Source organism: Streptomyces sp. NPDC107521 (genome assembly GCF_055598485.1).
The window spans coordinates 56,842-113,565 of record NZ_JBVKAT010000010.1 but is presented as its reverse complement, the minus strand read 5'-3'; the positions used below and the strand labels follow the sequence as shown (position 1 = coordinate 113,565).

At 75.5% G+C, this 56,724-nt stretch carries 49 protein-coding genes (2 of these 49 cut by a window edge); 37 read left to right on the top strand and 12 right to left on the bottom strand.

Annotated elements, in window-relative coordinates; genetic code table 11:
* From ACZ7LB_RS17285 to ACZ7LB_RS17270, 4 genes are all read left to right on the top strand, one after another.
* Nucleotides 1–923: the 3' portion of a quaternary amine ABC transporter ATP-binding protein gene (locus tag ACZ7LB_RS17285; RefSeq protein ID WP_471469009.1), read on the top strand. It extends 166 nt beyond the left edge of the window; the window shows 923 of its 1,089 coding nt (coding positions 167–1,089); the start codon falls outside the window, past its left edge; it ends in the stop codon at nt 921–923.
* Nucleotides 916–3,534, top strand: a complete 2,619-nt coding sequence (locus ACZ7LB_RS17280; protein ID WP_471469007.1) for an ABC transporter permease/substrate binding protein — start codon at nt 916–918, stop codon at nt 3,532–3,534. Before ACZ7LB_RS17285 ends, ACZ7LB_RS17280 begins: the two co-directional genes overlap by 8 nt.
* Nucleotides 3,535–4,002: 468 nt before the next feature.
* A complete protein-coding gene (locus ACZ7LB_RS17275) occupies nt 4,003–4,572 on the top strand; it encodes a helix-turn-helix domain-containing protein (protein ID WP_471469005.1) in 570 nt (189 codons plus the stop codon).
* On the top strand, nt 4,569–5,294 hold the full coding sequence (locus ACZ7LB_RS17270) for a helical backbone metal receptor (RefSeq protein ID WP_471469003.1): 726 nt from the start codon (nt 4,569–4,571) through the stop codon (nt 5,292–5,294). Before ACZ7LB_RS17275 ends, ACZ7LB_RS17270 begins: the two co-directional genes overlap by 4 nt.
* Here the strand turns inward: ACZ7LB_RS17270 and ACZ7LB_RS17265 are convergent.
* Nucleotides 5,221–6,378 (bottom strand): TDT family transporter, encoded by a 1,158-nt coding sequence (locus tag ACZ7LB_RS17265; RefSeq protein ID WP_471469002.1) that lies wholly within the window; start codon nt 6,376–6,378, stop codon nt 5,221–5,223. The genes ACZ7LB_RS17270 and ACZ7LB_RS17265 overlap by 74 nt on opposite strands.
* A 70-nt stretch (nt 6,379–6,448) precedes the next feature.
* Between ACZ7LB_RS17265 and ACZ7LB_RS17260 the strand changes: the two genes are divergently transcribed.
* Together ACZ7LB_RS17260 and ACZ7LB_RS17255 are read left to right on the top strand one after the other, a co-directional pair.
* Complete coding sequence (locus ACZ7LB_RS17260; RefSeq protein WP_471469000.1) at nt 6,449–7,402, top strand: LysR family transcriptional regulator; 954 nt, start codon at nt 6,449–6,451, stop codon at nt 7,400–7,402.
* Nucleotides 7,403–8,010: 608 nt separating this feature from the next.
* The gene (locus ACZ7LB_RS17255) at nt 8,011–8,961 is read left to right on the top strand and encodes a DUF2510 domain-containing protein (RefSeq protein ID WP_471469206.1); all 951 of its coding nucleotides are present in this window, start codon (nt 8,011–8,013) and stop codon (nt 8,959–8,961) included.
* 12 nt (nt 8,962–8,973) lie between these two features.
* Here ACZ7LB_RS17255 and ACZ7LB_RS17250 read toward each other — a convergent pair whose 3' ends face one another.
* Nucleotides 8,974–10,176, bottom strand: a complete 1,203-nt coding sequence (locus ACZ7LB_RS17250) for an amino acid deaminase/aldolase (RefSeq protein WP_471468998.1) — start codon at nt 10,174–10,176, stop codon at nt 8,974–8,976.
* 2,190 nt (nt 10,177–12,366) lie between these two features.
* Between ACZ7LB_RS17250 and ACZ7LB_RS17245 the strand changes: the two genes are divergently transcribed.
* The 3 genes from ACZ7LB_RS17245 (at nt 12,367) to ACZ7LB_RS17235 (ending at nt 15,238) form a co-directional block, all read left to right on the top strand.
* Nucleotides 12,367–13,182 carry a hypothetical protein gene (locus ACZ7LB_RS17245; protein ID WP_471468996.1) on the top strand — a complete coding sequence of 272 codons (816 nt, stop codon included), beginning with the start codon at nt 12,367–12,369 and terminating at the stop codon, nt 13,180–13,182.
* Nucleotides 13,179–14,396, top strand: a complete 1,218-nt coding sequence (mycP, locus tag ACZ7LB_RS17240) for a type VII secretion-associated serine protease mycosin (protein ID WP_471468995.1) — start codon at nt 13,179–13,181, stop codon at nt 14,394–14,396. Before ACZ7LB_RS17245 ends, mycP begins: the two co-directional genes overlap by 4 nt.
* Nucleotides 14,397–14,506: 110 nt before the next feature.
* Nucleotides 14,507–15,238 (top strand): SseB family protein, encoded by a 732-nt coding sequence (locus ACZ7LB_RS17235; protein WP_471468994.1) that lies wholly within the window; start codon nt 14,507–14,509, stop codon nt 15,236–15,238.
* Between the two features lie 36 nt (nt 15,239–15,274).
* On the opposite strand, the gene ACZ7LB_RS17230 is transcribed toward ACZ7LB_RS17235, so the two are convergent.
* Nucleotides 15,275–15,631: a DUF1844 domain-containing protein gene (locus tag ACZ7LB_RS17230; RefSeq protein ID WP_471468992.1), complete on the bottom strand. Its 357-nt coding sequence runs from the start codon at nt 15,629–15,631 to the stop codon at nt 15,275–15,277.
* Between the two features lie 399 nt (nt 15,632–16,030).
* Here ACZ7LB_RS17230 and infC point away from each other — a divergent pair, with 399 nt between their 5' ends.
* The 7 genes from infC (at nt 16,031) to pheT (ending at nt 23,548) form a co-directional block, all read left to right on the top strand.
* Nucleotides 16,031–16,717 carry a translation initiation factor IF-3 gene (gene infC, locus ACZ7LB_RS17225; RefSeq protein ID WP_471469204.1) on the top strand — a complete coding sequence of 229 codons (687 nt, stop codon included), beginning with the start codon at nt 16,031–16,033 and terminating at the stop codon, nt 16,715–16,717.
* Nucleotides 16,718–16,823: 106 nt separating this feature from the next.
* Nucleotides 16,824–17,018: a 50S ribosomal protein L35 gene (gene rpmI, locus ACZ7LB_RS17220; RefSeq protein ID WP_003977225.1), complete on the top strand. Its 195-nt coding sequence runs from the start codon at nt 16,824–16,826 to the stop codon at nt 17,016–17,018.
* A gap of 97 nt (nt 17,019–17,115) precedes the next feature.
* Complete coding sequence (gene rplT, locus ACZ7LB_RS17215; RefSeq protein ID WP_004002577.1) at nt 17,116–17,499, top strand: 50S ribosomal protein L20; 384 nt, start codon at nt 17,116–17,118, stop codon at nt 17,497–17,499.
* 203 nt (nt 17,500–17,702) lie between these two features.
* Complete coding sequence (locus tag ACZ7LB_RS17210; RefSeq protein ID WP_471469202.1) at nt 17,703–18,563, top strand: TrmH family RNA methyltransferase; 861 nt, start codon at nt 17,703–17,705, stop codon at nt 18,561–18,563.
* 53 nt (nt 18,564–18,616) lie between these two features.
* Nucleotides 18,617–19,768 carry a sensor histidine kinase gene (locus ACZ7LB_RS17205; protein WP_471468991.1) on the top strand — a complete coding sequence of 384 codons (1,152 nt, stop codon included), beginning with the start codon at nt 18,617–18,619 and terminating at the stop codon, nt 19,766–19,768.
* A 145-nt stretch (nt 19,769–19,913) separates the two neighbouring features.
* Nucleotides 19,914–21,035 (top strand): phenylalanine--tRNA ligase subunit alpha, encoded by a 1,122-nt coding sequence (pheS, locus tag ACZ7LB_RS17200; protein WP_471468989.1) that lies wholly within the window; start codon nt 19,914–19,916, stop codon nt 21,033–21,035.
* Nucleotides 21,035–23,548, top strand: coding sequence for a phenylalanine--tRNA ligase subunit beta (pheT, locus tag ACZ7LB_RS17195; RefSeq protein WP_471468988.1), 2,514 nt, complete (start codon nt 21,035–21,037; stop codon nt 23,546–23,548). The genes pheS and pheT overlap by 1 nt, the downstream gene beginning before the upstream one ends.
* 224 nt (nt 23,549–23,772) lie before the next feature.
* On the opposite strand, the gene ACZ7LB_RS17190 is transcribed toward pheT, so the two are convergent.
* A complete protein-coding gene (locus ACZ7LB_RS17190; RefSeq protein ID WP_471468986.1) occupies nt 23,773–24,645 on the bottom strand; it encodes a 3-hydroxybutyryl-CoA dehydrogenase in 873 nt (290 codons plus the stop codon).
* 178 nt (nt 24,646–24,823) lie between these two features.
* Between ACZ7LB_RS17190 and ACZ7LB_RS17185 the strand changes: the two genes are divergently transcribed.
* Nucleotides 24,824–26,086, top strand: a complete 1,263-nt coding sequence (locus tag ACZ7LB_RS17185; protein ID WP_471468985.1) for a glycoside hydrolase family 10-like protein — start codon at nt 24,824–24,826, stop codon at nt 26,084–26,086.
* Nucleotides 26,087–26,114: 28 nt separating this feature from the next.
* On the opposite strand, the gene ACZ7LB_RS17180 is transcribed toward ACZ7LB_RS17185, so the two are convergent.
* Together ACZ7LB_RS17180 and ACZ7LB_RS17175 are read right to left on the bottom strand one after the other, a co-directional pair.
* Entirely contained in the window at nt 26,115–26,309 is a 195-nt protein-coding gene (locus tag ACZ7LB_RS17180; protein WP_161228128.1) for a DUF1918 domain-containing protein, read from the bottom strand.
* Nucleotides 26,310–26,337: 28 nt separating this feature from the next.
* Nucleotides 26,338–27,297: a DMT family transporter gene (locus ACZ7LB_RS17175; protein WP_471468983.1), complete on the bottom strand. Its 960-nt coding sequence runs from the start codon at nt 27,295–27,297 to the stop codon at nt 26,338–26,340.
* On the opposite strand from ACZ7LB_RS17175, the gene ACZ7LB_RS17170 reads away from it, so the two are divergent.
* The 3 genes from ACZ7LB_RS17170 (at nt 27,296) to ACZ7LB_RS17160 (ending at nt 29,888) form a co-directional block, all read left to right on the top strand.
* Entirely contained in the window at nt 27,296–28,732 is a 1,437-nt protein-coding gene (locus ACZ7LB_RS17170; RefSeq protein ID WP_471468981.1) for an aminotransferase-like domain-containing protein, read from the top strand. The genes ACZ7LB_RS17175 and ACZ7LB_RS17170 overlap by 2 nt on opposite strands.
* A gap of 48 nt (nt 28,733–28,780) precedes the next feature.
* On the top strand, nt 28,781–29,221 hold the full coding sequence (locus ACZ7LB_RS17165) for a GNAT family N-acetyltransferase (protein ID WP_471468979.1): 441 nt from the start codon (nt 28,781–28,783) through the stop codon (nt 29,219–29,221).
* A gap of 73 nt (nt 29,222–29,294) precedes the next feature.
* Complete coding sequence (locus tag ACZ7LB_RS17160) at nt 29,295–29,888, top strand: histidine phosphatase family protein (RefSeq protein WP_471468977.1); 594 nt, start codon at nt 29,295–29,297, stop codon at nt 29,886–29,888.
* On the opposite strand, the gene ACZ7LB_RS17155 is transcribed toward ACZ7LB_RS17160, so the two are convergent.
* Together ACZ7LB_RS17155 and ACZ7LB_RS17150 are read right to left on the bottom strand one after the other, a co-directional pair.
* Nucleotides 29,870–30,313, bottom strand: coding sequence for a DUF6314 family protein (locus ACZ7LB_RS17155; protein ID WP_471468975.1), 444 nt, complete (start codon nt 30,311–30,313; stop codon nt 29,870–29,872). The genes ACZ7LB_RS17160 and ACZ7LB_RS17155 overlap by 19 nt on opposite strands.
* 67 nt (nt 30,314–30,380) lie before the next feature.
* The gene (locus tag ACZ7LB_RS17150; protein ID WP_471468973.1) at nt 30,381–31,574 is read right to left on the bottom strand and encodes an SMI1/KNR4 family protein; all 1,194 of its coding nucleotides are present in this window, start codon (nt 31,572–31,574) and stop codon (nt 30,381–30,383) included.
* 440 nt (nt 31,575–32,014) lie between these two features.
* On the opposite strand from ACZ7LB_RS17150, the gene argC reads away from it, so the two are divergent.
* From argC to ACZ7LB_RS17125, 5 genes are read left to right on the top strand one after another with little or no spacing between them, the layout of a single operon-like run.
* Nucleotides 32,015–33,043 carry an N-acetyl-gamma-glutamyl-phosphate reductase gene (gene argC, locus ACZ7LB_RS17145; protein WP_471468971.1) on the top strand — a complete coding sequence of 343 codons (1,029 nt, stop codon included), beginning with the start codon at nt 32,015–32,017 and terminating at the stop codon, nt 33,041–33,043.
* Nucleotides 33,040–34,191 carry a bifunctional glutamate N-acetyltransferase/amino-acid acetyltransferase ArgJ gene (argJ, locus tag ACZ7LB_RS17140; RefSeq protein ID WP_471468969.1) on the top strand — a complete coding sequence of 384 codons (1,152 nt, stop codon included), beginning with the start codon at nt 33,040–33,042 and terminating at the stop codon, nt 34,189–34,191. Before argC ends, argJ begins: the two co-directional genes overlap by 4 nt.
* Nucleotides 34,188–35,147, top strand: a complete 960-nt coding sequence (argB, locus tag ACZ7LB_RS17135) for an acetylglutamate kinase (RefSeq protein ID WP_471468967.1) — start codon at nt 34,188–34,190, stop codon at nt 35,145–35,147. The genes argJ and argB overlap by 4 nt, the downstream gene beginning before the upstream one ends.
* Nucleotides 35,144–36,352, top strand: coding sequence for an acetylornithine transaminase (locus tag ACZ7LB_RS17130; RefSeq protein ID WP_471468965.1), 1,209 nt, complete (start codon nt 35,144–35,146; stop codon nt 36,350–36,352). The genes argB and ACZ7LB_RS17130 overlap by 4 nt, the downstream gene beginning before the upstream one ends.
* A gap of 7 nt (nt 36,353–36,359) precedes the next feature.
* Nucleotides 36,360–36,899, top strand: a complete 540-nt coding sequence (locus tag ACZ7LB_RS17125) for an arginine repressor (RefSeq protein WP_161228140.1) — start codon at nt 36,360–36,362, stop codon at nt 36,897–36,899.
* 42 nt (nt 36,900–36,941) lie between these two features.
* Here ACZ7LB_RS17125 and ACZ7LB_RS17120 read toward each other — a convergent pair whose 3' ends face one another.
* Nucleotides 36,942–37,646, bottom strand: a complete 705-nt coding sequence (locus ACZ7LB_RS17120) for a L,D-transpeptidase family protein (protein ID WP_471468964.1) — start codon at nt 37,644–37,646, stop codon at nt 36,942–36,944.
* A 318-nt stretch (nt 37,647–37,964) separates the two neighbouring features.
* Between ACZ7LB_RS17120 and argH the strand changes: the two genes are divergently transcribed.
* From argH to ACZ7LB_RS17100, 4 genes are all read left to right on the top strand, one after another.
* A complete protein-coding gene (gene argH, locus ACZ7LB_RS17115) occupies nt 37,965–39,392 on the top strand; it encodes an argininosuccinate lyase (protein ID WP_471468963.1) in 1,428 nt (475 codons plus the stop codon).
* Between the two features lie 73 nt (nt 39,393–39,465).
* A complete protein-coding gene (locus tag ACZ7LB_RS17110; RefSeq protein ID WP_471468962.1) occupies nt 39,466–40,437 on the top strand; it encodes an aldo/keto reductase in 972 nt (323 codons plus the stop codon).
* A 447-nt stretch (nt 40,438–40,884) separates the two neighbouring features.
* Nucleotides 40,885–41,430 carry a TetR/AcrR family transcriptional regulator gene (locus ACZ7LB_RS17105; RefSeq protein ID WP_471468961.1) on the top strand — a complete coding sequence of 182 codons (546 nt, stop codon included), beginning with the start codon at nt 40,885–40,887 and terminating at the stop codon, nt 41,428–41,430.
* 3 nt (nt 41,431–41,433) lie between these two features.
* On the top strand, nt 41,434–42,966 hold the full coding sequence (locus tag ACZ7LB_RS17100; protein WP_471468959.1) for an MFS transporter: 1,533 nt from the start codon (nt 41,434–41,436) through the stop codon (nt 42,964–42,966).
* Between the two features lie 691 nt (nt 42,967–43,657).
* Here ACZ7LB_RS17100 and ACZ7LB_RS17095 read toward each other — a convergent pair.
* Entirely contained in the window at nt 43,658–44,329 is a 672-nt protein-coding gene (locus tag ACZ7LB_RS17095; RefSeq protein WP_471468957.1) for a lysophospholipid acyltransferase family protein, read from the bottom strand.
* Nucleotides 44,330–44,667: 338 nt separating this feature from the next.
* On the opposite strand from ACZ7LB_RS17095, the gene ACZ7LB_RS17090 reads away from it, so the two are divergent.
* Both ACZ7LB_RS17090 and ACZ7LB_RS17085 read left to right on the top strand, forming a co-directional pair.
* Entirely contained in the window at nt 44,668–45,858 is a 1,191-nt protein-coding gene (locus ACZ7LB_RS17090; protein ID WP_471468956.1) for a glycerophosphodiester phosphodiesterase, read from the top strand.
* 381 nt (nt 45,859–46,239) lie between these two features.
* Nucleotides 46,240–46,737 (top strand): GNAT family N-acetyltransferase, encoded by a 498-nt coding sequence (locus ACZ7LB_RS17085; protein ID WP_161228233.1) that lies wholly within the window; start codon nt 46,240–46,242, stop codon nt 46,735–46,737.
* Between the two features lie 49 nt (nt 46,738–46,786).
* On the opposite strand, the gene ACZ7LB_RS17080 is transcribed toward ACZ7LB_RS17085, so the two are convergent.
* Together ACZ7LB_RS17080 and ACZ7LB_RS17075 are read right to left on the bottom strand one after the other, a co-directional pair.
* Nucleotides 46,787–47,236, bottom strand: coding sequence for a hypothetical protein (locus ACZ7LB_RS17080; RefSeq protein ID WP_471468954.1), 450 nt, complete (start codon nt 47,234–47,236; stop codon nt 46,787–46,789).
* On the bottom strand, nt 47,217–47,576 hold the full coding sequence (locus ACZ7LB_RS17075; RefSeq protein WP_471468952.1) for a hypothetical protein: 360 nt from the start codon (nt 47,574–47,576) through the stop codon (nt 47,217–47,219). Before ACZ7LB_RS17075 ends, ACZ7LB_RS17080 begins: the two co-directional genes overlap by 20 nt.
* Nucleotides 47,577–48,602: 1,026 nt before the next feature.
* On the opposite strand from ACZ7LB_RS17075, the gene ACZ7LB_RS17070 reads away from it, so the two are divergent.
* The 6 genes from ACZ7LB_RS17070 to cobT all read left to right on the top strand — a co-directional run.
* Complete coding sequence (locus ACZ7LB_RS17070; protein ID WP_471468951.1) at nt 48,603–49,637, top strand: methionine ABC transporter ATP-binding protein; 1,035 nt, start codon at nt 48,603–48,605, stop codon at nt 49,635–49,637.
* A complete protein-coding gene (locus ACZ7LB_RS17065; protein WP_471468950.1) occupies nt 49,634–50,386 on the top strand; it encodes a methionine ABC transporter permease in 753 nt (250 codons plus the stop codon). The genes ACZ7LB_RS17070 and ACZ7LB_RS17065 overlap by 4 nt, the downstream gene beginning before the upstream one ends.
* 90 nt (nt 50,387–50,476) lie before the next feature.
* Nucleotides 50,477–51,304, top strand: coding sequence for a MetQ/NlpA family ABC transporter substrate-binding protein (locus ACZ7LB_RS17060; protein WP_471468948.1), 828 nt, complete (start codon nt 50,477–50,479; stop codon nt 51,302–51,304).
* A 159-nt stretch (nt 51,305–51,463) separates the two neighbouring features.
* A complete protein-coding gene (locus ACZ7LB_RS17055; protein WP_471468946.1) occupies nt 51,464–52,102 on the top strand; it encodes a GNAT family N-acetyltransferase in 639 nt (212 codons plus the stop codon).
* Nucleotides 52,103–52,253: 151 nt separating this feature from the next.
* A complete protein-coding gene (gene cbiE, locus ACZ7LB_RS17050; protein WP_471468944.1) occupies nt 52,254–53,474 on the top strand; it encodes a precorrin-6y C5,15-methyltransferase (decarboxylating) subunit CbiE in 1,221 nt (406 codons plus the stop codon).
* A gap of 1,766 nt (nt 53,475–55,240) precedes the next feature.
* A protein-coding gene (gene cobT, locus ACZ7LB_RS17045; protein ID WP_471469200.1) for a nicotinate-nucleotide--dimethylbenzimidazole phosphoribosyltransferase crosses the window boundary here: on the top strand, nt 55,241–56,724 show its beginning. The gene runs 2,002 nt beyond the window's last position; only the first 1,484 of its 3,486 coding nucleotides appear in the window; it begins with the start codon at nt 55,241–55,243; its stop codon lies beyond the right edge, outside the window.

Here is a 56,724-nt window from a genome sequence, read left to right as displayed (position 1 = left end):
TCGTGGTCATGGGACTGTCCGGGTCCGGCAAGTCCACGCTGCTGCGCATGCTCAACGGACTGCTGGAGCCGACCGCCGGGCGGGTCCGCTTCGGCGGCCAGGACCTCACCGAGATCGGTGAGCGCGGTCTGCGCGAGGTCCGCTCCCGGCGGATCAGCATGGTCTTCCAGCACTTCGCCCTGTTCCCGCACCGCAGCGTCCGCGACAACGCCGCCTACGGCCTGGAGGTGCAGGGCGTGCCCCGCGCCGAGCGCGAACGCCGCGCCGACGAGGCGCTCGCCCTGTGCGGCCTGGCCGGGTGGGAGAAGTCCTGGCCCGACGAGCTGTCCGGCGGCATGCAGCAGCGCGTGGGACTGGCCCGCGCCCTGGCCACCGACGCCGACCTGCTGCTGATGGACGAGTCCTTCAGCGCCCTCGACCCGCTGATCCGGCGCGACATGCAGGACCAGCTCATCGAGCTGCAGAAGACCCTGAAGAAGACCATCGTCTTCATCACCCACGACCTCAACGAGGCCATGCGCCTGGGCGACCGCATCGCCGTCATGCGCGACGGCCGGATCGTGCAGCTCGGCACCGCCGAGGACATCCTGATCCGCCCCGCCAACGACTACGTCGCCTCCTTCATCCAGGACGTCGACCGCTCCCGGGTCCTCACGGCCGGGGCCGTCATGGAGCGCGAGCTGCGCGGCGACGAGGCCGACTGCGGCTGCGAGACGGCCACCACCGCCACCCCGTTCACCGAACTGTGCGCCATCAGCGCCCGCGTGCCCCATGCCGTGGCGGTGCTCGACGGTGAGGGCACGCTGGTCGGCGTCGTGCGGCGGCAGCGGCTGGTCGGGTTCCTCGGCGACGAGCAGAACGGCCCCGGTGTCTGCGACACCCCGGGCGGACAGGGCTCCGGGAAGGTGATGGCCCGTGCCTAGAATCCCCCTCGGCGACTGGGTCAACACCGTGGTCGACTGGCTGCTCGACAACGTTTCCTGGCTCTTCACCTTCTTCAAGACCGTCTTCACCGGCGCCTACGACGGCATCAACGCCGTCCTCCAGGCCCCCGAACCGCTGCTGCTCGCCGGTATCTTCGCGGTGCTCGCCTTCTGGCTGCGCGGCGCCTTCGCCGGTGTCCTCTCCTTCCTCGGGTTCGCCTTCATCGACTCCATGGGGCTGTGGGAGGACTCCATGGTGACCCTGGCCCTGCTGCTGGTCGCCACGATCCTCGCGCTGGCCGTCTCCGTGCCGGTCGGCATCTGGGCGGCCCGCTCCGACCGGGTCAGCTCCTTCGTCCGGCCGGTGCTGGACCTCATGCAGACGCTGCCCGCGATGATCTACCTCATCCCGGCGATCCTGTTCTTCGGCACCGGCTCCGCGCCGGGCATCGTGGCCACTCTGATCTTCGCGCTCGCCCCCGGTGTGCGCATGACCGAGCTGGGCATCCGCCAGGTCGACAAGGACCTGGTCGAGGCCGCCGAGGCGTTCGGCACCAGCCCCCGCAACACCCTGCTGCGCGTCCAGCTCCCGCTGGCGCTGCCCACGGTGATGGCGGGCGTCAACCAGGTCATCATGCTCGGCCTGTCCATGGCCGCCATCGCCGGCATGGTCGGCACCGGCGGCCTCGGCGGCGCCGTGATGGAGTCCATCGGCCAGCTCAACGTCGGCCTCGGCACCGAGTCCGGCCTCGCCATCGTCATCCTCGCGATCTACCTCGACCGCATGACCAGCGCCCTCGGCACCCAGGTCTCGCCGCTCGGCCGGCGCGCCGCGGCCAAGGCGCGGGCGGCCCAGGGCCTGAGGATCTGGTCCTACCGGCCCCGCCCGCAGGTCGCCGTGGTCGGCGTCGTGATCCTCGGCCTGGTCGCCGGCGGCATGGGCGTCTTCGGCGGCGGCGGCGGTGACGCCGAGGCCTCCACCTCCCGCGGCAACGTGGGACAGGGCAAGAAGGTCTCCATCGGCTACATCCCCTGGGACGAGGGCGTGGCCTCCACCTTCCTCTGGAAGGAGATCCTCGAACAGCGCGGCTTCCGCGTCGACGCCCGCCAGTTCGAGGCCGGACCGCTGTTCACCGCCCTCGCCCAGGGCACCGTCGACTTCCAGACCGACTCCTGGCTGCCCACCACCCACGAGCAGTACTGGAAGAAGTACGGCGACCGGCTCGACGACCTCGGCGCCTGGTACGACGAGACCTCCCTGGAGCTGAGCGTCCCCGCCTACATGGAGGACGTCGACTCGCTCGCCGACCTCAAGGGCAGGGCCGGCCTCTTCAAGGGGAGGATCACCGGCATCGAGCCCAGCGCGGGCGAGATGCACCTGCTCAAGAGCAAGGTCCTCAAGGAGTACGGCCTCGACGGCGAGTACAAGGTCGTCGACAGCTCCACCCCGGCGATGCTGGCCGAGCTGAAGCGGGCCTACGCCAAGAAGGAGCCGATCGTCGTCACCCTGTGGTCCCCGCACTGGGCGTACAACGACTTCCGGCTCAAGAAGCTCAAGGACCCCAAGGGCGCCTGGGGCGAGGGCGACGGCGTGCACACCCTGGCCCGCAAGGGCTTCGCCGGTGACAACCCCGTCGTCGCCGACTGGCTGAAGGACTTCTCCCTCACCGAGAAGCAGCTCACCAGCCTGGAGGCGGAGATCAACAAGGCCGCCAAGGGCAAGCAGCAGGACGCCGTGCGCACCTGGCTCGGGCAGCACCCCGGCCTGGTCGACGAGCTGGCCCCGGTCGCCGGCGGCTCCGGCGACACCCCGGCCGAGGCCAAGCGCACGCTGGACGTCGCCTGGTTCCCCTGGGACGAGGACGTGGCCGTCACCCACCTCTGGAAGAACGTCCTGGAGCGGCGCGGCTACAAGCTGAACCTGAAGCAGATGGACGTCGGTCCCGTCTACACCGGGCTGGCCTCCGGCGACCTCGACCTCAACTTCGACGCCTGGCTCCCGCACGCGCAGAAGAACTACTGGGACAAGAACAAGGACAAGCTCACCGACCTGGGCACCTGGTACGAGCCGACCTCCCTGGAGATCGCCGTCCCGTCCTACGTCAAGGACGTCAGGTCCCTGGAGGACCTGAAGGGCAAGTCCGGCCTCTTCAAGGGCAGGATCATCGGCATCGAACCGGGCACCGGCGAGATGAACCTGCTCAAGAGCGACGTCCTGCCCGGCTACGGCCTGGACAAGGAGTACAAGGTCGTCGACGGCTCCACCCCCGCGATGCTGGCCGAGCTGAAGCGGGCCTACGCCAGGAAGGAGCCGGTCGCGGTGGTCCTCTGGTCGCCGCACTGGGCCTACAGCGAGTACGAGCTGACCAAGCTGGCCGACCCGAAGAAGACCTTCGGCGAGGGCAACACCATCCGCACCATCGCCAGCCGGAAGTTCCCCTCCCAGTACCCCGTGCTCACCGAGTGGATCAAGAACTTCCGGATGAGTGAGGACGAGCTGGGCAGCCTGGAGGCCGAGATCAAGAACCGCGGCCAGGGGCAGGAGCGGCAGGCCGTCGCGGCCTGGCTGGAGAAGCACCCGGACATGGTCGGCCGGATGACCCCCCGGTAGACCGCGCACCGACCCGCCGTCCCGAGGGGCGGGCCCGCCCGTGCCGCCCCACGGCGCGCGGCCGGGCCCGCCCCTCGGCCGTACCCGTGCCCGCGCCCTCGGTCCCGCCCCGTGCCCGCCGCCGTCCTCGGCGCCCCGTCCCCGGGGGGCCGATCCGGACAACCACGGAGCGCTACGCTCCGCCGGTCGCTCCGCCGCCCGGCCGGACCGGGCCGGGCGGGAACACCCGGGAACACGGGGGACCGTCCAGGCCCTGGACCCGGGGGTACCCGGCCGAGGGCGGCGCGGACCGCCCCCGGCGTGGCGGGAACCGCGGGGTCCGGCCCGCCGCGAACCGGCCCCGATGCGCAGGCCGCGTGTGACGGTTCGACGAAGATGCGTAGGGTGCAGGGAACGCGCGGGGCACCGGACGCCCCGAGGACGCGGTACGGGGCCAGTACGGTGGCGGTGGAGGAGGGAGCCGGAGCCATGGGTGACCACAAGGATCAGCCCCTTCGGGTGGGCGCGGCCGTACGGCGCCGGCGCCGGGGCCTGGAACTCACCCTCGCCGTCGTCGCCGAGCGCAGCGGCCTGTCGGTGCCCTTCCTGAGCCAGATCGAGAACGACCGGGCGCGGCCCAGCCGCGCCTCCCTGGAGAAGGTGGCCGACGCCCTGCGCACCACCGCCGTGGAACTGCTCGCCGCCGCCGACCCCGCGCGCAGTGTCGACGTGGTCCGCGCCGAGGACCCCGATCCGGGGCACGCCCCCCGGGTGCGTTCCCTGGTGCGCGGACACCACCAGATGCACGCCTCCGAGTTCACCGGCGACCACGACGCGGGCCGCGAGCTGCGCAGCCGCAACGACCAGCTCATGTTCGTCACCGAGGGCGCCGTGGAGATCGAGGCCGAGGGCCGCGCCTACCGGCTCGGCCGCGGCGACACCCTGTACCTGACCGGCGGGGTGCGGCACCGCTGGCGGGCCACCGTGCCCGACACCCGGCTGCTGGTGGTGGCCGTCTCCGAGCACATCGAGGCGGTACCTGACCGCCCCCAGGCATGAGGGTCGTCTCCCTGGTGCCGTCGCTGACCGAGGCGGTGGCCCGGACGCTGCCCGGGACCCTGGTCGGCGCCACCGACTGGTGCACCCACCCGGCCGGACTCGACGCCGTCCGGATCGGCGGCACCAAGAACCCGGACACGGCCCGGATCACCGCCCTCGCCCCCGACCTCGTGATCGCCAACGAGGAGGAGAACCGCGCCCCCGACATCGCCGCGCTCCGCGCCGCGGGCCTCCCGGTCCTGGTCACCGACGTGCGCACGGTCCCGGAGGGGATCGCCGAACTCGACCGGGTCCTCACCGCCTGCGGCTCCCGCTCCCGCCCCCGCTGGCTGGACGAGGCGGAGGCCGTCTGGTCCGCCCCGCCCCTCCCCGCCCCCGGCGACCGCGTCACCGCCGTGGTGCCGGTCTGGCGCCGCCCGTGGATGGTCCTGGGCCGCGACACCTTCGCCGGTGACCTGCTCGCCCGGCTCGGCGTCGCCAACCTCCACGCCGGCCACGCCGAGCGCTACCCGAGGATCCCGCTCGCCGAACTGCGGGCCGCCCGCCCGGACCTCGTGGTCCTCCCCGACGAGCCCTACCGCTTCACCGCCGACGACGGCCCCGAGGCGTTCCCCGGGCTGCCCTGCGCCCTCGTCGACGGCCGGTCCCTCACGTGGTACGGGCCGTCGCTGGCCGAAGCGCCCCGGCGGCTGGCCGCGGCCCTGCGAGCAGCACGCCGCTGACCAGCCCCCGCGCCGTGCGGACGGCGGCGACCGCCCAGGCGGCGACCAGGAGCGCGAACAGGGCGGCCGCCAGCGCGCCGTAGACCGTCAGCCCGGTGCGCAGGGCCAGCGCCTCCGCACCGGTCACACAGGTGCCCACCGGGAAGGTGAACGACCACCACGTCATCGAGAAGCCCATGCCCCGCCGCCGGGCCCGGACCACGTGCGCGCCCGCCAGGCACAGCCACATCAGCGCGAAGCCCATCACCGGCACCCCGTACAGCACGGCCAGCACCCCGAAGCCCGTCGCGTACGGAGCGGGCACGACCCCGGGCGCCGCGTCCGCGAAGCGCCCCGCGGCCGTGGTCGACTGCCCGAGCGGACCCAGCACCAGGAACAGCGACGGGGTCAGCGCCAGCGGCAGCGGTCCGCCGGTGAGCAGCCTCCCGAAGACCACCGGCAGCGTCACCAGGGTGGCGAGCAGGCTCAGCCCGAACATCGCGACACAGGCCAGCAGCAGCGTCGCCCGGGGCTGCCCCGCCGGGAGGTACGGCACCAGGACGGGCCCCACGGCCGCCGAGACCATCGGCGCCACCAGCGGCAGCAGCCACACCGGGCTGGCCTGCCCCGGCTCGATCCGGTGCCGCACGGCCATCAGATACGGCACGGCCACCGCCGCCGCGAGCCCGACGGCGGTACCGGCGGTGAACAGCACCGCGTCCAGGGCCACCGCCGCCGGCAGCCCGATCCAGTCCCGGCCGACCGCCAGGGTGCCGCCGCCGACCGCCAGCAGCGCCATCGACAGGCAGCCGTAGAACGGGGCCGCCCCCGGGTCCAGGAGATGCGCGCGCGCCCGGTCCCCGTGGTGGCGCCAGTGCAGCGACCGGGCGGCCAGCAGCACCACCAGCATGACCAGCGACAGCGCCCACAGCGACGTGCACAGGACCCGCAGGCCCGGCACCCGCCAGGGGAGCCCGGCGCCCGCCGTGCCGACGATGGAGGTGCCCATGACGCACGCGTACCAGTTGGGCCCCAGATGCCGCACCGCCGGGACCCGGTGGACCGGGGCCGGGCGGACGGGCTGGGGCAAAGCTGCGGTGACCATGACTCCACGGTCGCCGCGGCCGGAGCCGCTGACCAGGGACCATGCCCCTATGAGGGCATAAGCTGACGTTATGAGCAGGAGTGTGAGGGACGGCAGGGAGGGCGGACAGGACGGTCCGCAACGGCACGCGCCGGGTTCGCTGGCGCACCGGGTACCGGACCTCGGGGCCCTGGAACTGCTGCTGGCGGTGGCCCGCCTGGGCAGCCTCGGAGGGGCCGCGCGCGAGCTGGGCGTCACCCAGCCCGCCGCCAGCAGCCGGATCCGTTCCATGGAGCGCCAGCTCGGCGTGGCCCTGGTGGACCGCTCGCCGCGCGGGTCCCGGCTCACCGACGCCGGGGCGCTGGTCACCGACTGGGCCCGCCGGATCGTGGAGGCCGCCGAGGCGTTCGACGCGGGGGCGCAGGCGCTGCGGGACCGGCGGGACTCGCGGCTGCGGGTGGCGGCGAGCATGACCATCGCCGAGTACCTGCTGCCGGGGTGGCTGGTCGCGCTGCGCGCCCAGCTCCCGGACACGGCGGTGTCACTGCACGCGGGGAACTCCGCGACGGTCGTGGAGCGGCTGCTGACCGGCGAGGCCGACCTCGGGTTCGTGGAGGGGGTGAGCGTCGCGTCCGGGCTGGACTCCGTGGTCATCGCCCACGACCGGCTGATCGTGGTGACCGCCCCCGGCCACCCCTGGGCCCGCCGCCGGCGCCCGCTCGGCGCGGGGGAACTGGCGGCGACCCCGCTGATCCTTCGGGAGAAGGGCTCGGGCACCCGCCAGGTCCTGGACACCGCCCTCGGGGGACTGGCCAGACCCCTGATCGAGCTGTCCTCCACCACCGCGGTCAAGGCGGCGGCCGTCGGCGGCGCGGGCCCCGCCGTCCTGAGCGAACTGGCCGTCGGCGAGGAGCTCGCCATGCGCCGCCTGGTGCGGGTCCCCGTCGCGGACATCGCCCTCGCGCGCGACCTCCGGGCCGTCTGGCCCACGGGCCACCGCCCCACTGGCCCGGCCCGGCAGCTCCTGTCCCTGACCCGGGCGTAGGGGCGGGGCGGGACGGGGCCGCCGGGGGAGGTCCGGTCGGTCCGGCGCCCTTCCGGCCGGGGCGACGGCCGCCCCGGGGCCGGGGCGGCTTCGGCGGGCCGCGGGGCGGGGCCGGGCCGGTGGCCGGGGCCGGTGGGCCGGTCACGCGGACGGGTCGCCCGGGTCGCGGGCCGGGAACCCCGGCCGGTGCCGGACGCGGGCCGGGGCGGGGGACGGGGCGGGGGACGGGCCGCCGTCGGACGCGGGCGCCCGGGAGGGCCCGGCTCCGGGCCCGTCGAGCACCGGGCGATGATGACGCCCACCCACCGGTGCGGCGCCGCCGCCGACGCCGGAGACGCACCCGGCCCGGAGACGCACCCGGCCCGGGGGCCGCCCGGCCCGGGGGCCGCCCGGCCCGTCGCGCCCGCGTGCCGGGCCGGAGGGCGCGGTCCCGGCGCGCTCGGCGGCGCACCATGGCGTACGGAGCCAACCAGTCCGTTCCGCAAGGGTGTTGGCGTGCTCCGGGCCGGTTCCGAGTGCGTTCCGTAAAGGGTTGGCGCGAACCCGCGCGGGTGCGGGGCATACCGCTGTGGCCACTCCGTGCGCCGCCCTACAGTGCCGGGATGAGCATGACGCCCCCGCCCGGCTGGTACCCCGACCCCACGGCCCCGCACCGGGAGCGCTGGTGGGACGGCGCGGCCTGGACCGGGCACCGCCGCGCCCCCGGGACCTTCGGACCGCCGCCCGCCCCAGCCGCGCCCCCGGACCCCGGCGGCCCCGGGCGCGGAGGCGGCGACGCCACCGGCCGGGCCAGGGCCGTCGCCGTCGCGGTCACCGCCGCCGCGGTCGTCACCGCCGTCGTCGTCACGGCCGTCGTCCTGCTCGACCGCGACGGCGCCTCCGGCGCCGGGGGCACGCCCCGCTCCGGGCCCGCCCCCGTCGCCACCGGCTCCCCGGCGGGCGAACCGCCCACGCCCTCACCGTCCCCCACCGGCCCCGGGGCCGGGGACCCGACCGTCGTCGAGGACCAGCTCAACGGCATCACCTTCCCGCTCCCGCGGGGCTGGACCCGGCCCCGGTACACCGCCCGGGACGACGTCATGATGACCACCGACGGCACCTACGACTGCCCCGGCGACAGCGGCGTCTGCCACCACGGCCTCGTCGTCTCCCGCACCGTCACCGCCCACGCCGAGGCCACCCCCGGGGAACTCGCGCTGGAGGACATCCGGGAGGCCGCCGACGACGCCTACGACGAGGACCTGGTCGGCCGGAAGCCCTACGGGGGCATCGTCTCCCACCGGGTCGTCGGCTCCGGCCCGGTCGCGGTCGCCGGACGCGCCGGGTACTACGTGCGCTGGCGGGTGACCACGGCCAAGGGCCCCGGCGGCTACGTGCAGTCGATGGTCTTCCCCTCGACCCTCGGCACCGAGTCCCCCGTCCTCGTCCGCTACGTCTTCGACGCCGGGGAGGACGGACCGCCGCCGGCCGGGATGGACCGGATCACCAGGGGCATCCGCCCCATCGGCGACGCGGCCACCGGCGGCGGGGTCGGAAGCGGCATCGACCGTCCCCGGTGACCCCGCCGCGTCCTACAGGAAGGCGCGGCCCTCGCCCCGGTAGGTCGGCACGGCCGCCGTCACCCGGTCCCCCTCCACCAGGTGCAGGGTGTCGAACCGCTCGCACAGCTCCCCGGCCTTGGCGTGCCGGAACCACACCCGGTCCCCGATCAGCAGGTCGTCGGCGGGGGAGCCGAGCAGCGGCGTCTGCACCTCGCCCGCGCCCTCCAGCGGGTCGAGGCGCAGCCCCGGCGGCAGGTACGGCACCGGCGACCGGTCCGGCCCGGCCGCCCCGGAGGCCGGGTAGCCGCCCCCCAGCACCGTCACCGCCCCCACCCCCGGTCTGCGCACCACCGGCTGCGCGAACAGCGCCGCCGGACGGCCGGAGAACGACGTGTAGTCGTCGAACAGCCGCGGTACGTACAGCCCCGACCCGGCGGCGACCTCCGTCACCGCCTCCTCGGCCGCCGTGTGCTGCACACTGCCCGTTCCGCCCCCGTTGACGAACTCCAGGTCCGGCACGACCGCCCGCACCGCGCGCACCGCCGCCGCGCGCCGCACCGCCAGCTCCCGCCGGGCGGCGGCCTGCATCAGCCGCACCCCCCGCGACCGCAGCGGCCTTCCCGCCACCGCGTCCCCGACCCCGGCCACATGGCCCTCGTACGCCATGAGCCCGACGACCCGGAAACCCGGCCGCCGGGCCACCGCCCGGGCCAGCTCCGCGAGCTGCGCGGGGGAGTGCAGCGGGGAGCGGCGGGCGCCGACCCGCAGCCGGCCGCCCAGCAGCCGCAACGAGGTGTCCAACTCCAGGCAGACCCGGACCACTTCACGTCCGCCGCCGCGCGCCCCGTCGATCAGCGCGAGCTGCGCGAGGTCGTCGACCATCACCGTCACCGAGGCGGCCAGCGCCGGATCGGCGGTCAGTTCGGCGAAACCGGCGCGGTCCGCCGAGGGGTAGGCGAGCAGCACGTCCCCGATCCCCGAACGGGCCAGCCAGAGCGACTCGGCGAGCGTGAAGGACATGGCGCCCGCGAAGCCGTCCCGGGCCAGGACCCGTTCGATCAGCGCACGGCAGCGCAGCGACTTGGTGGCGACCCGGACCGGCTTCCCGCCGGCCCGGCGGACCAGATCCGCCGCGTTGGCGTCGAAGGCCCCCAGGTCCACGATCGCCACGGGGGCGTCGAGGTGGGAGGTGGCCCGGTCGTAACGGGCCCGGTCGGCGGCGCGCGTGCTCATGGGCGCAGCCTGCCAGACCGGGCTACCGGAGGGTAGGGGGATGTTCCGGGCCAATGCCACGGGCGCGCGGACCGGTTCCCCCGGGCGCCGGGGCACGCCGTAGAGTGACGCGCACGCGCGGCGGAACGGCCCCGGGCGGGGTTCTCCCGGGAATCCGCGCCGGGATGACGGTCCGTCGGCGCGGGTATGCGTGCCCGGACGGCCACTCCGCGCCGGGCCGGGGGCGGTGGAGCAGCGGCCCGCGCCGGAGACGGCCGGGCCCGGGGAAACGGGGGGTGCATGACCACCAACGCGCGCCGCACCGCCCTCCCGCCACACGCGAACACCACCACCCCTCCGCTGCCGGCGTCCCCCGGTTCCGGTGCCGTGTCCCTGCCGGGTGCCGCTGTCGGCGGCCCGCCGACGGGCCCGGGCGGCTGCCCCGACGCGGGTGCGAGGGGGGAGCGGGGCCCCGGTTCCGGTACTTCTACTTCGCCGTGCTCCGGGGCGTCCCCCGGGGCTGGCGCTCCGGCCGCGCCGGCCACTCCGATCGGTTCGGTCACCCCGGTCACTCCGGTCACTCCGGTCACTCCGGCCACTGCGGCTGTGCCGGTCGCTCCGGCCGCTCCGGTCGTCGGTGGGCCTGCGGGCGCGGACGGCCGCGCGGTTCCCGGGGCCGCGGCGGAGGGGGCCCGCGGGCGTCCTGCCGTCGGCCGGTCGTCCTCGGCCGTTCCGCCCCGGCCGACCGGCTCCGCCGGTGCGGGGGCCCGGCCGGGCGGCGGCCCCGTGGGCTCGTCGGCGGTCCCGGCGGTCCGGGCGGTCCCTGCGGTCCCTGCGGTCCCTGCGGTCCGGGTGGCCTCCGGCGGACGGGAAGAAGTGGTCTCCGGCGGACGGGAAGCAGGGGCTTGCCCCGGCTCCGGGTCCGCCTCCGGTGCCGGGTCCCCGGCCGTACCGCCGTCGCGAGGGGCGCTGCCCGCCGCCCTCACGGGCGCCGAGGCTCCGCCGGGCGCCGTGGCCGGTGGCATACCGACGGCCCGGGACGGCCGCCCGGTCCTCCGCGCGGCGGGGCCGGCACCCGTCGCCCTCCCGTCGCCCCCGGACGCGCCGCGTCCCCCCGCGCCTCCCGGTCCCGGGGTACCGCCCCGCCCGGACCGGCCCCCGGCCACCGGCGCGTCCGGCGGGGACGGCCGGACCCCCGCCGCCCCTCCCGGGGACCGCGCGGTCCCCGGGGCCACCGCCCCGGGACGGCCGCCCCGGGCTCCGGACACGCGGAGCGCCTCCGGAGGTCGTCCCACCCCCGACGGCTCCGGTATCCCCGGGGACCCCGCCGCGCCGGGCGGCTCCGGCACCCCCAGGAACCCCGCCGCGCCGGGTGACTGCGGCACCCCCGGGGACCCCGGCACCTCCGACGGCCCCGCGCGGGACGGCGCCCCGTGGCCCGGTCCCGGCGGCGCCCCGCCCGGCGACCGCCACGGCCCACCCGCCGCGCCCCCGCCGCCCCCCGCCTCCGCCCGCTTCCCCGACGCCCCGCCGACCGCCGGGCGCGACCGGGGCGCCCCGCCGCCGGGGAGCCGCACGGAGGGGGCGACGACGGACGCTCCCACGCCGCGCCGCCCCTCCGTCCCTCCGTCCCACGGCGCCCGCCCGGTGCCGCCGGGACCGGGTGCGCACGGCACCCCGGACATCCGGGACACCCCGGGAATGCGGCGCCCCCGGCCCGTGGGCCGCTCCGGTTCCGCTCCGGTGGCGGACGGCCGGTCCGCCGCGCCCGGGGCCGCCGTATCCTCCCGGGCCACCGCTCCGGCCCGTCCCCCCACCCCCGTCGCCCCGCCCGCCGAGGGCCGGCGCCCCCGGCAGGACGCCACCGCTCCCCGGGCCGCCGGGCGCGACGGCGGCGCCCCGCCCGGCGGCGAGCGTGCCCCCGTGCCGCGCCGCCCCTCCGCCCCGTTGCCGTCCCCCCGCCCCGACGCCGCCCCGGTCGCCCGCCGGAGCGCCCCGCCCGCTCCCGCGCCGTACGCACCGAGCCGAGCTGCCACCTCCGGCACCTCCGGCAGTCCCGGCACCGGCCTCCGCACCCCTGGGCCCGAGGCCACCGGCCCCCACGGCCCGTACCCCTTCGGCGCCCCGGAGCCCCGGGGCTCCGGTACCCGGGCCCATCGGGTGCGGGCCGCCCGCCCCCTGCCGGACCCCGACGCCGCCCCGCTGTGGTCCGTGTCCCTCGGCGAACCCGAGGGGTACGACGGCCGCCTGGCCCGGCCCCGGCGGCTCGGAGCCCGGTTGCGGCCCCGGGCCGTCGCCGCGGCCGTCTGCCTCGTCCTCGGGCTCGCCCTGCTCACCGGCGCGCTCACCGGGAACCGGCTCTCCGCCGGGAACGGCGACGGAGCGGCCCGCAGCGCCTTCACCGCCGCCGGGGAGCTGTGGCACAGCGTCCCCGTCGACCGGATCTTCCCGCCCACCCTCGCGGGCCGGGGCGCGGGCCCCGGCGGGGCCGACCGCACCTGGACCCGGATCGCCGTCGCCCCCGACAGCGGCTGCGCGGGCGCCTTCGACCCCCCGCTCGCCAGGGCCCTCGCCCCGGTCGGCTGCGCCCGCCTGCTGCGCGCCACCTACACCGACGCCACCCGGAGCCACGTCACCACCGTCGGCCTGCTCTTCACCGAGGGCGACGCCGCCGCCATGAGCACCCTCGCGCGGCGGTTCGAACGGGAGGAGCTCACCGGGCGCGCCGACCACGTCCCGATGCCGTACGCCGCCCGGGGCACCGGCGCCGCGCGGTTCGGCCCGGGCCAGCGCGCCTCCTGGACCGTCTCCGTCCTCACCGACGCCCCCGTCGTCGTCTACGCCGTCTCCGGCTGGGCCGACGGCCGCGCCGTCGAGCGGCCCGTCCCCGCCGGGGAGGCCCTGCGGACCGGCGCCGCCACCGCCACCGCCCAGGCCGGGCTCGGCCACGAGGCGCGGGGCCTCGCCGACCGCGTCGAACGACGGCTGCGCCAGCGGGTCGACGCGGCCACGGAACCGCCCGGGTGACCCCCCGCACCGGCCGCCGGGCCGCCCCCGGGACCCCCGCGGCCCACGCCACCGGGCGCCGCGCCGCCGTCGCCCTGCTGCTGGCCGGCGCCCTCCTGCTCGCCCCGGCCCCCGCCGCGCACGCCGACGGCATACGGGCCAAGCAGTGGGGGCTGACCGCCCTGCACACCGAGGAGGCGTGGCGCACCACCAGGGGCGCCGGGGTCACCGTCGCCGTCCTGGACACCGGTGTCGAGGCGGACCACCCCGACCTCGTCGGCAACGTCCTCACCGGCCGCGACCTGGTCGGCTTCGGCGCCCGCCGGGGCGAGCGCTCCTGGGCCCGGCACGGCACCGCCATGGCCGGGATCATCGCGGGCCACGGCCACGGGCCCGGCAACTCCGAGGGCGTCATGGGGGTCGCCCCCGAGGCGAGGATCCTGCCCGTCCGCGTGATCCTGGAGGACGGCGACCCCTCACGCGCCAACGCCCGCAAGACCCGGGGCAACGCCCTGGCCGAGGGCATCCGCTGGGCCGCCGACCACGGCGCCGACGTCATCAACCTCTCCCTGGGCGACGACTCCGCCTCCGCCCACCCCGAGGCCGCCGAGGACGAGGCCATCCAGTACGCCCTGGCCAAGGACGTGGTCGTGGTCGCCTCGGCCGGAAACGGCGGTGAGAAGGGCGACCACGTCTCCTACCCGGCCGCCTACCCCGGGGTGATCGCCGCCACCGCCGTCGACCGGTACGGCACCCGCGCCGCCTTCTCCACCCGCCGCTGGTACGCCTCCGTCAGCGCGCCCGGCGTCGACGTGATCATCGCCGATCCCGACCACCGCTACTACGAGGGCTGGGGCACCAGCGCCGCCTCCGCCTTCGTCTCCGGCGCCGTCGCGCTCGTCAAATCGGCCCACCCCGGGCTGAGCCCCGCCCAGATCAGGACCGTCCTGGAGGAGACCGCCCGCAACGCCCCCGAGGGCGGCCGGGACGACTCCCGGGGCTTCGGCCTCGTCGACCCCGCCGCCGCCATCGGGGCCGCCGGGCGGCTGTCGCCGAGGACGCCGGGGACCGCGGCGTACGGGGCGCCGTACTTCGGGTCCGGACCGCGCGAGGCAGCCCCCGACGAGGGGCCCGCCGCCTGGACCGCCCCGCTGGCGGGCGGCGCGGGCGCCGTCCTGATCGCCGCGGCCGGCGTCCTCTGGCGCACCCGGCGCGAGCCCTCCGACGACCACTGAGGCCCACCACCGCCGGCCCCGCCCGCCAGGCCCTCGCCCGGACTCCCGGCCGCCCCGGGACCGGGAGGCCGGTGCGGGCCGCCGCCCGTCCCCCGATAGGCTCGGGAACCGTGGCGAACAAGAACATCCCCGACTCCGCCTATTCCGACGACGACGGCTCCGCCGACCCCCGGCTCGGCGCGGCCCTCGCCGCCTGGGCCGCGGACCGCACTGCCGTCGCACCGGTGCTGCGGGCACTGAAGGGCACCCGGCTGCTCGTCCCCGTGGTCGCGGTCCTCGGCGAGGTCGAGGAGGACGGGAACGGGCTGCGCCGCGAGAAGACCAGCGACATGGCCGTCCCGACGCTCAAGGCCGACGGCCGCACCGCGCTGCCCGCCTTCACCTCGACCGACGCCCTGGCCCGCTGGGACCCGGGGGCCCGCCCCGTCGCCGTGCCGCTGCACCAGGCGTTGCGGGCCGCCGCCCACGAGAAGGCCGACACCATCGTCCTGGACCTGGCCGGACCGGTGCCCTTCGAACTGACCGGGCCCGCGCTGACGGCCCTGGCCGAGGGCCGCACCAGCACCGACCCGCTGACCGACCCCGCCGTCGTGGAGGCCGTGCGCGGGGCCGTCGCCGCCGAGCCCGCCGTCCTGCGCGCCCACCTCGGTCCGGGACAGGCCGACGGCATCCTCGCCCTCGTCCTCGACCCGGCCGCGGCCCCCGCCGAGGCCGCCCGCGCCGTCGCGGGACGGCTGGCCGCCGACGAGACGCTGAGGGCCCGCCTGGTGCGCGGCCTCGACCTGGCACTGCTGCCGGCCGGGGCGACGCCACCGGGCGAGCCCTTGTACGTGCGGGGATGACGCGGGCGACGCGTACGGGGGAGAGGCCGAGGGGGATCAGGCGTAGAGCGGGCCGGTGTACTTCTCGCCCGGCCCCTTGCCCGGCTCGTCCGGCACCAGCGACGCCTCGCGGAAGGCGAGCTGGAGCGACTTCAGCCCGTCGCGCAGCGGCGCCGCGTGGAAGGAGCTGATCTCGGTCGTGCTCGCGTCCAGCAGGCCGGCCAGCGCGTGCACCAGCTTGCGGGCCTCGTCCAGGTCCTTGTGCTCCTCGCCCTCCTCGGACAGACCGAGCTTCACGGCGGCGGCGCTCATCAGGTTGACGGCGACCGTCACGATCACCTCGACCGCCGGGACCTCGGCGATGTCGCGGGCCATGGCGTCGAAGTCGGGCGTCTCAGGGGAGGTCTCACTCATGCCGTTCACGATAGGGCCACCGGCCCGCCCCCTTGACAGCAGGACCGGGTGCGTCCCGGGGTTCGCGCACGCGTTCCCGAGCTGCTAACCTTGTGTAACGACCGGTCGGAGTCGCGCGCCCACGGGCAGCGGATCCGGCCCACAAGTGGAGGCTTCGAACTCCCACCCGACCGTCCCCCGGGACGGCGGGTCTCCGGTCAGGCGGTCCCGTCCCCGAGGCGGTGACCGGCCCGAAAGCGCGCCCCGCGGCTGTCGTGGTGGTGCTCCGGTAGCAGTTCGAGGAGCCCCGCCTGTGACCGTCCGGGGCATTTTTTGTGTGCCGGCCCGGTCAGGTCCAACGAACAGAGACGTTACGCGGCTGTCCGCCAGACCGTCGCGTGGTGCTACCGAGGAGGATCCATCAGCGCCGAGCCCCGCATCAACGACCGGATTCGCGTTCCCGAGGTGCGACTTGTCGGTCCCAGCGGCGAGCAGGTCGGGATTGTCCCGCTTGCCAAGGCCCTGGAGCTTGCGCAGGAGTACGACCTCGACCTCGTCGAGGTGGCGGCGAACGCCCGTCCGCCCGTGTGCAAGCTCATGGACTACGGGAAGTTCAAGTACGAGTCGGCCATGAAGGCCCGTGAGGCGCGCAAGAACCAGGCGCACACGGTCATCAAGGAGATGAAGCTCCGGCCGAAGATCGACCCGCACGACTATGACACCAAGAAGGGTCACGTCGTCCGGTTCCTCAAGCAGGGCGACAAGGTCAAGATCACGATCATGTTCCGCGGTCGCGAGCAGTCCCGGCCGGAGCTCGGCTACCGGCTGCTGCAGCGCCTCGCGGAGGACGTCCAGGACCTCGGGTTCATCGAGTCGAACCCGAAGCAGGACGGCCGCAACATGATCATGGTTCTCGGTCCGCACAAGAAGAAGACCGAGGCCATGGCCGAGGCCCGTCAGGCGCAGGAGGCCCGCAAGGCCGACGCCAAGGCCAACCCCGGCAAGTCGCAGAACGCCGCCGACGCCGCCGACACGGCGCCCGCGACGGACACCGCCGAGGACGAGGCCGAGGTCGAGGCTCCGGCGGGGGCTTCCGCGGAGGCGTGACCCCGGGGGCTCCGGCCCCTGGACAACCGATTCAAGAACGACGCTCCACCGTGCCCGGTTTCACGACCGGGCACCGGAGCGCCACCGACGAGGAGAGTACGGCGCTATGCCGAAGAACAAGTCGCACAGCGGTGCCAGCAAGCGCTTCAAGATCACCGGCTCCGGCAAGGTGCTCCGTGAGCGCGCCGGCAAGCGCCACCTGCTTGAGCACAAGTCGTCCCGCGTGACGCGCCGCCTCACCGGCAACGCCGAGATGGCCCCGGGCGACGCCGCGAAGATCAAGAAGCTTCTCGGCAAGTGACGTACGGGCGCCACTGAGCGCCGTACGGCAGGACCGGGACCCATTCGATACCGGGCCGCGTGAGGATCACCGCGGCCCCGCTACAAGGAGTAACTAAGTGGCACGCGTCAAGCGGGCAGTCAACGCCCACAAGAAGCGCCGGGCGATCCTCGAGCAGGCCTCCGGCTACCGTGGTCAGCGTTCGCGCCTGTACCGCAAGGCCAAGGAGCAGGTCACCCACTCGCTGGTCTACAACTACAACGACCGCAAGAAGCGCAAGGGCGACTTCCGTCAGCTGTGGATCCAGCGCATCAACGCCGCTGCCCGCGCCAACGGCATCACGTACAACCGCTTCATCCAGGGCCTGAAGGCCGCCAACGTCGAGGTCGACCGCAAGATCCTCGCCGAGCTGGCCGTGAACGACGCGGGTGCCTTCGCGGCGCTCGTCGAGGTCGCGCAGAAGGCGCTCCCGAGCGACGTGAACGCGCCGAAGGCCGCGTGACACCGCGCTCGGACTAGGGTCTTTCGTTTGGATCGGGCCAGGGCCCGCGAGCCCGGCATGATCCAGACGAGAGGCACTGGGGGCCGGGCAGAGGACCCGCAGGTGCTGACGCCCTGCGGGTCCTCTGCTGCGCGGAGGGTGTTCCCCCGTGCCGCAGGTGAAGCTTTCTCCTGGTCTGGATACTTGTGAAGGTGATGGAAGAGATGGCGCCCGCCGGTCCCGAGCCGATTTCCCCCCGCTCGCCCCGGGTGACCGCCGCGCGGCGGCTGGCCCGGCGGAACTTCCGCGGCAAGGAACGGCTGTTCCTCGCCGAGGGCCCGCAGGCCGTCCGGGAGGCCGCCGGACACCGGGTCCGCGGCACCGCCACCCTCGTGGACCTCTTCACCACCGCCGAGGCCGCCGCCCGCTACACGGACATCGTCGACGCCGCCGACGCCGCGGGCGCCCGCGTCCACCTCGCCACCGAGCAGGTCATCGAGGACATCTCCACCACCGTCACCCCCCAGGGGCTGGTCGGGGTCTGCCGCTTCCTGGACACCCCCTTCGCCACCGTCCTCGCCGCCCGCCCCCGGCTCGTCGCCGTTCTCGCCCACGTCCGCGACCCGGGCAACGCCGGCACCGTGCTGCGCTGCGCCGACGCCGCCGGGGCCGAGGCCGTCGTCCTCACCGACGCCTCCGTCGACCTGTACAACCCCAAGGCCGTCCGCGCCTCCGTCGGCTCCCTGTTCCACCTCCCGGTCGCCGTCGGCGTCCCCGTCGAACAGGCCGTGGCCGGACTGCGCGCGGCGGGCGTCCGGGTGCTCGCCGCCGACGGCGCGGGCGACGACGACCTCGACGCCGAACTGGACGCCGGCACCATGGGCGTCCCCACCGCCTGGGTCTTCGGCAACGAGGCGTGGGGGCTGCCCGAGGAGACCCGGGCCCTCGCCGACGCCGTCGTCCGCGTCCCGATCCACGGCCGGGCCGAGAGCCTGAACCTCGCCACCGCCGCCGCCGTCTGCCTCTACGCCTCCGCCCGTGCACAGCGCGCCGCCGGAGGGTGCCGCTCCGTCACCGAGAGCTAGTAGGGTGACCAGCTCAGGGGCCCACTTGAACAGATGAGAGGTGGGGTGCGGGAATGAGCGTCGGCACGAGCAGCGCACCGGAGGCACACCGGGCGGTGCGCCCGCCCGCTCCCCGTGCACCCGGCGACGCGGACGACCACGGGACCGACCCCTGCCTCGACGCCGACGAGCTGCCCGACGGCCTCGTCGTCGCCGACGAGCACGGGCGGGTGATCCGCTTCAACGCGGCGGCCGCCCGCATCACCGCCGTCGCCGCCGGGGACGCCCTCGGCCGCCCCCTGGAGACGGTCCTCCCGTTAGAGGACCTGGAGGGCCGCCGCTGGTGGCAGCTCACCGACCCCTACGGCGGCCTCGCCATCCGCGTCCGCCAGCCCGAACGGAACCTGCTCCTGCCCGGCGGCCGCGAGGTCCTCGTCGCCGCCCGCTACGTGCGCACCGGCCCCACCGGCCCCGTCCACCGCGTCGTCGTCACCCTGCGCGACACCGACGCCCGCCGGCGCACCGAGCGCAGCCACGCCGAACTCATCGCCACCGTCGCCCACGAGCTGCGCTCCCCGCTCACCTCCGTCAAGGGCTTCACCGCCACCCTGCTCGCCAAGTGGGACCGGTTCACCGACGACCAGAAGCGCCTGATGCTGGAGACCGTCGACGCCGACGCCGACCGCGTCACCCGGCTCATCGCGGAACTGCTCGACATCTCCCGCATCGACTCCGGACGGCTGGAGGTGCGCCGCCAGCCCGTCGACATCGGCGCCGCCGTCAGCCGCCACATCCAGGCCTACGTCGCCGCCGGACAGCCGGCCGACCGCTTCCTCCTCCGCCTCGCCCAGCCGCTGCCCGCCCTCTGGGCCGACCCCGACAAGGTCGACCAGGTCCTCAGCAACCTCCTGGAAAACGCGGTGCGCCACGGCGAGGGAACCGTCACCATTGACATCACGGCCGCGGCGTCCCCCCGGGAGGGCGAGGACACCGGCACGTCGGTCACGGTGAGCGACGAGGGGCCCGGCATCCCGGAGGAGTCCATGAACCGCGTCTTCACCCGCTTCTGGAGGGGCAGCAAGCGCGGCGGCACCGGACTCGGCCTCTACATCGTCAAGGGCATCGTCGAGGCCCACGGCGGCACCATCACCGTCGGCCGCGCCCCCGCCGGCGGCGCCGAGTTCCGATTTACCCTGCCCGTGGCGATTCCCGCGTACCTCACCTGAGAGACCGCGGACCCCACGGGCACGATCGCGTTCCGCCGCCCCGTTAGACTCGGTCTTTGGCACCTTTGCGTCCAGCTCCGCGGACAGCGCGTCTCCGGACGGCGGACGGGGCGTTCCAGTCAGCCAATCGGAAGCACGGGAAGAGATGTCGGCACCGAATAAGTCGTACGACCCTGTCGAGGTCGAGGCGTTGAAACCGGAAGAGATCGAGCGCATGCGGGACGAGGCGCTCGCCGCCTTCGCCGCCGCGGACTCCCTCGACGCCCTCCAGGAGGCCAAGGTCGCCCACACCGGCGGGGCCTCCCCGCTGGCGCTCGCCAACCGCGAGATCGGCGCCCTGCCCCCGCAGGCCAAGGCCGAGGCCGGCAAACGCGTCGGCCAGGCGCGCGGCGCCGTGAACAAGGCCCTCGCCGCCCGCCAGAGCGAACTGGAGGCCGAGCGCGACGCCCGTGTCCTGGTCGAGGAGGCGGTGGACGTCACCCTGCCCTACGACCGCGTACCGGCCGGCGCCCGCCACCCGCTCACCACGCTCTCCGAGCGCATCGAGGACATCTTCGTCGCGATGGGCTACGAGGTCGCCGAGGGCCCCGAGGCCGAGGCCGAGTGGTTCAACTTCGACGCCCTCAACATCGGCCCCGACCACCCGGCCCGCGGCGAGGCCGACACCTTCTTCGTCCGGGACCCGGACGGCGGCACCGACTCCGGCGTCGTGCTGCGCACCCACACCTCGCCCGTGCAGATCCGCTCCGCGCTCGACCGGGAACTGCCGGTCTACGTGATCTGCCCCGGCCGCGTGTACCGCACCGACGAGCTGGACGCCACCCACACCCCGGTCTTCCACCAGGTCGAGCTGCTCGCCGTCGACGAGGGCCTCACCATGACGGACCTCAAGGGCACCCTGGACCACATGGTCCAGTCCCTGTTCGGCGCGGAGATGAAGACCCGGCTGCGGCCCAACTTCTTCCCCTTCACCGAGCCGTCCGCCGAGATGGACATGCTCTGCTACGTCTGCCGGGGCGCCTCCGTCGGCAACCCCGACCGGCCCTGCCGCACCTGCTCCAGCGAGGGCTGGATCGAGCTGGGCGGCTGCGGCATGGTCAACCCCCGGGTCCTCACCGCCTGCGGCATCGACCCGGAGAGGTACAGCGGATTCGCCTTCGGGTTCGGCATCGAGCGGATGCTGATGTTCCGCCACAACGTCGATGACATGCGAGACATGGTCGAGGGTGACATCCGGTTCACCCGGCCGTTCGGGATGGAGATCTGATGCGGGTCCCGCTTTCCTGGCTGCGGGAGTACGTCGACCTGCCGGCCACCGTGACCGGCCGCGACGTGCAGGCCAAGCTGATTTCGGCCGGGCTGGAGGTCGAGGCCGTCGAGCACCTCGGCGCCGACCTGAAGGGCCCCCTCGTGGTGGGGCAGGTGCGCACCATCGAGGAGCTGGAGGGCTTCAAGAAGCCCATCCGCTTCTGCACCGTCGACGTCGGCACGGCCAACGGCACCGGTGAGCCGCAGGAGATCGTCTGCGGAGCCCGCAACTTCGCCGTCGGCGACAAGGTCGTCGTGGTCCTCCCCGGCGCCACCCTGCCCGGCGGCTTCGGCATCAGCGCCCGCAAGACCTACGGCAAGGTCTCGCACGGCATGATCTGCTCCGGCGAGGAGCTGGGCATGGGCGACGACGGCACGCACGGCATCATCGTGCTGCCGCCCGAGACCGAGGTCGGCAAGGACGCCGTCGAGCTGCTCGAACTCGTCGACGACGTCCTGGACATCGCCGTCACCGCCAACCGCGGCGACTGCCTGTCCCTGCGCGGTGTCGCCCGGGAGGCCGCCATCGCCTACGGCCTGCCGCTGCGCGACCCGGCCCTGCTCGACGTGCCCGCCCCCAACGCCTACGGCTACCCGGTGACGGTCGACGACCCCGCCGGCTGCGACCGCTTCACCGCCCGCACGGTGACCGGGCTCAGCCCCGAGGCCCGTTCCCCGATCTGGCTCCAGCGCCGGCTCCAGAAGGTCGGCATGCGCCCGATCTCCCTCGCCGTCGACGTCATCAACTACGTGATGATGGAGCTGGGCCAGCCCCTGCACGCCTACGACCGCGGTCTCGTGCAGGGCACCATCGGTGTCCGCCGGGCCCGGGCGGGCGAGAAGCTCACCACCCTCGACGGGGTCGCCCGCACCCTCGACGCCGGGGACCTCGTCATCACCGACGAGCGCGGGCCCATCGGCCTCGCCGGGGTCATGGGCGGCGCCAACACCGAGATCGCGGACCACGCCGACCTGGAGAACGCCACCAGCGACGTCGTCATCGAGGCCGCCCACTTCGACGCGGTCGCCATCGCGCGTACCGCCCGCCGCCACAAGCTGTCCTCCGAGGCGTCCCGCCGCTTCGAGCGCGGCGTCGACCCGCGGGCCGCGGCCGCCGCCGCGCAGCGCACCGTGGACCTGCTGGTGCTGCTCGCCGGGGGCACCGCCGAGGCCGGTGTCACCGAGGTCAGCGCCCCCTCCGCGCCCCGCACGGTCGCCATGGCCGCCGACCACCCCGACCGGGTCGCCGGCGTCACCTACGGCCGCGAGACCGTGGTGCGCCGCCTCCAGCAGGTCGGCTGCGACGTGTACGGGCAGGACGAGCTGACCGTCACCGTCCCGTCCTGGCGGCCCGACCTGGCCGAGCCGAACGACCTCGCCGAGGAGGTCATCCGGCTGGAGGGCTACGAGGAGCTTCCCTCCACGCTGCCCCGGCCCCGGGCGGGCCGCGGCCTGACCCACCGGCAGCGGCTGCACCGCCGGGTCGGACGGGCGCTGGCCGGCGCCGGATACGTGGAGGCGCCGAACTACCCGTTCGTGTCCGAGCAGGTCTTCGACCAGCTCGGCCTGGACGCCGACGACCCGGCCCGCCGGGTCGTCCGGCTGGCCAACCCGCTCAACGACGAGGAGCCCGCGCTGCGGACCTCGCTGCTGCCGGGACTGCTCACCGCGCTGCGCCGCAACGACGGGCGGGGCGCCCACGACCTGGCCCTGTTCGAGACCGGACTGGTCTTCCACCCGCGCGACGGGGGCGGGCCCGCCGCCCGGCCGTCCGTCGAGCGGCGCCCCAGCGCCGAGGACCTGGCCGCGCTGGACGCCGCGCTGCCCCTCCAGCCGCGGCACGTCGCCGTCGTGCTGGCCGGCGCCCGTGAGCAGAGCGGCTGGTGGGGCGCCGGCCGTCCCGCCGACTGGGCCGACGCGATCGAGGCCGCCCGGACCGTCGCCCGCGAGGCCGGTGCCGAACTGGGCGTGCGCAAGGGCCAGTACGGGCCCTGGCACCCCGGCCGCTGCGCCGAGCTGACCGTCACGGCCGACGGCACGGAGCGGATCATCGGCCACGCCGGTGAGCTGCACCCGAGGGTGCTGAAGAACCTCGGCCTGCCCGCGCGCACCTGTGCGATGGAGCTGGACCTCGACGCCCTGGAGAGCGTCGGCGACGACACCCCGCGGGCGCCGGGCATCTCCACCTTCCCCGTCGCCACCCAGGACGTGGCCCTGGTCGTCGACACCTTCGTCCCCGCGGCGGAGGTCGAGGCGGCGCTGCGCGAGGGCGCGGGCGAGCTGCTGGAGTCCATCCGGCTGTTCGACGTCTACGACAACGCGGAGCAGCTCGGCGAGGGCCGCCGGTCGCTGGCGTACGCGCTGCGCTTCCGCGCGGCGGACCGCACCCTGACCGTCGACGAGGCCTCGGCCGCGCGCGACGCGGCGGTGGCGCTCGCGGGTGAGCGCACGGGCGCGGTGCTGCGAGCCTAGCGGAGTACGCGAGGAGCGGGGGAACCGGATCTCCGGTTCCCCCGCTCCTTCGTTCCGGGCGCGGGGGCCGCGTGGTGGTGTGCGGAGAGAAAAATACGTGAGCATCCGGCGCCCGAATGTTCCATGGCCGCTCTTATGAGCGGCTCATGGACGGTTCGGGGTCATCTGCTCACGTATTTCGCGCGAGGGGTCCCCCCCCCGAGACCGGCCGGCCTCGCCCGCCGTCAGCCGTAGCTGTAGAAGCCCGAGCCGCTCTTCCGGCCCAGACGGCCCGCGTCGACCATGCGCTGGAGCAGCGGGGGAGCGGCGTACAGCGGCTCCTTGAACTCCTCGTACATCGAATGGGCGACCGAGGCGACCGTGTCCAGGCCGATCAGGTCGGAGAGCTTCAGCGGGCCCATCGGGTGGGCGCAGCCCAGCTCCATGCCGTTGTCGATGTCCTCACGGCTCGCGATGCCCGACTCGAACATCCGGACCGCGGAGAGCAGGTACGGGATCAGCAGCGCGTTCACCACGAAGCCGGACCGGTCCTGGGCGCGGATGGCGTGCTTGCCGAGCACCTTCTCCGTGAAGAGCTGCGCCCGGCCGAGCGTGCCCTCCGACGTGGTCAGCGCCGGGATCAGCTCGACGAGCTGCTGCACGGGGGCCGGGTTGAAGAAGTGGATGCCGATAACGTGGTCGGGCCGCGAGGTGGCGACCGCCAGCCTCACCAGCGGGATGGAGGAGGTGTTCGAGGCCAGGATCGCGTCCGGCCGGGTCACGACCTGATCGAGGACCTGGAAGATCTCGGTCTTGACCTGCTCGCTCTCGACGACCGCCTCGATGACGAGGTCGCGGTCGGCGAACTCGCCGAGGTCGGTGGTGAAGGTCAGCCGGGCCTGGGCCGCCTCCAGCTCCTCCTCGGTGATCTTGCCGCGCGCGGCGGCCTTGGTGAGGGAGTTGAACAGCCGGGTGCGACCGATCTCCAGTGCCTCGCCCGTGGTCTCCGCGACCTTCACTTCCAGTCCGGAGCGGGCGCACACCTCCGCGATGCCCGCCCCCATCTGCCCACAGCCCACCACGCCCACGCGTGCGATATCTCCCGAGGTGCCGGTCACATCGTCCCTTTCGCTGGTCCACGGCGGTGGCAGCAGACCTTGCCGGGGTCTCCGGCGCCTGCTCCGATCGAGCACGTTACCTCCGATGAGCCGTGGATCGGGCCTCCGGGTGGGGCATGCTGAGGGGCTGTGTCCGGAGAGTCACCGGATGTGTGGGCAACGTCACGGAGGTGGTGTCATGGGCCGGGTGTCACGTCGGGCCTTCGCGGTGGCGGCGCTGTCGGCGGTCGCGATGCCGCCCGGCATCGTGTCGGCCTCCGCCCCGTCCGCCTCCCTCCGCGGCCGGGGACCGCGGAGCGCGGGGCACCACGCCGGCACCGGGATGCGGGGCATGTGGCTGGCCACCGTGGCGAACCGGGACTGGCCGAGCCGCGCGGGTCTGCGGCCGGGGGAGCAGCGCGCCGAGCTGCTCGCGCACCTCGACACCGCCGTCCGCCGCGGGCTGAACGCGGTGTTCCTCCAGGTGCGGCCCACCGCCGACGCCCTGTGGCCGTCGGCGGTGGAGCCGTGGTCCTCGTACCTGTCCGGCAGCCAGGGCCGCGATCCGGCCTGGGACCCGCTGGACACCGCCGTGCGGGAGGCCCACGCCCGCGGACTGGAACTGCACGCCTGGTTCAACCCCTACCGGGTCGCCCTCGACGACGACCCGGCGCGTCTGCTGCCCTCGCATCCCGCGCGCGAGCACCCCGACTGGGTCGTGCCGTACGGGGGCGGGCTGTACTACGACCCGGGCCGCCCCGAGGTGCGCGCCTTCGTGCTGGACGCGGTCTTCGACGCGGTGGAGCGCTACGCGGTGGACGGCGTCCACTTCGACGACTACTTCTACCCGTACCCCGTGGCGGGGCGGCGCTTCGACGACGACGCCTCCCACCGGGTCCACGGGGCGGGCTTCGCCACCCGGGCGGACTGGCGGCGGGACAATGTGAACCGGCTGGTGCGCGAGACGGCGGCGCGGCTGAGGGCCACCCGGCCGGCCGCCCGCTTCGGCGTCAGCCCCTTCGGGGTGTGGCGCAACGCGGCCACCGATCCGCGCGGCTCCGACACCGCCGCCGGCGTCCAGTCCTACGACGACCTCCACGCGGACACCCGCACCTGGGTCCGGGAGGGCTGGATCGACTACGTCGTGCCGCAGCTCTACTGGGAGATCGGCCGCCCCGACGCCGACTACGCCACGCTGCTCGACTGGTGGTCGGGCGTCGCCGAGGGCAGCCGGACGCGCCTGTACGTGGGGGAGGCGCTGTACAAGGCCGGGGACCCGGCGCAGTCCGCCGCCTGGCAGGACCCGGCGGAGCTTTCCCGGCACCTTGCCCTGGCCACCCGCACCCCGGAGGTGCGGGGGCACGTCTTCTTCGCGGCGCGGGAGGCCGCCGAGGACCGGATCGGCGCGATGGCGCGGGTCACCGCCGACCACTACCGGGGGGCCGTGGACCCGCCCCGCTGATCCGCGCCGGCCGGTCGGGCCCCGCCGGTCACGTCCGCATCTCGCGGTGCCTGATCTCGGAGTCGGGCCCCGGGGAGCAGACGGCCTCGTGCCCGTCCTGGAAGCGGACGCGGTACGGGGGACCGCCCCGCGGACCCATCACCTCGACGATCTCCGCGACCTTGTCGTGCTCGCCCACCACGCGGCCGTGCTGGACCAGTTCGTCGCCCTTGGATGCGCGCATCTGTGAGGCCTCCTCGTGTGTCTGCCGCTCACCCCCGGGCCCGCTGGGTGACCGCGATGCACACCAGCACCGCCACGGCCGTCAGCGGCGCGGCCACCGTCAGCTGCTCGCCCAGGAGAAGTACCGACCACACCAGTGTGAGCAGCGGCTGGGCGAGCTGCAACTGGCTGGCCCGGGGGATGCCGACGGCGGCCATGCCCCGGTACCAGAACACCAGGCCGAGGAACTGCGATCCGGCGGCCACCCACAGCAGCCCGGCCACGCCGTGCGCGGTCAGCCGCACCGGCTCGTGCGCCAGGGCCACCGCGGTGAGCGGCACGGTCAGCGGCAGGGACAGCACCAGGGCCCAGCCGATGACCCGCCAGCCCGGCATCACCCGGGCCAGCCGACCGCCCTCGGTGTATCCGGCGGCGCACACCAGCAGCGCCCCGAAGAGATACGCGTCGGCCACCGTGAGCGCGCCCCCGCTCTGGGCGACGGTGAAGGCGGCCACGGCCGCGGCGCCCGCGCAGGCGGCGGCCCAGAAGGCACGCGGGGGCCGGGCGCCCACGCGCAGCGCGGACAGCAGCGCGGTCGTCAGCGGCAGCAGGCCGACCACGACGGCGGCGTGCGCGGTGGTGGAGGTCCGCAGCGCGAGCGTGGTCAGCAGGGGGAAGCCCAGCACCACCCCGGCGGCCACCACGGCCAGCCCCGGCAGGTGGCGCCGCTCGGGCAGCGGGGCCCGCAGCACCAGCAGGCAGCCGCCCGCCAGCACCGCCGCGAGCACACTGCGCACCGCGACCAGCGACCAGGGGCCGAAGCCCTCCAGGCCCCAGACGGTGGCGGGGAAGGTGAGGGAGAAGGCGAGGACGCCGAGCGCGGCCTGGGCCGTGCCGAAGGAGGAGGTCGCGGTGCCCCCGGCCGGTCCGTCCGGGCCCGCCGCACGGCCGGGGGCGCGGGTGCCGACCGATATCGTCCGGGAGTCGGTAGCGCTACTCTGTGCTCTCATGAACGAGCGTAGCAGTGTGGCCGAGCTGGCCGGTGTCCTCCGCAGGGAGCTGGACCGCTACTCCCCCGGGGAGAAGCTGCCGTCCAGCCGGGCCCTCGTCGAGCGCCACCGGGTGAGCCCGGTGACCGTCTCGCGCGCGCTGGCCCGGCTCGCCGCCGAGGGGCTGGTCGTCACCCGGCCCGGCGCCGGGGCCTTCCGCGCCGAGCCGCACCCCGCCGCGGCTCCCGCCGGGGACACCTCCTGGCAGGAGGTCGCCCTCAGCGCCGACGGCGCCGCCGACCTCGTACCGCGCTCCGTGGACGCCTCCGGGGTCCTCGCCTCGCTGGCCGGGCCGCCGCCCGGTGTCATCGAGTTCAACGGCGGCTATCTGCACCCCTCGATGCAGCCCGAGCGGGCCATGGCCGCGGCGCTGTCCCGGGCGGGGCGGCGTCCCGGAGCCTGGGGCCGGCCGCCCATGGAGGGGCTGCCGGAGCTGCGGGAGTGGTTCGCGCGCGGCATCGGGGGCACCGTCACCGCCGCCGAGGTCCTGGTCACCGCGGGCGGCCAGGCCGCCCTGACCACCGCCCTGAGGGCGCTGGCACCGCCCGGCGCCCCCGTCCTCGTCGAGTCGCCCACCTACCCGGGCATGCTGGCCATCGCCCACGCCTCCGGCCTCCGCCCGGTCCCGGTGCCGGTCGACGCGGACGGCGTCCGCCCCGGCCTGCTCGCCGAGGCGTTCCGGGCGAGCGGCGCCCGGGTGTTCGTCTCCCAGCCCCTCTTCCAGAACCCGACCGGCGCCGTGCTCGCCCCCCACCGGCGCACCGAAGTGCTGCGCATCGCCCGCGCGGCCGGCGCCTTCGTGGTCGAGGACGACTTCGCCCGGCGCATGGTCCACGAGGACGCGGGGCCGCTGCCGAGCCCGCTCGCCGCCGACGACCCCGACGGCGTCGTCGTCCACGTCGCCTCGCTGACCAAGGCCACCTCGCCCAGCTTCCGGGTGAGCGCCCTCGCCGCCCGGGGCCCGGTGCTGGAACGGCTGCGGGCCATCCAGGTCGTCGACACCTTCTTCGTGCCCCGGCCCCTCCAGGAGGCGGCGCTGGAACTGGTCGGCTCGCCCGCCTGGCCGCGCCATCTGCGCGCCGTCTCCGCGGAGCTGAGGGCCCGCCGGGAGGCCATGACCGCCGCGCTGCGCGGCGGCCTGCCCGAGTTCGCCCCGGCCCACGTCCCGTCCGGCGGCTACCACCTCTGGCCGCGCCTGCCGGACGGCACCGACGAGGCAGCCCTCGCGGCGGCGGCCCTGCGCGCGGGCGTCGCGGTCGCCCCGGGCCGCCCGTACTTCAGCGCCGAACCCCCCGCCCCCCACCTGCGGTTGGGCTTCGCCGCGGTGGCCGGGGCCGCGGAGATCGCGGAGGGTGTACGGCGGCTCGGCACCGCCTGGCGGGAGACACGCGGATGAGCCGATAACCGCTCGACGCCGCCCGCCCCGCGCTGGGAACCTCTCGCCATGACCGACACGCCGGCCCTCCCCGAGGGCTACGAGATATCCACCGACCCCGGCCGCCTCGACGCCGACCGGGTCCACCACTGGCTCTCCACCGACGCCTACTGGGCGCTCGGCCGCCCCCGCGACAAGCAGGACCGGGCCATCGCCAACTCCCTCAACTTCGGGGTCTACGACACCGTGTCGGGGGAGCAGGCGGCGTACGCGCGGGTCGTCACGGACCTGGAGACCTTCGCCTACCTCTGCGACGTCTACGTCGACCGGGCGGTCCGCGGCAAGGGCCTCGGCGGAGCACTCGTCGCCGCCGTCCGCGACCACCTGCGGCCGTACGGGCCGCGCCGCATCCTGCTCGCCACCCACGACGCGCACGGGGTCTACGAGAAGCTGGGCTTCGCGCCGCTGGAGCGGCCCGGCGAATGGATGCTGCTCCCCTTCGCCCCGTGACCCCCGCGCCACGCCAAGTCACCCGCCGGCGGCACCCCTTGACCGGCCCCTCCCCGGGGCCCACCATCACGGCATGGCGCTTCGGGTCACGTTCGTCGCGGCGGCGCGCAGCTCCCCGCTGCTCGCGGAACGCTTCGGGGACGACCGGCCGCTGGACGGGGCCGGCCGGCAGGAGGTGCTGCGCGCGGCGCCGGACCTGCCGTACTTCTCGGCCGCCGAGCTGCGCTACTGCTCGCCGACCCCGCGCAGCCGGGCCACCGGGGACGCCCTCGGCTACGCCCCGCTGCTCCAGCCCGCCCTGCGGGAGTGCGACATGGGCCGCTGGCGGGGACTGACGCTCGGGGAGGCCATGGCCAGGGAACCGGCGGCGGTGGACGCCTGGCTGGCGGACCCGCGCTCCGCCCCGCACGGGGGCGAACCGCTGCTCGGGTTCATCACCCGGATCGGCGGCTGGCTGGACACCCGGCCCGGCGAGGACGGCGGACGGCTGGTGGCCGTGGCCGAGCCCTCGGTGATCCGGGCGGCGCTGGTCTACGCGCTGAAGGCACCGCCGTCGAGCTACTGGAACCTGGACGTCCGCCCGCTGTCGGCGACCACCGTGGCGGGCGGCGCGGGCCGCTGGAGCCTGCGCCTCGACGGTGCCGCCGCTCAGTTCTCACGGGTGTAGCCGGTGCTCAGCAGCAGGTCCTTGGCCGGGCCGCGCACCCGCCACACCAGGTGCCAGTGGTCCCGGTCACGGACGGTGAACTCGCCCCGGTAGCGGTCGGCGGCGCAGGGGTGTTCGGCGACGTGGTGCCCCGTGCCGAGGTCCAGGGTGTGGAAGGGGCGCCCGTCGGCGAAGCGGACCTCGGCCGTGCCGGGCGCGCCGCCCGCCGTGCAGCGCAGGGTCCTGCCGGCGGGGCGGGTCCCACCCCGCCAGGTGAGGGCGCCGGACTCGCGCCAGAGCAGTTCTCCGTCCGCCGCCGCCTCGAACACGGTGGTGCCCTCGAAGCGGCCGGTCACGTCGCCCGCGAGGTCCCGCACCGTCCGCCGGGTGTGCCAGCGGCCCGTCAGATACGCCAGTACGTCCGGTACCGGCCAGTGTCCGTCCATCCGGTGCGGCCTCCCTCCGCCGCGCGGGGGCGCGGCCCGGTGACCATGGTGCCGGAGGCGGCGCGGCTCAGTCCGTCCGGCCCGGCCAGGGCGTGAACCGGGCGCACTCGACGGGGTCGTCCTCCTCGTCCGGGGCGTACAGCCCGGTGGTCGAGAGGCGGCCGCGCTGCCAGCGCAGCAGGGTGTCGGTCAGCCCCTGCTCCAGGGGCGGTCCCTGGTCGGCGTGGCGGGGCCAGACGGTCAGCGGCCAGGCGTCGGGGTCGTCGCCCGTGGTGAGCCAGCCGAGGTGGTCGCCGTCGACGGTGTGGGCGAAGGGCAGGAAGCCGCCGGGCTCGGGCCAGGTGACGAGCGGGAAGTCCTCGGGGCCGTCGGCCCGCAGCACCTCGTACCCCGCCAGGATCTCCTCGGCGTGGGTCGCCAGGTCCCGGCCGGGGGCGCCCAGCGGCGGGGGGAAGCAGAGCCATCCGCTCCAGCAGCCCGCCCCGTACGTCTCCATCAGCCGCACGTACTCCCGGGGGAGGGCGAGACCCAGCGCCCCGGCCGTCCGCTCCCAGTCCCCGTCCCCGAGGTGGGGGCGCGCGGGCGGCGGGGTGAGCAGGCGCAGGGCGTCGAGGCCGGTGCCGGTCTCCAGGGCGACGCGCCGCTCGTCCTCGGTGAGGCGCGGGGGCACCGGCTCCGGCGGGGTCCAGGAGGCGGCCGCCGGCAGGAAGGCGGTGCGCGCGAAGACGCCGGGCAGGGGGCGGACCGGCGCGGCGGGGTCCGGGTCGGCGCGGACGGCCTGCCGCAGATACGCGGTGAGCGTGAGGTCGTACGCCTGCCAGGGGGCCGGTGTGCCGCCGGGGACGCCGTCCCGGTGCCGGACGACGACCGTCCACGCGTCGGGGTCGGCGGAGACCGAGGTGTCCCAGAAGAGGACGTCGGTGGCGCGGGTGTACCCCCAGGCCAGCAGCCCGCCCGGCTCGGGATGGACGGGGCGGCGCTCTCCGGCGGGCAGGTCGCGCAGGGCGATGCGGGTCTCGCGGTGGATCGCGCGCAGCCAGTCGCCGTAGTCGAAGCGGCCGTCCTGGGCGCAGGGAACGTGGACCCAGAGGAAGCGCCCGAAGTCCAGGGGGCCGTACCGGTTGGCGAGCCGCCGGTAGTCGTCCGGCAGCCGTGTGCCGAGCCATGCCTCGACCGCCGCCCAGTCCACGGGCACGGCGGCGGGCGGCCGCTCGGCGGACAGCTCGGCGAACTCGGCGATGTCGGCGGTGTCGGCGTCCACGGGGCCTCCGGGGGTCGGTGGTGACGGCGCCGATTCTCCCGCCCGGCGGTGGGCCCCGGACGGCGGGGCCGGTGTGCCGGGGCACGGCCGCCGCGGCGGGCCGCCTGCTCGCCGACCGGATCCGCGCCCCCACGACGGTGTACGGCCCGGCCCGCGCCCGGCCGACACCCCCGCCCCGCCCCCGCACCCCCCGGAGCAACGTTCGAACGCCGGACCGGCCGGCCACCGCCCGTGCCCCGCCCCCGCACCCCCCGGAGCAACCACTGACATCCCGCCGCGCCCCGCCCCACCGCGCCCCGCCGCCCCCGCCGCGCCGAGCCCTTCCCCGCCCGGCGGCGCCGGAGGGCCCGCCGCCGGTCCGGCACGGCCCCGCACCAGAACTCGTTGCATAAACCTGCGTCGGTACGTATAGTCATGCCATCGAGGAGGAGGGTTTTCTCATGGCGGTACGTGCGGCGGTTGCCGGGGCCAGTGGGTACGCGGGAGGGGAGCTGCTGCGTCTGCTGCTCGCGCACCCCGGGGTCGAGATCGGCGCCCTGACCGGGAACTCCAACGCGGGACAGCGGCTCGGCGCGCTCCAGCCGCATCTGGCGCCACTGGCCGACCGCGTGCTGGAGCCCACGACGACCGAGGTCCTCGCCGGGCACGACGTGGTCTTCCTCGCCCTGCCGCACGGACAGTCCGCCGCCGTCGCGGAGCAGCTCGGCCCGGATGTGCTCGTCGTCGACATGGGCGCCGACTTCCGGCTGAAGGACGCCGCCGACTGGGAGAGGTTCTACGGCTCCCCGCACGCCGGCACCTGGCCCTACGGCCTTCCCGAACTGCCGGGCGCCCGCGCCGCGCTGGAGGGGTCCAAGCGCATCGCGGTGCCCGGTTGCTACCCGACCGCCGTCACCCTGGCGCTGTTCCCGGCCTACGCCGCCGCCCTGGCCGAGCCGGAGGCCGTGATCGTCGCCGCCTCCGGCACCTCCGGCGCGGGCAAGGCGGCCAAGCCGCACCTGCTGGGCAGCGAGGTCATGGGCTCCATGTCGCCCTACGGCGTCGGCGGCGGCCACCGCCACACCCCCGAGATGATCCAGAACCTCGGCGCGGTGGCGGGCGAGCCGGTCACCGTCTCCTTCACCCCGACGCTCGCCCCCATGCCCCGGGGCATCCTCGCCACCTGCACCGCCACGGCGAAGCCCGGCGTCACCGCCGAGGCCGTCCGCGCCGCCTACGAGAAGGCGTACGCCGACGAGCCGTTCGTCCGCCTCCTGCCCGAGGGCCAGTGGCCGGCGACGGCGTCCGTCCACGCTTCCAACGCCGTTCAGGTGCAGGTCGCGTACGACGCCGCCACGCACCGGATCATCGCCATCAGCGCCATCGACAACCTGACCAAGGGCACCGCGGGCGGTGCCGTCCAGAGCATGAATCTCGCCCTCGGCCTCGACGAGGCCACCGGGCTGACGACGATCGGAGTCGCGCCGTGAGTGTGACGGCAGCACAGGGATTCACGGCGGCGGGGATCGCCGCCGGGATCAAGGAGAGCGGCAACCCCGACCTGGCCCTCGTGGTCAACACCGGCCCCCGCCGCGCCGCCGCGGGCGTCTTCACCTCCAACCGCGTCAAGGCCGCCCCCGTCCTCTGGTCCGAGCAGGTCCTCAAGGGCGGCGAGGTGACCGCCGTCGTCCTCAACTCCGGCGGTGCCAACGCCTGCACCGGTCCCAAGGGCTTCCAGGACACCCACGCCACCGCCGAGCGGGCCGCCGCGGTCCTCGGCACCGGCGCGGGCCAGGTCGCCGTCTGCTCCACCGGGCTGATCGGCGTCCCGCTCCCGATGGACAGGCTGCTCCCCGGCGTGGAGAGCGCGGCCGCGCAGCTCTCCGAGCACGGCGGCGAGAAGGCCGCCATCGCCATCAAGACCACCGACACCGTGCACAAGACGTCCGTCGTCACCCGGGACGGCTGGACGGTCGGCGGCATGGCCAAGGGCGCCGGCATGCTCGCGCCCGGCCTCGCCACCATGCTCGTCGTCCTCACCACCGACGCCGACCTCGGCGGCGACGCCCTGGACGCGGCGCTGCGCGACGCCACCCGCGTCACCTTCGACCGCGTCGACTCCGACGGCTGCATGTCCACCAACGACACGGTGCTCCTGCTCGCCTCCGGCGCCTCCGGCGTCACCCCCGGGCAGGCCGACTTCGCCGAGGCCGTGCGCGCCGTCTGCGACGACCTTGGGCAGCAGCTCGTCCGGGACGCCGAGGGCGCCAGCAAGGACATCCGGATCGAGGTGGTCAACGCCGCGACCGAGGACGACGCCGTCGAGGTGGGCCGCTCCATCGCCCGCAACAACCTGCTCAAGTGCGCGGTCCACGGCGAGGACCCCAACTGGGGCCGGGTGCTGTCCGCCATCGGCACCACCTCCGCCGCCTTCGAACCGGACCGGCTGGCCGTCGCCATCAACGGCGTGTGGGTCTGCAAGGACGGCGGGGTGGGCGAGGACCGCGAGCTCGTCGACATGCGCTACCGCGAGGTGCACATCGTCGCCGACCTCGCCGCCGGCGACGCCACCGCGACCATCTGGACCAACGACCTCACCGCCGACTACGTCCACGAGAACAGCGCGTATTCCTCATGAGCACCCGCAAGCACACCGCCCTGCCGAAGGCCCGCATCCTCATCGAGGCCCTGCCCTGGCTCACCCGCCACCACGGCCGCACCGTCGTCATCAAGTTCGGCGGCAACGCCATGGTGAACGAGGACCTCAAGGCCGCCTTCGCCCAGGACGTCGTCTTCCTGCGCCACGCCGGGCTCAACCCCGTCGTCGTGCACGGCGGCGGCCCGCAGATCAGCGCCGCCCTCGACCGGCACGGCATCGTCAGCGAGTTCAAGTCCGGCCTGCGCGTCACCACCGAGGAGGCCATGGACGTCGTGCGCATGGTGCTCGCCGGGCAGGTGCAGCGCGAGCTGGTCGGGCTGCTCAACCAGCACGGCCCGTTCGCCGTCGGGCTCACCGGCGAGGACGCGCACACCATCACCGCCACCCGGCACCGGCCCGAGATCGACGGCGAACGCGTCGACATCGGCCGGGTCGGTGAGATCACCGCGATCGACACCGGCGCCATCGAGGCGCTGCTCGCCGACGGCCGCATCCCGGTCGTCTCCTCGATCGCCCGCTCGCAGGACGACGGCCACGTCTACAACGTCAACGCCGACACGGCGGCCGCGGCACTCGCCGCGGCGCTCGGCGCCGAGACGCTCATGGTCCTCACCGACGTCGAGGGCCTCTACGAGGACTGGCCGGAGTCGGACGAGGTGATCAGCCGCCTCACCGCCTCCGAGCTGGAGGAGCTGCTGCCCGACCTGTCGGCCGGCATGGTGCCGAAGATGGAGGGGTGCCTGCACGCCGTGCGCAACGGCGTCACCACCGCCCGCGTCATCGACGGCCGGGTCCCGCACTCGATCCTGCTGGAGATCTTCACCGACGAGGGCATCGGCACCATGGTCGTGCCCGACGGGGCCGGCGAGCGGGGCGTCCCGGGCCGGACCGGGCGGAACGAACCGAACGAACCGAACGAGCAGGGGGAGTCGTGAGCAACGAGGAACTCACCACACGGTGGCAGGGCGCGCTGATGAACAACTACGGCACGCCGCGCCTGCCCCTGGTCCGCGGCGAGGGCAGCAGGCTCTGGGACGCCGACGGCACCGAGTACCTCGACTTCGTCGGCGGCATCGCGGTCAACGCCCTCGGCCACGCCCACCCGGCGGTCGTCGAGGCCGTCTCCCGGCAGATCGCCTCCCTCGGCCACGTCTCCAACCTCTTCGTCGCCGAGCAGCCCGTCGCCCTGGCCGAGCGGCTCCTCCAGCTCTTCGGGCGCGACGGCAAGGTCTTCTTCTGCAACTCCGGCGCCGAGGCCAACGAGGGCGCCTTCAAGATCGGCCGGCTGACCGGGCGGCCCCACATGGTCGCCACCCGGGGCGGCTTCCACGGCCGCACCATGGGCTCCCTGGCCCTGACCGGCCAGCCCGGCAAGCAGGAGCCGTTCCTGCCGCTGCCCGGCGACGTCACCCATGTGCCCTACGGCGACCCGCAGGCGCTGGCCGCCGCGGTCACCGAGGAGACCGCCCTGGTGATCCTCGAACCGGTCCAGGGCGAGAACGGCGTGATCGTCCCGCCCCCCGGCTACCTCAAGGCCGCCCGCGCCATCACCGCCGCCACCGGCGCCCTGCTGGTCCTCGACGAGGTGCAGACCGGCATCGGCCGCACCGGGCACTGGTTCGAGTACCAGGCCCACGAGGGCGTCCTGCCCGACGTGGTCACCCTCGCCAAGGGCCTCGGCGGCGGGCTGCCGCTCGGCGCCACCGTCGCCTTCGGCCGGGCCGCCGAGCTGTTCGGGCCCGGTCACCACGGGACGACCTTCGGCGGCAACCCCGTCGCCTGCGCCGCCGGGCTCGCCGTCCTCGACACCATCGCGGGCGAGGGGCTGCTGGAGAACGTCAAGCGCCAGAGCGCGGAGCTGCGCGGCGGGATCGAGGGCCTCGGCCACCCGCTGGTCGCCCATGTCCGGGGCGCGGGCCTGCTCCTCGGTATGGTGCTCACCGAGCCGCTCGCGCCGCAGGTGCTCCAGGCGGCTCAGGACGCCGGTTTCCTCGTGAACGCGCCCGCCCCCGACGTCGTACGGCTGATGCCCGCGCTGAACCTCGGCGACGACGCGGTGGCCGCCTTCCTCGGGGCCCTGCCCGGCATCCTGGACCAGGCCCAGCAGGCCGCCCACGGGGACGGACGATCCGGAGAATGAGTCGACGATGAGCCAGGCGCAGGACCACGAGCAGACCGCCGGGCCTGCCGTACCGCAGACCCGCACCGCACGCCACCGCCGGATCGTGGACATCCTCAACCGGCAGGCGGTGCGCTCCCAGAGCCAGTTGGCGAAGCTGCTCGCGGACGACGGCCTGACCGTCACCCAGGCGACGCTCTCCCGGGACCTGGACGAGCTGAACGCGGTGAAGATCCGCAACCCCGACGGCGACCTGATCTACGCGGTGCCCAGCGAGGGCGGCTTCCGCACGCCCCGGGCGCCGCTGGGCGGGTCGGTGAAGGAGGAGCGGATGCGCAGGCTCTCCGCGGAGCTGCTGATCTCCGCGGAGGCGTCCGCCAACCTCGTGGTCCTGCGCACCCCGCCGGGTGCCGCCCAGTTCCTCGCCTCGGCCATCGACCAGGCGGAGCTGCACGACATCCTCGGCACCATCGCCGGGGACGACACCGTGCTGCTGATCAGCAGGGAGCCGACCGGCGGGCAGGCGCTGGCCGACCACCTGCTGCGGCTGGCCCAGAACGACCACTGACCGGCCGGGCGCGCCCCGCCCCGTACGGGAGCGGCGCCCCGCTCAGTAGCGGGTGACGGCGGTGGTGCCGCCCGCGGTGCCGATGGCGATGTGCGGGCGGGCCGCCGGGCTCGCCCAGCGCAGCAGCAGCCGCATCGCCTCCGCCGGTACCGACACGCATCCGGCGGTCGCCCCCCGCCCGTCGACGTGCAGGAAGATGCCCGCGCCGCGCCCGCGCACCGGTCGGCGGTAGTTGAAGTCCACGACGAGGGCGTGGGCGTACTGCGCCGGATAGCCGGCCAGCCGCTCGGCCTCCCCGGCGCGGCAGTCGGCGGGCAGCGGCGCGGCCCAGCGGTTGTAGGAGCGGGACGCGTTGTCCTGGCACCACCAGGAGTCCTCGCGCACCGGCCGGTAGGGGTACACCGTGCCGGCCGGCGCCGGCGCGGTGCCGAAGGCGAACGGCAGCCCGTACAGCCCGGTGGGGGTGGTCTCCGTGCCCTGGCGGCGCCTCGCGCCGTCGGCCAGCCCGTTCGCCCCGAAGCGGGCGGGCGCGGTACCGGCCCGGACCCATCCGCCGTCGCGGCGGTCCCACCAGGTGAGGGTGCCGGTCGTGGAGCCGGTCCGCGCGGCCACCGCCGTGATGAGCTGGGTGCCGCCCCCGGTGTCCGCCATCCGGTACGGCAGCGGCTGCTCCCCGGCGACCCGGGCGGGGGCGGCGGCGAGCAGCAGGGAGGCGGACACCAGGACGGACAGGGCACCGGGGCGCATGGCTCAGACGGTAGACGGGGGCATCGGCGACGGCAGCCCGGGAGGGCCGACCGGGCCCGTGGCCACGTGGTCCCTGCGGGGAGAGGGCGGTGCGCTCCCGGTGGCGCGAGGCGCTGGGCGAGGCGTCGTCCGCGTGCGCGAACCGCCGGGCGGGCGGGTCCCGGCCGTCCCCGTGGGCCGGGCTGGGGACGGTGGGTCCGCGATGTCGCGGACGGCGGGGAGCCCGCCCGGCCCGGGCCCGGCGAGGCACATTGACGAAACATGCAGTGTTCTGCATAATCATGCAGGCCAGTGTCGGTACGGTGAGGAGCGCAACCAGTGAGCAGCAACAGCGGTGACGTACGGCTCTGGGGCGGCCGTTTCGCCGACGGTCCCGCCGAGGCCCTCGCGAAGCTGTCCGCGTCGGTCCACTTCGACTGGCGCCTCGCGCCCTACGACATCGCGGGCTCCCGCGCCCACGCGCGCGTCCTGCGCGGCGCCGGGCTGCTCACCGACGACGAGCTGACCCGCATGATCGCCGGGCTCGACCGGCTGGAGGCCGACGTGGCCTCCGGCGACTTCACCGGCACCATCGCCGACGAGGACGTCCACACCGCGCTGGAGCGCGGCCTGCTGGAGCGGCTCGGCCCCGACCTCGGCGGCAAGCTCCGCGCCGGGCGGTCCCGCAACGACCAGGTCGCCACCCTCTTCCGGATGTACCTGCGCGACCACGCCCGCACCGTCGGCGGCCTGATCGCCGACCTCCAGGGCGCCCTGGTCGGCCTCGCCGAGGCCCACCCCGACGTGGCCATGCCCGGCCGCACCCACCTCCAGCACGCCCAGCCGGTCCTCTTCGCCCACCACGTACTCGCCCACGTCCAGGCCCTGTCCCGGGACGCCGAGCGGCTGCGCCAGTGGGACGAGCGCACCGCGGTCTCCCCGTACGGCTCCGGAGCCCTGGCCGGCTCCTCGCTGGGCCTCGACCCGGAGGCGGTCGCCCGCGACCTCGGCTTCGAGCGCGGCAGCGCCGCCAACTCCATCGACGGCACCGCCTCCCGCGACTTCGTCGCCGAGTTCGCCTTCGTCACCGCGATGATCGGCGTCAACCTCTCCCGGATCGCGGAGGAGATCATCATCTGGAACACGAAGGAGTTCTCCTTCGTGACCCTGCACGACGCCTTCTCCACCGGCTCCTCGATCATGCCGCAGAAGAAGAACCCGGACATCGCCGAGCTGGCCCGGGGCAAGAGCGGACGCCTGATCGGCAATCTGACCGGTCTGATGGCGACCCTCAAGGCCCTCCCGCTCGCCTACAACCGCGACCTCCAGGAGGACAAGGAGCCGGTCTTCGACTCCATCGACCAGCTCGAGGTCCTGCTGCCCGCCTTCACCGGCATGATGGCCACCCTCACCGTGCACCGCGAGCGCATGGAGGAGCTGGCCCCGGCCGGGTTCTCGCTCGCCACCGACATCGCGGAGTGGCTGGTCCGCCAGGGCGTGCCGTTCCGGGTCGCGCACGAGGTGGCCGGCGAGTGCGTCAAGGTCGCCGAGGGCGAGGGCAAGGAACTCGACGAGCTGACCGACGAGCAGTTCGCCGGGATCTCCGAGCATCTCACCCCCGAGGTCCGCACCGTCCTCGACGTCCCCGGCGCCCTCGCCTCCCGCGACGGCCGCGGCGGCACCGCCCCGTCGGCGGTCGCCGTCCAGCTCGCCGAGGTCAAGGAGGACCTGGCGGTCCAGTACGCGTGGGCCGGCGCCGGGAAGTAGCGCCGGTTTGCCCGGAGGGCATCGCGGTTACGTTGGTCGCAGGCCCACCGCAGCCGACCGAACGGAGCCCGCGATGCCCTTCGCCCGCCTGGCCGCCGCGACGACCCCGACCTGCCACCTCGGCCTCGGCCTCGCCGCCGTCGGCCGCCCGGGGTACCTCACCCTCGGCCGGGACCGGGACCTGGGCCCCGACCGCGGCGCCGGGGCGCTGCGCGCCCGGACGGGCGAACTCCTCGACGCCGCCTACGCCCAGGGCGTGCGGTACGTCGACACCGCGCGCTCCTACGGGCGGGCGGAGGAGTTCCTCGCGGAGTGGCTGCGCTCCCGGCCGGACGCCGACGACGTGGTCGTGGGCAGCAAGTGGGGCTACACCTACACCGCCGACTGGTCCACCGAGGCCGAGCGGCACGAGGTCAAGGACCACTCCCTCGCCGCCTACCGGCGCCAGCGCGCCGAGACGGACGGACTGCTCGGCGACCGGCTCGACCTCTACCAGATCCACTCGCTGACCCCGGACAGCCCCGCCCTGGCCGACCGGGAGCTGCACGCGGCCCTCGCGGAGGCCGCGGCCGACGGCCTCACCGTCGGCTTCTCCACCAGCGGCCCCGACCAGGCCGCCGCGATCCGCGCCGCCCTCGCCGTCACCGTCGGCGGCGAGCCCCTCTTCCGCACCGTCCAGGCCACCTACAACGCGCTGGAGACCTCCGCCGGGCCCGCGCTGGCCGAGGCGCACGACGCCGGGCTCACCGTGATCGTCAAGGAGGGCATGGCCAACGGCCGCCTCGCCGCGCCGCAGGCGCCCTCCGCGCTGTGGGCGGTGGCCGACGAGACGGGCCTCGGCTGCGACGCGGTCGCGCTCGCGCTGGTCCTGCGGCAGCCCTGGGCGGGCGTCACCCTCTCCGGCGCCGCGACCACCGCCCAGCTCGGCTCCAACCTGCACGCCGCCGCCGTGGACCTCGACGAGGACCAGGCGGCCCGTCTCGACGCCCTCGCCGAGGATCCGCGGGCCTACTGGGACCAGCGCGGACGGCTGCCCTGGCACTGATTCCGGGGTGGCGCCCCGGCGGCCTCGGGGCAGTGCCACCGCACCCATCGCCGCGGGGCCCCACCGCTGTGATGCCCCGCCGGGTTCGCGGCCCCACCGCTGCGGTGCCCCCACCGGCTCCGCCGCTCCGGTACCCCGCGCCGCTCCGGCTCCCCACCGCTCCGGTACCCCGCCCCTTCGCCTCCGACCGCCCCGGCGCCCGGGCGGTCCGCCGTCTCGGAGCGCCCGGCGCCCCACCACTCCGCCGTCCCGGCGCCCCCCGCCGCCCCGGCGCGGTTCTCCCGCCGTGTTCCCCGCCCCCGGTGAGGCGCCCACCGCGGCGCCCGGGCTCCGGCCCGGACCCCGTGCCCCGCCCGGCCGCCGGTCCCCGGGAGCCCCTTCCGTGAGTGGCGCGTCACACATACCCGCGATGAGACAAAAATGTCTCACATGCTCTATCTTCGTCTCATGGCTGTTGACCGAGAGCAGGTACTGCGCAGCGCCGCCGGCCTGCTGTCCCGCAAGGGCGCCGCGACGATGGACGAGGTCGCCCGGGCCGCCGGGATCAGCCGGGCCACGCTGCACCGCCACTTCGCCGGGCGGGACGCCCTGGTCCGGGCCCTGGAGGCGCTGGGCATCGCGGAGTGCGAGGCCGCCCTGGAGGCGGCCCGCACCGACGAGGGCCCGGCCGCCGGAGCGGTGCGCCGCCTGGTCGGCGAGCTGCAGCCCGCCGCCGGGCTGCTGTCCTTCCTCTACAGCGAGAACCAGCTCTTCGAGGGCGAGGAGCAGAACGCGGGCTGGGCCCGGCTGGACGCCCGCCTCACCGAGCTGTTCCGCCGGGGCCAGGAGAGCGGCGAGTTCCGCATCGACCTCACCCCGGCGTGGCTCACCGAGGCGCTGTACGGCCTGCTGGCCTCCGGCGCCTGGGCGGTGGCCGAGGGCCGCGTGGCCCGCAACGACTTCACCCGCATGATCGTCGAGCTGCTGCTCGGCGGCGCACTTCGGAGAGAGTGACCCATGACCCGCACCCTGAGCCCGGCGCCGCCCGCCGAGGAGGTCAGGAACCCCGGCCGCTGGCTCGCGCTGTCCGTCCTGGTCCTGGCCGTCCTGCTGGTGGCCGTCGACGCCACCGTGCTCGGTCTCGCGACCCCCTACATCAGCGAGGACCTCGCGCCCTCCGGCACCCAGCTGCTCTGGATCGGCGACGTCTACTCCTTCGTCATCGCCGGGCTCCTGGTCTCCATGGGCAGTCTCGGCGACCGTATCGGCCGCAAGCGCATCCTGCTGGTCGGCGCCACGGCCTTCGGCGCGGTCTCCGTGCTGAACGCCTACGCCTCCACGCCCGAGACGATGATCCTCGCGAGGGCGCTGCTCGGCGTCGCGGGCGCCACTCTGATGCCCGCCACCCTCGCCCTGATCCGCAACATCTTCCACGACCCGCGCGAACGCAGCCTCGCCGTCGGCATCTGGGGCGCCACCGCCTCGGCCGGGATGGCGGTCGGCCCGATCGTCGGCGGGGTCCTGCTGGAGCACTTCTGGTGGGGCTCGGTCTTCCTGATCAACCTGCCCGTGATGGCCGTGCTGGTCGTGGTCGGCATCAGGTTCCTGCCCGAGTCGCGCGACCCGTCCCCGGGGCCGTGGGACACGCCCAGCGTCGCCCTCTCCCTGATCGGCATGGCCGGCGTCGTCTACGCCGTCAAGGAGGCCGCCGCGCACGGCTTCGCCTGGGGCACCCTCGGGGCGGCCCTGGCGGGCGCCGCCGCGCTCTACGGCTTCGTACGCCGTCAGCTCACCATGCCGGTGCCGCTGCTGGACATGCGGCTGTTCCGCAGCCGGGGGTTCAGCGGGGCCGTCCTGGCCGACCTGCTGACCATCCTGGGCCTGTCCGGGCTGGTCTTCTTCCTCTCCCAGTACCTGCAACTGGTGCAGGGCAGGGGACCGTTCGAGGCGGGGCTGGCCGAACTGCCCGCCGCGATCGGCGCGGTGGCCGCCGGTCTGATCGCGGGGCGCGCGGCCCGGCGCTTCTCGGTCCGGGCCGTGGTCAGCGGGGGCCTCGCGGGCATCGGCCTGGCGCTCGCCGCGCTGACCGTCCTCGGGCAGCACACCGGCTATCCGCTGCTCGGCGCCGCGCTGCTGGTCGTCGGTCTGGGAGCGGGGTTCGCCTTCACGGTCACGGCCGACGTGATCCTCTCCAGCGTGCCCAAGGAGCAGGCCGGGGCCGCCTCCGCGGTCTCCGAGACGGCCTACGAACTGGGCGCCGCCCTCGGCATCGCCCTGCTCGGCTCCATCGTGACCGGCGTCTACCGGGGCTTCACCGGCCCGGCGGGCACCCCGGACGCCGCCCACGAGTCGCTCGGCGGGGCGGTGGAGGCCGCCGCCCACATGGACCCGGCGACGGCCGCCGGGATGCTGGACGCCGCCCGGCAGTCCTTCGTGGACGGGCTCACCCTGGCCTCGGGCATCGGCGCCGTCGTCCTCCTGACGGCCTCGGCGGCGGCGTGGCACCTGCTGCGGGGACAGCGCCTGGAGGACACGGCGCCGCACGCCTGACGGGGTCACGGGGCGGGCGCGGGGCGCTCGGGCCGGAGCGCGGGCCGTCCTCCCGGCGGGCCCGGGGCGGCCGGCGGCGTCCGGCGGCGGCCGGGGGCGGCCGGGGACGCACGCGGAGCCGCCCGCGGGGGCGCCCCGGCGCCCCTGCGAACCCCGCCCCGCCCGGTGGAGCCAGCCGCCCGCCGCCGCATCTCCGTCCGACGGATGAGTCCCCGTCCGCCCGTGCGGGACTCACCCGCCGGACGCCCGTTCGTCCATGTGGTGACGCCCCGGTCCCCCCGGGGGACGCCCCACGGGCAGCGGTCCGCTTGCCGCAGGGGGACGGCCGCAGGGGGTCGCCCTGCTGGCCGCAGGGAGAGGTCCTCGCCCGTAGGGGGTCCCGCCCCTGGGGGACCGGCCCCGCCGTGGGGAGCGGCCCTGCGCGCCGGGGCGGATCCGCCGTACACGGGAGAACGCCGGCCCCCTGCGGGGCTCCACCCTCGTGGGCCGCGCCCGCCCCGCCCGCCTCCGAGAGGGGCCACCCCGGTCCCGTAGGGGCCGCCCCCGTGGGGAATGTTCCCCGGGAGATCAGCGGGCCCCGCCATCAGGGGCCGCCCCCGGCGCGGGACCGGAGCGCGGAGGGCGGGCCGCCGTCACGGCGGCCCGCCCTCCGCGGTGCCCGGTGCGGTGGCGCCGTGCCCGGCGCCGGCCGTCAGGCGGCCTTGGCCTTGCTCGCGTAGATGTCCACGTACTCCTGGCCGGACAGCCGCATGACCTCCGTCATCACGGAGTCCGTGACGGCGCGCAGGACGTAGCGGTCGCGGTCCATGCCCTCGTAGCGGGAGAACTCCATCGGCTCGCCGAACCGCACCGTGACCTTGCCCGGCCGGGGCAGGCCCGAGCCGCCGGGCTGCAGCTTGTCCGTGCCGATCATCGCGAACGGCACCACCGGCGCCCCGGTCATCAGGGTCAGCCGGGCGATGCCCGTGCGCCCCCGGTAGAGGCGGCCGTCGGGGGAGCGGGTGCCCTCGGGGTAGATGCCGAAGATCCGGCCCTCCTCCAGCACCCGGCGGCCCGTCATCAGCGCCGCCACCCCGCCCCGTCCGCCGTCCCGGTCGACCGGGATCATGCCGACGCCGGTGAAGAACCACGCCATCAGCCGGCCCTTGAAGCCCTTGCCCGTGACGTACTCGTCCTTGCCGATGAACACCACCTGCCGGTCGCACACCAGCGGCAGGAGCATCGAGTCGATGAAGGTGAGGTGGTTCCCGGCCAGGATGACCGGACCGTCACCGGGGATGCGCTCCGCGCCCTCCACCCGTAGACGGAACATCAAGCGCATGACCGGACCGAGCACTGCCTTGATGAACGCGAAACGGGACAACGGAATCCTCCGGTCGGGGATGCGTGCGACTCTGTGCAGGTGAGGACATTACTCGCGGCCCCGGTGGTTGCGCACGTCGGTCGTACGGCCTTCCGGCCCCCCGTCCACCCGTGTCCACCTGCGGCGCCGGGCCCGCGCGGGCCCTCCGTCCGTTCCCGCCGATGTGAGCCAACTCGCGCTCCCGGAACGGGCGAAACGTCACCTCCCGTCCCTCGCGGACCCCTTCGGGGCCGTACGTCATCCCGCGTCGCCCCAGTGTTCCGGTGACGGTCCCTCCGGCGTCACGGACGCGGTCCTACGATCGGCGCGCACCGAAGGTCGACGGCGGGAGAGTGCTGATGGCAACGCAGGAGTCGGACAACCGGACGGCCGGGACCGCGCGGCGCGCGCTGCTCGGGGCGGCGGTCCTCGGCGCGGGCGGCGCGGTCCTCGGACCGGGCGGCGCGGCGCACGCGGGGACGGGGCGGGACGGACGGGGCGACCGGGGCGGCGCGGCGGGCCGCGGGCTGAAGGGGCTGCCCGTCCCCGCGATCATCGGCCACCGGGGTGCGAGCGGCCACCGCCCCGAGCACACCTTCGGCTCCTACGAACTCGCCCTCGACATGGGCGCCGACATCGTCGAGGCCGGTGACCTGGTCCCCACCCGCGACGGCCACCTCGTCTGCCGCCACGAGCCGGAGATCGGCGGCACCACCGACGTGTCCGCGCACCGGGAGTTCGCCGACCGCAGGCGGACCAAGGTGGTCGACGGCGTCTCCACCACCGGCTGGTTCACCGAGGACTTCACGCTCGCCGAGCTGAAGACGCTGCGCGCCACCGAGCGCATCCCCGGGAACCGCCCCCACAACACCCTCTACGACGGCCGCTGGGAGATCCCCGCCTTCGAGGAGGTGCTGCGCTGGCAGACCGAGCAGAGCCGCCGCCGTGGCAGGGAGGTCTGGATCTACCCCGAGCTGAAGCACCCCACCTACTTCCGCAAGCTGGGCCTGCCCACCGAGGAGCGGCTCGCCGGGCTGCTGCGGCGGTACGGCCGGGACCGGAGGAACTCGCCGGTCATCGTCCAGTCCTTCGAGCCCACCAGCGTCCGTCGGATGAGCCGGCTCGTCGGCAACCCCCTCGCCGTGCTGCTCTCCGGTGCCGCCGTCCGCCCCTGGGACTTCACCGAGAGCGGCGACCCGCGCACCACCGCCGACCTCATCACCCCGAGCGGCCTCAGGGAGATCGCCTCCTACGCCCAGGGCATCGGCCCCACCCTTGACCTGATCATCCCCAGGGACGCGGCCGGCCGCCTCACCGAGCCCACCGCGCTCGTCCGCGACGCGCACCGCGCGGGCCTGGTCCTCCACCCGTACACGATGCGCAACGAGAACCCGTTCCTGCCCGCCGACCTCCGCCGGGGCACCGCGGCCGACGGTTACGGCGACGCGTTCGGCGCCTTCCGCGCGTACTTCGCCACCGGCATCGACGGCGTCTTCACCGACCACCCGGACACCGGGGTGCTCGCCCGCGCGGACTTCGTCAACCGCTGATCCGCGTCCACCGGTTCGAGTGATCTTCGGTCGCCCGGGGCCGCCGCCGCCCCGGGCGACCGCGCCGTACCGCCCATGCCCGCGCCGCACCGCGGACGACCGCCGAGCCGCTCACCGCCCGCGCCCGCCGCCCGACGCGCGGGCCGCCGCCGGGGCGCGCGCCGCCGCCCCCGACCGCCGGCAGCCCCGCTTCCGCCCCGCGGATCCGGCTGCCCGGAGACCGCCGGGGAGTTGGGTATCTCACAGGGGGATCTTGGGGCGGAAAGATCGCTGTGTCCCGGAATGTCCCCGGAGATTGCTCACACCGGAGGTTGCGGCCGAGCGGGGACGGGGATAGCTCTAGGGGACCATAGCGATCAGGTGAGCGGGAGGCATGCACACATGGGCATGAGCGTGACCATCTCGGAGGCGGTCGAGCGGGACGCCGAGCAGATCTTCCGGTTGCAGTACCTCTGCTTCCAGAGTGAGGCCGCGCTGTACGGCAACTACCGCATCGAACCCCTCGTCCAGACCCTCGAATCCGTGCGCGCGGAGGTCACCGGCGACTGCGTCTTCGTGGCGCGGCTCGGCGACGAGGTCGTCGGCTCGGTGCGCGGCCGGCTCGCCGAGGACGGCTCCGCCGCCATCGGCCGGCTCTGCGTGCACCCGCGCCTCCAGGGGCACGGCATCGGCGCCCGGCTGCTCCGCGCGGCCGAGACGGCGCTCGCGGGGGAGCGCGGCGCCACGCGGTTCCGGCTGTACACGGGACACCGCAGCGAGGGAAACCTGCGGCTGTACCAGCGCGTCGGCTACCGCACGGTCGGCACCGAGCAGGGCACCGACGGCGTACGGATGATCGTGCTGGAGAAGCCCGCCGAGGAGTACGCGGCGACGGCGTGAGGGCGGTGCCCGGGGGCGCGGCCGACCGGCCCGCCCCCGTCCGGTCCGCTCAGGCGGCGGCCGTCTCCCGGGCGCCCCGGCGCAGCCAGTACAGCGCCGACAGCGGCAGCAGCACCGGGATGAAGAGGTAGCCCATCCCGAAGTCCGACCACACGGTCGTGTCGGGGAAGGCGGACGGGTCCGCCAGCGTCCAGGTGCCGACCGCCACCACGCCCACCAGCTCGGCCGCGCAGCAGACCCGCGCCGCCCGGCGGGCCGTCTCGCCGCCGCGCACCAGGGTGTAGGTGATGAAGCCGTAGACGATCCCCGCGACCGCGGAGAGGGTGTACGCCAGCGGCGCCCGGTCGAACTCGGTGGAGATCTGGTACGCGGAGCGCGACACCGCGCCCACCACCATCACCCCGTACAGCCACACCAGCAGGATCCCGGGCCCCGCGATCAGGCGCCGGCCGCCCGGCGCCTCCTGTGCCGCCACCGTCTCAGCCTCCCCAGATGTCATGGAGCCGCACCTCCAGGACGGCGAGGACGACACCGCCGGCGGCCACCGTGACGGAGCCCCAGCGGGTGCGCTCGGCCAGCGACAGGAACCCCGCCGCCGGGACGCAGGCGAAGGCGCCCAGCAGATACGCCACGAAGATGGTCGTCCCCTGCTCCGGCTCCTCGCCCCGCGCGAGCTGCACGATCCCGGTCACCAGCTGGACGAGGCCCAGCAGCGAGACCACGGCCATGCCGAGGAAGTGCCAGTCCTTCGTCGGCTGGTCACGGTAGGCCGCCCAGCCGCACCAGGCGGCCAGCAGCAGCGCGGCGACGCCGGTCACCAGCGTCAGGACGTCAAGCATGGCAGCGACCCTATTACGGTCCGCGCGGCCCGCCGTCCCCGCCCCCGCGCGCGAGCGCCCGTACCCGGGAGCGGGACCGGCCGGACCTCCCGGCCCTCCTCCGGGCACCGCGCCTCCGCCCGCCCCGGTGCCTCGGCCCGCCGACCTCCGCCCGGCCCTGCGCTTTCGCACCCCCCACCTCCACCCGCCCCGCGCCTCCGCATTCCCCCGCGCTTCCGTGCGCTCCGTGGGCCTGGTCCCGTGCCGGGCATCCCGCTCGGGGCCACCCCGTCGGGCCGGCGGGTCGGGGAGGCGCCGCCCGGAGCCGCGCTCCGGCTCCCGGCCCACGGACCTCGTCCCATGGACCTCGCCCACGCCCACGGCCCTGATGCGCGGCCCTGACGCACGGCGTCGGCCCGGGTGCCCGCCCCGCCCCGGTCGCCGCGCCGTTCCGGGCCGCCCCGCGCGCTCCGCGGCCCGGCGGCCCCTTGGCGGCGCCCGCTGCGGCCCCGCCGTGGCGTTGGCCACAGCGCGCCCGTGCCGGGCGGGGGCCGCGGTGCCCCGGTTCGGGAGCCGTCCGGCCAAGGGGCCGCTGGTCAGCGGCGGTCGGGGCGCCGCGCCGCCCGGGGGCCGGACCGATCCGCCCTCGTCCACCACCTGTCCATGAATGTCCAGTATCCGGACAACTGGTGACCGCTCGGACCGGTACGTCTGCTTTACTGAGCCCATGAGCACGACGAGCTACCGCACCCTTGCGACCGAGGCGACCATGACGCCCGGTGCTCGTTGTATGTGCCGAATGCGCGCCTTCTAGAGGGCCCCCGCACCATCCGCACCTCGCGCCCCGAAGCGAGCGGCCGGTCCGCCGCAGTGCCCCGCGCACAGGACTGAGCCACGCCCCGCGCCCACGAACCCCTCCCGGTCACGCCGCCCCGGCGCGCCACCGCGGGGACACGTGCCGCGCCCAAGGACCCGGAACCCGAAGAACAATGCCCCGTGCCCGGAGCGCCCCCGCGCGCCGCGCACTCGACAGTGACGGATATCCACGTGATCACCACATCGGGCCTGACGAAGGTCTACCGCTCACGCGGCCGCGAGGTCACCGCCCTGGACGGCGTCGACCTGCATGTCCGCGAGGGCGAGGTGTACGGCGTCATCGGCCAGTCCGGCGCCGGGAAGTCCTCTCTCATCCGCTGCGTCAACCTCCTGGAGCGCCCCACCTCCGGCACGGTCACCGTCGCCGGGCGGGAGCTCACCGCCCTCGCCGGGCGCGGCGCCCGCGCCGGACGGGAACTGCGGCAGGCGCGCAGCCGCATCGGCATGGTCTTCCAGCACTTCAACCTGCTGTCCACCCGGACCGTGCGGGACAACGTCGAACTGCCCCTGGAGATCCTCGGCGTCTCGGGGAAGGAACGATCCGTCAAGGCGCTGGAGCTGCTCGACCTGGTCGGCCTCGCCGACAAGGCCAAGTCCTACCCCGCCCAGCTCTCCGGCGGCCAGAAGCAGCGCGTGGGCATCGCCCGCGCCCTGGCCGGCGACCCCCAGGTGCTGCTCTCCGACGAGGCCACCAGCGCCCTGGACCCGGAGACCACCCGCTCCATCCTCCATCTGCTGCGCGACCTCAACCGGCAGCTCGGGCTGACCGTCCTGCTGATCACCCACGAGATGGACGTCGTCAAGAGCATCTGCGACTCGGCCGCTCTCATGGAGAACGGGCGCATCACCGAATCCGGCACCGTGGCCGACCTGCTGGCCACCCCCGGCTCCGAACTGGCCGCCGCGCTCTTCCCGGTCGGCGGCGAGGCCACCGGCGAGGACCGCACCGTCCTCGACGTCACCTTCCACGGCGACGCCGCGACCCAGCCGGTCATCTCGCAGCTCTCCCGTACCTACAACATCGACATATCGATCCTCGGCGCCGCCATCGACACCGTCGGCGGCCTCCAGGTCGGCCGGATGCGCATCGAACTGCCCGGCCGCTACGAGGACAACGTCGTGCCCGTCGGCTTCCTGCGCGAGCGGGGCCTGCAGGTCGACATCGTGGGCGCCGACCGCGCCGCGGTGAAGGAAGGTGCCAAGTGACCTGGTCCGAGATGCGGCCCCTGCTGGAGCAGGCGTCCTGGGAGACGCTGATCATGGTCGGCTGGTCCACCCTGATCGCGGTCGCCGTCGGCCTGCCGGTGGGTGTGCTCCTGGTCCTCACCGACCGGGGCGGCCAGCTCCAGAACACCGTGCTGAACAAGGTCATCGGGCAGATCGTCAACGTCGGCCGCTCGATGCCGTTCATCATCCTCATGGTCGCCCTCATGGGCTTCACCCGCTGGGTGACCGGGACCAGCATCGGCAGCGAGGCCGCCATCGTGCCGCTCGCCATCGGCGGCATCCCGTTCTTCGCGCGCCTGGTCGAGACGGCCGTGCGCGAGGTGGACGGCGGGCTCGTCGAGGCCGTCGAGTCCATGGGCGGCAGCACCTGGACCGTGGTCCGCAAGGTCCTGGTCCCGGAGGCGCTCCCGTCGCTGATCGCCAGCACCACCACGACGGTCATCGCCCTCATCGGCTACTCCGCCATGGCCGGCACGGTCGGCGGCGGCGGCCTCGGGGACCTCGCCGTCCGCTACGGCTACCAGCGCTTCGAGACCGGCCTGATGTGGATCACCGTCGCGCTGCTCGCCGCCGCCATCTCCGTCATCCAGTTCGCCGGCGACTGGGCGGCCCGCTCCGCGCAGCGCCGCGGCACCCGCACCGGCGCGGCGGGCGGAGGCCGGCTCCGGCCGGTGAAGCCCGCGAAGGCCGCGAAGCCCGCTCCGGCCGACGCCGGCGAGGCCGCGTAACCCGCCGGGGCGCACCGCCCCCCAGGACTTCCCCGTACCACCGAGACGGGGACGCATCACCCCGTACCACCCTCAGGAAAGGCACTTTTCGTGCGTAACACCGCCAAGATCACCACCGCCGTCCTCGCCGCCGGAGCCCTCACCCTCGGCCTCAGCGCCTGCGGCTCGGACAAGGACGACGCCTCGGACCCCTCCGGCGCGCTCGTCGTCGCCGCCAGCCCGGTCCCCCACGCCGAGATCCTCACCTTCATCAAGGAGAACCTCGCCGAGAAGGCCGGCCTCGACCTCCAGGTCAAGGAGTTCACCGACTACGTCACGCCGAACACGGCGACGGAGGACGGCTCCGTCGGCGCCAACTTCTTCCAGACCAAGCCCTACCTCGACGACTTCAACAAGAAGAAGGGCACCCACATCGTGCCCGTCGTCGACGTGCACCTGGAGCCCCTCGGCCTCTACTCCAGCAAGATCGACAAGGCCGACGACCTCAAGAGCGGCGCCACCGTCGCCGTGCCGAACGACACGGTCAACGAGGGCCGCGCCCTCCAGCTCCTCGCCGCCAACAAGATCATCACCCTCAAGGACGGCGTCGGCACCACCGCGACCCCCGCCGACATCACCAGCAACCCGAAGAACCTCAAGTTCAAGGAGCTGGAGGCGGCCCAGACCCCGCGCTCCCTCGCCGACGTCGACGCGGCCGTCATCAACGGCAACTACGCCATCGAGGCCGACCTCAAGCCGGCCGAGGACGCCCTCGTCCTGGAGGCCGCGAAGGGCAACCCGAACAGCAACCTGCTCGCCGTCAAGGAGGGCCAGGAGAAGGACCCGCGCGTCCAGAAGCTGGTCAAGCTCCTCACCTCGCCCGAGGTGAAGAAGTTCATCGAGGACAAGTACGACGGGGCCGTCCTCCCCTCCTTCTGATCCGCCTCCCCGCCGCTCCCGCCCGCACCGCGGCCGGTCCGGCCGCACCACGGGGCCCCCTCCGCACCGGAGGGGGCCCCGTGGTGCACCGGGGTGCTCTCATGCTGCATGCTGGACAGCTCAGCGGGTCTGACGGTCACCCAGGTTACGGAGCGGCGCATGACGAGCACCTTCCCCAACATCTCCATCAGCACGGAGCGGTTGGTGCTGCGCCCCCTCGAAGAGGAGGACGTCCCCGCCCTCCAGGCCATGATGAACGACGAGCAGGTCGCCGCCTGGACCCACGTCCCCCAGCCCTTCACCGCCGAGGACGCCCGCGTCGCGGTCACCGAGTCCGCGCCCGCCCGCCGCGCCGACGGCCGCGGGATCTCGCTGGCCGTCACCGAGTTCCTCACCCAGCGCCTGGTCGGCACCGTCCAGCTCACCAGGACCGACTGGCACGTGCGGTCCACCGAGCTGTCGTACGTCGTCGCCCCCTGGGCCCGCGGCGAGGGCTACGCCTCCGAGGCCGCCCTCGCCACCGCCCAGTGGCTCTTCGGCGACCAGAAGTTCGAGCGCGTCGAGCTGCGCACCGCCGCCGACAACACCGCCGCCCAGCAGGTCGCCCAGCGGATCGGCTGCATCAGCGAGGGCGTCCTGCGCAACGCCTGCATAGCGCGGGTGCGCACCGACGACGGCATCTGGAACGAGGTCCGCACCGACCTCATCGTCTGGAGCCTGCTGCCCGAGGACCTGGAGGGCGCCGCCGAACACCTGGCCGACGGCGACGGTTTCACCACCTTCCCCGACTGGAACTGAGTACCGGGGCGCCGTCGGCACCGCACCGCCCCGCGCACCGGGTACGCTCACGGAGCCCGCCCGGCGGGGAACCCGCGCCCGCGGCCCGCCCGCGGCGTTCCGCGCCCGCGGCACACCGACTCGCCCCGCGACTTCCTGGAGACTGACGACGATGGCCGACCGGGTCACGGTGATCGGCTGGGACGGTTCGCCGCTGACCGAAGCGGCCCGCGGCGCCCTCGGCGCCGCCACCCTCGTGGCCGGAGCCGCCCACCACCTCGCCCTCCCCGAGGTGCCGCCCGCCGCCGAGCGCGTCCGGCTCGGCAGCGTCCCCCTCGCCGCCCGCCGCATCGCCGCCCACCGCGGCACCGCCGTCGTCCTCGCCGACGGCGACCCCGGCTTCTTCGGCGTCGTCCGCACCCTGCGCGCCCCCGAGTACGGCCTGGAGGTCGAGGTCGTGCCCGCGGTCTCCTCCGTCGCCGCCGCCTTCGCCCGGGCCGGTATGCCCTGGGACGACGCCCACGTGGTCGTCGCCCACGCCCGCACCCTGCGCCGCGCGGTGAACGTGTGCCGGGCCCGGACCAAGGTCGCCGTCCTCACCTCGCCCGGCGCCGGGCCCGCCGAACTCGGCCTGCTGATGGAGGGCGTCCACCGCACCTTCGTCATCTGCGAGGAACTCGGCACCGCCCGCGAACAGGTCACCGTCGTCACCTCCGACAAGGCCGCCGACCACACCTGGCGCGACCCCAACGTCGTCATCGTCGCCGGCGGCTCCCACGGGTCCGCCCCCGCCCCGGGGGACGGCGGCTGGATCGCGGGCCACGCCCCGGTGGCCGGACCGCGCGGCTGGTCGCTGCCCGCCGAGGCCTACGGCGGCACCCCGGGCGAGGGCGAGAGCGAACTGCTGCGCACCGCCCAGCTCGCCCGCCTCGGACCCCGGCTCGGGGACCTCGTCTGGGACATCGGCTGCGGCGGCGGATCCTTCGCCACCGAGGCGGCGCGCGGCGGCGCCGCCGTCATCGCCGTCGACCTCGACCCCGGCGCCTGCGCCCGCGCCGGCGCCACCGCGCGGCGCTTCGGCGTCCAGATGCAGATCGTGCAGGGCACCGCCCCGCACGTCCTGGAGGACCTCCCCGAACCCGACGTGGTCCGGGTCGGCGGCGGGGGAGCGCCGGTGGTCTCCGCGGTCGCCGACCGCCGTCCCCAGCGCATCGTCACCCACGCCGCCACCCGCGACGCCGCCGAACTCGTCGGCCGCGCCCTGACGGAGCACGGCTACCAGGTGGAGTGCGCCCTCCTGCAGTCCGTCGGCCTGGACAGCCGGTCCTGGACGGAGACGGAGCGGAGCGTCGCGTTCCTGCTCAGCGGCGTCCTCGCGGACCGCTCCCAATGATCAGGTTGTCCCACCACCGGGGTAGGCTGGCCGATTGTTGTGCCGCACCAGGGCCACCGGCGGTTCGTCGGTCAATGTCCTGAAAAGCCGCCAGTTCCGACGGCGGTGTGGTACGGCGGCACGGGAGGGACGCGCAACGTGGCGCAGTCCACAGCGGGCCGTCACGGATCTTGCCGCCATGACGGGGGGACGACCGCGACAATGCCACTGAATGGCTTTGTCGTCTTTGCCGGCGGGTCGTTCGTGCCGCTGGGCACGCACGCTCGTTCTTCACTGGGGCGGTCGGTGCGCCGCCCCGGGCGTAGGAGCACCAACCGATGGGCGAGGGGTTACGCATGACCGACACCGGCCAGATCCCGGGCGAGGGGCTGCCGGAGAACGCAGGGATGGTGGAGCAGCCGGACGTCCACGCGCCCGGTGCGTACACCTACCTCTCCGAGAGCACCGCCGAGGACGAGGACCTGTTGCTGCCGGGCGCGCAGAGCGCCTGGGGCAACGAGGTCGCGCCGCCCGCGCCGGAGCCGGTCGTCGAGACCGTGCACCAGCCGGGCCCCAACGGGACCCTGGGCCCCGACACCGGCTCGGTCGACCTCGGGGCGGTCCGCGCCGCCGAGCAGGCCGCGGCGCGCCGCCCGCTGCACCTCGGCCCGCCCATCCCGGACGCCTCCGCGAGCCCGGTCCGCTCCCTGGCCGACCGGGGGCCCGCCGACGCCCCGGTGCGCCCGGGGTCCGCGGTCCCCGGTGCCGATCCCGAGGGACGGCAGGGCGCCGTACGGGCCCCGCAGGCAGCGGCGCCCCGGGGCGCCCGGACGCCGGCGGCCGCCGGCGCGCCGGGAGCGGCTGCGGAAACGGTTGCTCCGGTTCCTGGACAGCAGGGCGAGCCGGTCGGCGCCGCCGAGGCCGTGGTCGCCCGGGTGGCGACGCAGGCGGGGGCCACGGCGGGAGCGGCGGAGTCCCCGGCGGCCGACGCGGCCGTGACCGACGCGGCCGAGGGTGGAGCGGCCGAGGGCGGCCCGGAGACCGCGCCGTCGACGACGGATGCCGCCGAGGGCGATGCCGCGGACGGTGCGGCCCGGACCGGCGCCGACGGGACCGACGGCGGTGAGGCCGCCGAGGGGACCGGCGCCGTGGAGACCTCCGCCTCGGAGGCCGACGCTTCGGGGGCCGACGACGCGGCGGGCCGGGAGCCCGACGGAACCGACGCGGACGGGGCGGCCCAGGAGGCGGCTCCGGGCGAGGACACCCAGGAGGACACGGGTACCGAGGGGGCGAGCACGGACGGCGCGACCGCCGACGGCGCCCCCGAGGACGCGGAGACCGGGGACGCGGCCGCCGACGCCGGGACCCCCGAGGGCGTGACCCCGGAGGGCACCACCGGTGCCGTCCCGGCGGACGCCCCCGGAACCGGTGCCGAGCGGGAGACGGGGGCCGAACGGGCGCCCGAGGCCGCACCGGCGCCTGAGGCCGCACCGGCGCGCGGGACCGTGCCCGAGTCCCCGTCCGGGACGGCGGAGGAGCCCGAGCCCGTGGCCCCGCAGGCGGTGGAGCCTCCCGCCGACGGGACGTCCGCCGACGCGGCCCCCGCCGACGGGACGCCGGCCGATGCGGCCCCCGCCGAAGACGCCCCCACCGGTGCGGCACCGGACGGCGCGGCCCCCGAGGCCGTTCCCGCCCCGGAAACGGCGACCGCCGCCGAGACGGCGCCGGAGCCGGAGGCCTCCGGTACCGCACGGACGGACCCGGAACCCGGTCCCGGCACCCCTGCCGTGGTGGTGTCCGACGCGCCCGAACCCGGCTCGGCGGCGCAGGCCGGCGGGGCAGTGGAGGACGTGGCGCAGCAGACCGGGGCCCCGGAGGCTTCGCTGCCCCAGGAGACCCCGGGCATCCCGGAGCCGGAGCGGTCCCCGGCGGCTTCGGAGCCGGTGGAGGCCCCGGAACCGGTGGAGGCCCCGGAACCGGCGGAGGCCACCGGGCCCGCCGTGCCGGATGCCGAGCCGGCCGCGGCCGGAACGCCCGCTTCCGCGCAGGCGGACGGGACAGCCGTGCCCCCCGAGGGCGAGACCCCGCCGTCGGCCCCGCCGCCCGGGGCGGCGCCCCGGGCCGACGGAGCGTCCGAGGCCGGGCCCGCGCAGGCCGCCTCCCCGGAGACCGGTGCCCCGCATGTCGGTGCCCCGGCCGGTGGCCCGCCGGAGGCCGACGCCCCCGCCGCCGAACCGGTCACCACCGGGCAGGCACCCGACGCCGTGGCGCAGCCCGCGCCCGCCCCGGCCCAGCCCTCCCCGGCAGCGGAAGGGACCGATCAGACCCCCGCGCCGGAGGTCCAGGAGGCCCCGGGCGACCCCGAGCCCGTGGCGGCCGAGTCCGGCGCCGAGGCGACCGCCGCCGAAACGGCCGACGGCGCCGGGGCCGACGTCCCGGAGGAGAGCGCGGAGAACGGCGCCGGGACCGCCCCCGCCGGGGACGCGTCCGCGCCCGTGCAGGACGGCACTCCGGCGCAGCAGGAGACCGCCTCCGTGGAGGCGCCCGCCGCAGCCGCGGACACCACCCCCGTCGGCGACGGACTCGCGTCCGCCGAGGGCACCCCGGCGGAGCGAGAAGCCGCGCCTGCGGAGAACGCGACCGCCGCGGAGGTAGCGATCCCCGCGGAGGGAGCGATGCCTGCCGAAGGAGCGACGCCTGGCGAGGAAGCGGCCCCCGCCGCCCCCGCCCCGGAGGCCGCAGCCCTGCCCGACGCGGTGGAGCCGGCCCAGCCGGAGGCGCCCCGGCCCGTCGACGGAGCGCCCCTCCCCGAGGGACAGCCCGCTCCCGAGGAGCAGCCCTCCGCCGAGGACCGGCCCGCTCCCGAGGAGCAGCCCGCCGCCGAGGACCGGCCCGCCCCCGCCGACCGGCCCGCGTCCGGGGCCGCCGTCGTCCCGGGGGCGCCGCACCCCGCGCCGGAGCCGGGTCCCGCCCAGGAGCAGCCGCACCCCGCCCAGGGCACCGGTCCCACCCCGGACCCGCAGCCCGTTCCCGGCGACCGGGCCGCCCGGGCGCCCCAGCCGGCCGCCGCCGGGGCGACCGCCCCCGGCGGGACCGACGGCCACCCGGAGGCCGCGACGGCCCCGCTGCCCGGGCGGCAGCCCGCTGCCGTCGCCCCCGGCGGGGCCCCGACCGCCCGGCAGGCCGACGGCACCGCTCCGGAAGACACCGGGGGCGCGGAAGCCGCCGTCGGCACCGGAGCCGTCCCCGCACCCCTGCCGCAGGCGGAGGA

What these genes read in the sequence shown, in the direction of transcription:
- ACZ7LB_RS17275 (WP_471469005.1), top strand. Translation starts at nt 4,003, where the DNA reads ATGGGTGACCACAAGGATCAGCCCCTTCGGGTGGGCGCGGCCGTACGG.
- ACZ7LB_RS17270 (WP_471469003.1), top strand. Translation starts at nt 4,569, where the DNA reads ATGAGGGTCGTCTCCCTGGTGCCGTCGCTGACCGAGGCGGTGGCCCGG.
- ACZ7LB_RS17265 (WP_471469002.1), bottom strand. Translation starts at nt 6,378, where the DNA reads ATGGTCACCGCAGCTTTGCCCCAGCCCGTCCGCCCGGCCCCGGTCCAC.
- ACZ7LB_RS17260 (WP_471469000.1), top strand. Translation starts at nt 6,449, where the DNA reads ATGAGCAGGAGTGTGAGGGACGGCAGGGAGGGCGGACAGGACGGTCCG.
- ACZ7LB_RS17255 (WP_471469206.1), top strand. Translation starts at nt 8,011, where the DNA reads ATGACGCCCCCGCCCGGCTGGTACCCCGACCCCACGGCCCCGCACCGG.
- ACZ7LB_RS17250 (WP_471468998.1), bottom strand. Translation starts at nt 10,176, where the DNA reads ATGAGCACGCGCGCCGCCGACCGGGCCCGTTACGACCGGGCCACCTCC.
- ACZ7LB_RS17230 (WP_471468992.1), bottom strand. Translation starts at nt 15,631, where the DNA reads ATGAGTGAGACCTCCCCTGAGACGCCCGACTTCGACGCCATGGCCCGC.
- rpmI (WP_003977225.1), top strand. Translation starts at nt 16,824, where the DNA reads ATGCCGAAGAACAAGTCGCACAGCGGTGCCAGCAAGCGCTTCAAGATC.
- ACZ7LB_RS17210 (WP_471469202.1), top strand. Translation starts at nt 17,703, where the DNA reads ATGGCGCCCGCCGGTCCCGAGCCGATTTCCCCCCGCTCGCCCCGGGTG.
- ACZ7LB_RS17205 (WP_471468991.1), top strand. Translation starts at nt 18,617, where the DNA reads ATGAGCGTCGGCACGAGCAGCGCACCGGAGGCACACCGGGCGGTGCGC.
- pheS (WP_471468989.1), top strand. Translation starts at nt 19,914, where the DNA reads ATGTCGGCACCGAATAAGTCGTACGACCCTGTCGAGGTCGAGGCGTTG.
- pheT (WP_471468988.1), top strand. Translation starts at nt 21,035, where the DNA reads ATGCGGGTCCCGCTTTCCTGGCTGCGGGAGTACGTCGACCTGCCGGCC.
- ACZ7LB_RS17185 (WP_471468985.1), top strand. Translation starts at nt 24,824, where the DNA reads ATGGGCCGGGTGTCACGTCGGGCCTTCGCGGTGGCGGCGCTGTCGGCG.
- ACZ7LB_RS17180 (WP_161228128.1), bottom strand. Translation starts at nt 26,309, where the DNA reads ATGCGCGCATCCAAGGGCGACGAACTGGTCCAGCACGGCCGCGTGGTG.
- ACZ7LB_RS17170 (WP_471468981.1), top strand. Translation starts at nt 27,296, where the DNA reads ATGAACGAGCGTAGCAGTGTGGCCGAGCTGGCCGGTGTCCTCCGCAGG.
- ACZ7LB_RS17175 (WP_471468983.1), bottom strand. Translation starts at nt 27,297, where the DNA reads ATGAGAGCACAGAGTAGCGCTACCGACTCCCGGACGATATCGGTCGGC.
- ACZ7LB_RS17165 (WP_471468979.1), top strand. Translation starts at nt 28,781, where the DNA reads ATGACCGACACGCCGGCCCTCCCCGAGGGCTACGAGATATCCACCGAC.
- ACZ7LB_RS17160 (WP_471468977.1), top strand. Translation starts at nt 29,295, where the DNA reads ATGGCGCTTCGGGTCACGTTCGTCGCGGCGGCGCGCAGCTCCCCGCTG.
- ACZ7LB_RS17155 (WP_471468975.1), bottom strand. Translation starts at nt 30,313, where the DNA reads ATGGACGGACACTGGCCGGTACCGGACGTACTGGCGTATCTGACGGGC.
- argC (WP_471468971.1), top strand. Translation starts at nt 32,015, where the DNA reads ATGGCGGTACGTGCGGCGGTTGCCGGGGCCAGTGGGTACGCGGGAGGG.
- argB (WP_471468967.1), top strand. Translation starts at nt 34,188, where the DNA reads ATGAGCACCCGCAAGCACACCGCCCTGCCGAAGGCCCGCATCCTCATC.
- ACZ7LB_RS17125 (WP_161228140.1), top strand. Translation starts at nt 36,360, where the DNA reads ATGAGCCAGGCGCAGGACCACGAGCAGACCGCCGGGCCTGCCGTACCG.
- ACZ7LB_RS17120 (WP_471468964.1), bottom strand. Translation starts at nt 37,646, where the DNA reads ATGCGCCCCGGTGCCCTGTCCGTCCTGGTGTCCGCCTCCCTGCTGCTC.
- ACZ7LB_RS17110 (WP_471468962.1), top strand. Translation starts at nt 39,466, where the DNA reads ATGCCCTTCGCCCGCCTGGCCGCCGCGACGACCCCGACCTGCCACCTC.
- ACZ7LB_RS17105 (WP_471468961.1), top strand. Translation starts at nt 40,885, where the DNA reads ATGGCTGTTGACCGAGAGCAGGTACTGCGCAGCGCCGCCGGCCTGCTG.
- ACZ7LB_RS17100 (WP_471468959.1), top strand. Translation starts at nt 41,434, where the DNA reads ATGACCCGCACCCTGAGCCCGGCGCCGCCCGCCGAGGAGGTCAGGAAC.
- ACZ7LB_RS17090 (WP_471468956.1), top strand. Translation starts at nt 44,668, where the DNA reads ATGGCAACGCAGGAGTCGGACAACCGGACGGCCGGGACCGCGCGGCGC.
- ACZ7LB_RS17085 (WP_161228233.1), top strand. Translation starts at nt 46,240, where the DNA reads ATGGGCATGAGCGTGACCATCTCGGAGGCGGTCGAGCGGGACGCCGAG.
- ACZ7LB_RS17080 (WP_471468954.1), bottom strand. Translation starts at nt 47,236, where the DNA reads ATGACATCTGGGGAGGCTGAGACGGTGGCGGCACAGGAGGCGCCGGGC.
- ACZ7LB_RS17075 (WP_471468952.1), bottom strand. Translation starts at nt 47,576, where the DNA reads ATGCTTGACGTCCTGACGCTGGTGACCGGCGTCGCCGCGCTGCTGCTG.
- ACZ7LB_RS17055 (WP_471468946.1), top strand. Translation starts at nt 51,464, where the DNA reads ATGACGAGCACCTTCCCCAACATCTCCATCAGCACGGAGCGGTTGGTG.
- cbiE (WP_471468944.1), top strand. Translation starts at nt 52,254, where the DNA reads ATGGCCGACCGGGTCACGGTGATCGGCTGGGACGGTTCGCCGCTGACC.